Raw genomic sequence first — 57,671 nt, forward strand, 5'->3', positions numbered from 1 at the left:
GGCGCCAGCCGAGCGGGGTTTCTTTTTGCCCCACTCTGTTAGCGCCGGCCCCGATGAAGGACATAACCATGCGTTATACCGGCGCCCAATTAATAGTTCGTTTACTGGAACAACAAGGCATTACCACTGTGGCAGGTATTCCTGGTGGTGCGGCGTTACCGTTGTATGATGCTCTGGGGCAAAGTCGCATTATCCGCCATGTGTTGGCGCGACATGAGCAAGGTGCGGGTTTTATGGCGCAGGGTATGGCGCGGGCCACCGGACAAACCGCCGTCTGCTTGGCATCCAGCGGCCCTGGAGCAACCAATCTGGTCACGGCCATTGCCGATGCTAAGCTCGACTCTATTCCACTGGTTTGTATTACAGGGCAGGTTTCCTCCTCAATGATTGGCACCGATGCTTTTCAAGAAGTTGATACCTACGGTTTGTCGATCCCCATCACCAAACATAACTATTTGGTTCGCGATATCAGCGAATTGGTTCGGGTCATTCCGGCGGCATTTCGTATTGCTCAGTCCGGGCGTCCCGGCCCGGTATGGATTGATATTCCCAAAGATGTACAAACCGCTGAGATTGAGCTTGAAAGCTTGCCAGAACCGGGGGTTGCAGATGAACCCTGCCCAGTCGATCTGCAGGCTATTGCTCAAGCGGCTCAGATGATCAACCGTGCTGCACGGCCAGTACTCTATCTGGGGGGCGGGATAGTCAGCTCCGAGGCCCATCATGAAGCAATACAACTGGCCGAACAGGCCGGTCTGCCTACCACCATGACATTAATGGCATTAGGCACCATGCCGGTTGACCATCCATTATCCTTAGGAATGTTGGGGATGCATGCCGCACGTTCGACCAATCTTGTCATGCAACAGGCGGATTTATTGATTGTGCTCGGTGCCCGATTTGATGATCGGGCTATTGGCAAGGCTGAACAGTTTTGCCCTAACGCCAGCATTATTCATATTGATATTGACCCCGCTGAGCTTGGCAAAATTCGCCGCCCCCATCTGGCGATGAATGCTGATATTAAGCAGGTATTAACCCATTTATTGCCATTAGTCGACACACAAACGCGCAGTGATTGGCGTGCCATTGTCAGCAATATGCAGCGTGAGTTTCCGTTCAATCAGCCAAACAGTGGCAACCCGTTGTGCCACTATGGCTTGATTCGTGCGGCGGCCGAGGCTCTGGATGACGACACCATCATTACTACTGATGTCGGCCAGCATCAAATGTGGGTGGCACAGGTCTATCCATTGCACCGACCACGACAGTGGTTAACTTCCGGAGGACTGGGCACCATGGGTTTTGGTCTGCCTGCCGCCATTGGCGCAGCACTGGCGAAGCCAGAGGCTAAAGTGGTGTGCTTTTCCGGTGATGGCAGCCTGATGATGAACATTCAAGAAATGGCGACCGCAGTTGAAGAGCGGCTGAACGTTAAGATTATTTTGATGAATAACCAGTCACTAGGTTTAGTCCATCAGCAGCAGGATCTGTTCTTCGGTAAACGTATTTTTGCCGCCGACTACCCTTATCGCACTAATTTTATTCATATTGCTGAAGGCTTTGGTTTTTCTACTTGTGACCTTAATAGTGCCAGCGACCCTTATGCCGCTTTGCATGATGCGCTAAATCGCCCTGGCCCCGTATTAATCCACGCGTTGATTGATGTGGATGAAAAAGTGTATCCCATGGTGCCACCTGGTGCTGCGAATATCGATATGATTGGAGGTGAGTAAGATGACAAGTCTACCAATGGCAGATCAACCCACATTGGGTTTACAAACCACGGCACGAGTAGCTTTATTACTGACCGTGCGCAACCACCCCGGAGTGATGTCCCATATTTGTGGCTTATTTGCCCGACGTGCGTTTAACGTAGAAGGCATTCTGTGTATGCCGCTGGCCGGTGGCGAAGAAAGCCGCATTTGGTTACAAGTGTTGGATGACCAGCGACTACTGCAAATGATAAGTCAGCTAGAAAAACTAGAGGATGTGCTCCAGGTTCGCCGCTTTGGTTCTGAAATACCTATTTTCAATCAGGTAGAGGATTTGATCGCCAATCAGCGGTGAGCCGCGTGAACAGGAAGTCGCCCCTGCTCCGGAAATTGGGGGGGATACCAGACCAGATCGGTGCTTATTTCGGACATACTTTAGGCTCCTTCATCCGTAAAGGCTCTTTAATGGGGTAGTTAGGATGGCCATACTCGTAGCAACTGGTGGTGACTTTAATTTGGTCGCAGGGCATAAAGTGAACGGTGATCCCACATGTTTTTCCACCGGAGGTATAAGCTGGAACCGGGACTATTTTATAGTGCTGTCGATGTTGTGCTTTTATTTTTCTCGCCCAATCCAAAGCTTTTTCACTGTTCTCATACCCAGGAAAATCATCGGCAGTTCCTACGCCTGTTTCCCAGTCTATCCTGACCGTCATTCCCGGTTGCCATTGTGTGGGCGCGCTGTAACAGCAGCCGCCGCCGCCGCCCTGGAACGGGCCGATGGCATCGATGCCGGACTGTCCGTTGACGCTGAACTGGTTGATGGCCCATTTGGTGTGGTTAACGGCTTCGATGGTACCAGCGAGGGCTAATTGGCTGCTTAACGCAAGTAAAAAAGCCCCTGCCAACAGGGGGCGGCTGACTATTTTCATCATTAATTCCCTTTATTTTTACGGTAATGTTAACATTAATTACATTTTAATAAATAATGATGCAACATATCGCACCGGTTGCTAAACCCGGCGCGTTGTATCGGCATAAGCTTAATGTATATCTCCCCGACAATTATTCGCCAGAGTGAGATGGTACTGCTACATCGCAGAATACGTATTTACCCTAGCAAATTTGCTACTAAATAAGCAGGTATAATATGAACGCTCAAATCAAGTATGCACTCGCCGTTGCCATCATTGCCTTAGCCAGCGCCAACATTGCGCGCGCGGCTGATCCACACATCCCATGGGCGGATAACAGTGGTGGCACTGAAAGCACCCATATCGCCGCTGTTGGCCAAGACTTGAATAACCAACATCAGGCCGTGACCAAAACACAAGAAGGCGTGTGGGCCGCTAATAGTGGCAGTATCAGCCAGGATGAACAGGCATTAAAGAGCACCACACCTGCCTTTGCTGGCACCCCTTCATTAATGCCCCATCAGGGATAATATCACTGAGCGTAATACTAGAAATATCATTGAGGTGTGAGAATAAAGACAATGTTACGAAAGCAGCAGGCCGCTAGCGATAATATATCGTTAACGGCCTTTTTGATTCGAACGCAGATATATTAAGCCAGTAATAGTTTTTGTAATTCCGCCAGTGAGCTAACTTGATAGCGAGGCGCAATATTATCATCTACAGCGGCACCATGCATATTAAGCCAGCAGGTATCAATACCCGCATTAATACCACCCTGAATATCAGAATGAAGATTATCGCCAACCATTAAAATATTTTCTTTTGCCGGATTATTCATTAAATTGAAAGCATGTTCAAATATAGCCACATCTGGCTTAGCCACCCCTACTTGCTCAGAAATAATCAGTGGGGAAAAGACATTTTTTAAACCGGTACGCTCTAAACGGAGAGTCTGCAACTCGGTAAAACCATTGGTAATAATCCCCATATTGACTTTACCGCTCAAGGCATCAACTAACTCACGCGCACCGGGTAACAGCGAACAAATATCTGCCATAGCGACCAAAAACTCACTATTCAGACGGGTTGCCGCGACACCCAGTTTTTCTGCCCACATTTCAAAACGGCTATTTTGTAACTCGGTGGCAGATATCTTGCCATCCTGATAATCGACCCAAAGCGGTTTATTAACCAACTGATAATGATCAAAATCCTGCGCGGAAAACTCCACATTAAAGCGGGAGAACATCAGCTTTAAGCCTTGATATGCATCAAAGTGAAATAGTGTTTCATCCGCATCGAACAGTATCCATTGGTATCTCATTACTCTTATCTCTCTGGCATCATTAGGCGCGTTATGGTAGCGATTATTAGGGCTTAGCTCAAGCACGCTTATATCCTTGCATGCAGGATATTATTACATCAGTAGTGCTGCCGATATATCACGATTTATCGCAATAATGGCATCACCGGTGATCAGTGGGGCATCAAATGCTGCCAATGTTTTACGGTTAATCTCAACCAGTACATCATCAAGTTTAATTTCCATATCTAACGCAATATCCATCAACTTATCTTTTTCCCAAGTGTCACGGGACATCAGCAGTTTTAGGAATATCACGGTGCTATTAGCCAAATTAGCCGTGATTGCCGCCATTGATTTCGGGTTAATCTCGGTTGGCGCGGGGGCAGTGACCGTCTCAGTGATGAACAGGTTTTCTAACAGTTTGACTAATTCCTGACTTTCATTTTTCAGTAGATTAATGCGGTCGGTATCATTAATAATTTCAGCGGCCGGGGACGGCAGGCTCAATGTCATTGGTGTTGCACGGCTATCAAGATCGCGATAGACCAGCTTACTGTCGAGGGCGAAACGCTTATACACCCGTTCAAGGAACTTCACGTCTTGGGGTGTAATGGTTCCCTCAACCTGAATTAGATGTGCCAGAAAACGTGCTATGGCCCGACGATTATCCAGCGAAAGCGGCTCCAGGTTATTTTTCAGCGCCAGTAACGTATTACTTTTTCTGATACCCGGCTGGAGATAAGCTTTTAGACGCATACGTTGACCGGGGCTAATATAACCCCAAGCATCAATGTGCTGAGTCAATATCTTTGATTCTGGCTCACCGATACACCCATCAACCATCACTGCGGCACAAGCCAGCTCTACTGCCAGCATAGTGACACGATAGGTGGCAATGGTTGCTGATTCAGCGACCATCGACTCAATAGGAAACAGTGCCACGATATCTTGCAAAACGGGGGTATGATTATCCGCTCTAACATCAGGTTCAATGCCAACGTGTAACGACGCCAGTGCATAGGTTAATGCCATCACCTGACTGCGGGATAAACACTCTAATGGTTTGGTATCACAGGCAGTACTTAGCCGGAGAAAAAGTTCATCCAATGTGATCATCAGCAAACCATAACCGACCTTTGCTTTAATATTCTCTAATTCGCTTTTTAATGCCTCAGACCACAATGGCATTGGCATCAATAGCTGCCCTTCCAGCGACATTTTTTTCTTTGGATTACCACTGGCAAAACGGTTATAAATATCAAGATCCTGCTGACATGCTTCAAATATTGGCCGAAGCTTATCCCGATGCGCTTTACATACTGCGACATTCGGCAGGTCACCCATTTGCTGGAAGAATTCCTGGCCCATTAATCCCGCAGAAGCAGGACGATAAAATATCAGTAATTTGGTTTTATTAACCGGCAATAAAAATCCATCACCATATTGTGCTCGGTAACGCTGCTGAAATAGCGAAGAGAAAACATTGGCACAATGTACCATTGATATATTCTGATTTATTACCGGGTCGGCTTCCCCCCAGGCGAGAGCCCATTCGGCTGACAGTGGTTTCTGATCAACCGCCAATTGCCCTAAACCGACCAGCAACGCCAGTGGAAGTTCGGTTGAGGCATTGCGGGTTGAAGGCGGTGAAGACAGATAGAGTTTCTCCTCTATATTCACCCGAGAGAGATAAACTAATAAATTCTGCGCATAATGATTAAATGCGTTATTTTTCCCATAAATCTTTAGTAGACGATTAATTTCTGTTTCAAGGATAGGGAACTCTTTTTTTGCCACTGGATCTATAGCTGCATCAATCAGTATTCGATGTTCCAATCCGTAGAAAAATAAGAATACATAGCCGATATCTGCATTGGGCGATTTACGCCCTTCGGATAGCCACTGTAAATATGCTCTTCTCGCCTCAGGTGAACATGTTGAGTAATCGGGTGCATTATCAATCAGAGGTAATGAGCTATCTATTTCGTTTGCCGCGACATCCATTGACGGGTTAATAAACGCAGGCTCTGCCCCGGTACGGTTACTTTTGTATTTATTACCAATATAAACCATACCATCCGGTAAATTTATTCCGGCGACAACGGCTAGCTCACCGGGACGGAGCCACGATGCACGGGCTAAAGAACCTCGAGATGTTTCTGTTGGTTTAGGTGCTGCTTTCTTGGATCCGTCGACTGATTGACGCTGTTCAGGCTGATCATTTTCAGTGGGGTATTCTGGCTCTAACTGCGACGGAGCCATCGGATAACTGCCCAGATCGGGTACCGTCACGGTTTTCTGCATATCGGTATTGATAGATGGCCCGACGAGTGACTTAGCCCCTTTGAGATTTTGCCAAACAAAGTACAGGCATAAGATAGCCGCACTCAGTGCAATCCACACTTCTCTTGGGATACCTGTCATCAGCCCTAAAACGACGATGAGTAGGATAACCCCGCCGGTACCGGTAGATTTTCTCTTTGCCACGATGGTTTATCTGCCCCTATCTTAAAATAGTAATTTTTATTCTGCCTTTAATGGCAATATTTAATAAATAACGTTTTTTTTACGTTCTTTTCACATAAAAATCATGACAAAAACACTAATTAGACTTAAGTGCAATTTATAGGTTAATAATAATCCAGTATTTTATTTTTAATGTTTGTTGTTTGGCATAACGGCGTGCCAACGCGTTCAATAAATCAATTATGCCAGTTGATTATACATTCAGCTAGCAAAGACTCTGTAGCCATTGGATAAATTCCTTAGCTTTCGGCTTATCCAACATCTGCTTGGGGTAAATTAAATAATAGGGATTTGTCACGGGTAACTTGTGCTTTAGTTTATAGTTAACGTTTTATTATTATTCTGGTTACAAATAATCCTATACTCTTAAGAAGAGAAGCAACCTTTAGCATTATTGTGGGGATATATGCAAAAATTAACCAAAATAATTAATATGGTCGCCAATCCAATTGGCGACATGGCGTTCATTAAACAATGCAAGGGTACTCTGGAAGCTTGTGGTGTTCTGGTATTGTCGGACTTTTTATTGCCTCGCGCGCTGGACAGTATTAAGCAGGAAGGCATCAATCAAAAACATCACGCGTACTATGCAGCTAATCAACATAACGTTTATCTGACCAATTCAGATCCCGCCTATTCTGCTGACCATCCGCGCAATCGGTTGGTTACATCATCAAAAGGGTGTATTACCGATGAGGAAATCCCCGCAGACTCCGCGCTTCGAACACTGTATACCGCAAAGGATTTTCAGAATTTTCTGTGTGCCGTCTTAGATGAAAAGCAGCTCTACCCCTACGCTGATTCACTTTCTTCAATTAATTTACACTACGCCAGTCAAGGTCAAGAGTTAGGTTGGCATTTTGATAACTCTTCGTTTGCCATTACCTTATTGGTACAAAAACCACAGGCGGGTGGTGTTTTCGAATATATCGAAGAAATGCGGGATGCAGATAAAGCAGAGATGAATTATTCCGGTGTGGAACAGCTGCTAAACCAGAAAATCACCCCTAAAGTATTACAGATTGAACCGGGGGAATTAGTGTTATTCCGTGGAAGAAATGCAATTCACCGTGTCACGCCGACACAAGGGGATATCACACGGATGCTAGTGGTACTGGCATATAATGCACAACCTGACATTACCTTATCCGAAACGGCCAGAATGACTTTTTATGGCCGTATTTAGCCGTCATTCAATCTTGGCTTTCAGCTAAAAATAGAGATTTGTTTTGCGGCCAATCACGGGGTCACAGCAACAGAAAATCCCGGTCAAAACGGCACCGGGATGGTCCAGGCAGAGGGTCTATGTAACAAAATGGCTATGCTACAAATAAATGGTCTCTTATTTAATTGCCATAGCATCGCGCATGGTAAAGAACAGATCGGTCTGATCGGTCAGGCCAACAACGTTCGCGGCATGTGGGCCGTAAGCCGCTATCCGTAATTGCGTACCGGTATGCCCTTGAGAGTCATCTTCAGAATTACCGTAGCTTATAGCCATAATTGCGCCGTCTTTGGTGGTTAACGCTTGCGTCAGACCAGGTGCTTTAGCATCAGCCTCAATAATTTGGCTAGAATGAGCATGATCTGCGGTTACGATGACCAGTGTATTGCCATCGGTACGGGCAAACTCCAGTGCTTTTTGTACTGCTTCATCCAAATCGACGGTTTCACCGAACTGGCCACAAGGGTTTGCTGCGTGGTCTTGTTTGTCAATTGATGCCCCTTCCACTTGCAGGAAGAAACCTTGCTCATTGGTTTTCAACAGATCAATCGCTTTTTCGGTCATCACGGCCAATGTTGGAATATCGTTGGTGCGTTCGCTATTGTTTTCACAGGTTACCGGCGGTTTATCCAGGTTGCCGTGATAAGAGGCTTTCGGCCCCTGCCAGCGTACCGGCATATTACCTGGACTAAATAACCCCAACAGCGGTTTTTGTTGATCGGCCTGCTTTATTGCATTCAAATCATCAAGATTTTCAACAATGATGTAACCTCGGGCCAGAGCTTGATCGCGTAGCGATTGATCTTTCCATTCACCGGCTTTAGCGACTTGGCTGAATGATTTAGAACCACCGCCTAAAGTGACATCAGCACGCCCGGCAATCATCTGTTCGGTAATGGAACCGCGCCCCCCATTTTCCAACGCGTTAGTACCACACTTCTCACTGGTTTCTTCCGGGCCGTAGCATTTTCGCCCGGTGACGTGGGCAAACTGTGCCGCAGGCGTGGCATCCTGCAATTCAGCGGTAGAGACGTTACCGGTCGCTTTACCTGCTTTTTTGGCCAGTTCCAATAATGTGGCGTGATCTTTGCCGAATACATCGACACCCAGTGCGCCATTATAGGTTTTCACGCCGGAAGACCATGCAGTAGCAGACGCGGCTGAGTCAGTCACGTAATCAGGTTTCTGTGTTTTCTTATCTAATGAATAGTGCGTGTATTGCCCGGTCAGCGGTAACGCATCAATTCCTTTAAAGAAACCACCCGCCCCCAAAGCATAGTTACGCGCCGAGGTAATTTCTGAGTCACCCATACCATCGCCAATCAATAAAATGACATTTTTCACCGTTTTATTGGACAACGAATCACGCAGCGCCTGTGTCTGATCTTCCGTCAGACGGCGTGCCCCGCCAAATTGAGTGACATCGCCATGGGCGCTGCGGTCGTATAGGCCGGTGGCGGCAGCAACGGCATTGGGTGTAAACAACGTACTGGTTAACATCAGGGTGGATAACGCTATGCCGGACATAGTGGATACACGGTTCTGCATGGGTATAATTCCTTGTTGTAAAACAGTAATACAATTTGTATTAATGGGTTACAACAAATACTAGAACAGATGAATGACGCTTTTATGACAGTCGCGATTAATTATTATTCTGCCGACAAGCGCTAGATCAGGCCACCACTGGCACGCCATACTGTACACATATACAGTATGGCGGTATTTTATGACATTTGATTAATTTTAAACCTTGTTTTGCGAAGAACTCCGCAAAAAATCATCTGCCAGTTCAAGCTGATGTTGGCTGAAAACCGTGATCCCATGACGGCGCAATAACGCCGTGGTGACGCCCTGACCTGCGCGTGGAGTCCCACTAAAATTACCATCATAGATACGACTGCTACCACAAGATGGGCTACCTTCGGTAAGAATTGCCAATGTGCAATGGTGCTGTTGCGCCAATTCTAATGTTTGATAAGCCCCTTGCAGAAACTCGCGACTAACATCATTGCCCCATTGCTCAATCACTCGTGCCTGCCCTTGTAGTACCGCCTCGCCATTACCTTGCTGAATTTCGGCTGGCGGACGGGGTACCGGCATTCCTGCGGACAATTCGGGGCAAACAAGGACCAATCGCCCTTCATTCTGCCAGCGTTGAATGATTTCATCACTGACAGACAAGGCACTGCCATTATAACGGACAGGTTTCCCCATTAAACAGGCACTTATCAGAACGCGCGCAGGCTTCGATTCCACGTGATTATCAACCTTAAAGTTATGCGACAAATAAAAAATGAGATCTAAAGTTGATAATAACGAATTAAAGGCTACAGGTCATAAGTCTGGTCAGATAATTGGCACCGAGGACATAATTTTCATGCAATAATTACCCGCGAAACTTTAATTAGTGGCAACACGTTAATGTTGGCAACATGTTCATCAGCCAATCCAATGGCAGCTACTGGCGGAGACTTATGGAAACGTTTTTTATTGACAGGATCGCGACCCCTCAGGGTGAGTTGTTGCTGATTGCAGACCAAGAAAACCGGCTGCGTGCCATCGATTGGACCGATCATTACACGCGTTTAATGAAGTTGCTATGTAACCATTACGGTGTAGATACCTTTACCTTAGTTGAAAAACATAATCCCGGTGGCTTGAGCGACAGCATGCAACGCTATTTTGCCGGTGAACTGCATATTATTAACAGTTTACCGGTTAAAACCGCAGGTACTGATTTTCAGCGTCAGGTTTGGCAGGAACTGCGAAAAATTCCCTGTGGCGAAACCATTAGCTATGGTGAGTTGGCAAAACGAATCAACCGCCCTACTGCTTCGCGGGCGGTAGGAATGGCGAATGGACTGAATCCAATCTCTATTGTTGTCCCTTGTCACCGAGTGATCGGGCAGCAAGGTGCATTGACCGGTTATGCCGGTGGCGTGGAGCGGAAACGCTGGTTATTAATGCATGAGGGCTATCTTTTAGCATGCTAACTATTGTTGCTCTTATCAGACGTAAGAAAAGATGTTAAAATTGACACATATCAATATTAATGGGAATACCCTATGCTCCCGGAAAAACGTGTAATCCGACGTATCCAGTCTGGTGGTTGTGCAATTCACTGTCAGGATTGCAGTATCAGCCAGCTCTGTATTCCGTTTACCTTAAATGAAAATGAGCTGGATCAGCTCGACAATATCATTGAAAGGAAAAAACCTATTCAGAAAGGACAGGCACTGTTTAAAGCAGGTGATGAGCTAAAATCCCTGTATGCCATCCGTTCCGGGACCATTAAAAGCTACACCATTACCGAAGAAGGTGATGAGCAAATCACCGGGTTCCATTTAGCGGGTGATTTAGTTGGTTTTGATGCTATCAGTAATCTACAACACCCAAGCTTTGCACAAGCCTTGGAAACCTCTATGGTTTGTGAAATTCCATTTGATACGCTGGATGATTTATCCGGTAAAATGCCTAGTCTGCGCCAGCAGATGATGCGGCTGATGAGTGGCGAAATCAAAGGTGATCAGGATATGATCCTGCTACTTTCTAAAAAGAATGCAGAAGAGCGTCTGGCCGCCTTTATCTACAATCTTTCTCGTCGTTTCGCGCAACGTGGTTTCTCTCAGCGTGAGTTCCGCCTCACCATGACGCGTGGTGATATTGGCAATTATTTAGGTCTGACGGTGGAAACTATCAGCCGTTTACTGGGCCGTTTCCAGAAAAGTAATATTCTGGGTGTGAAAGGTAAATACATCACTATCGAGAATACCGAAGCACTGGCCCAACTGGCCGGTAATCCACGGCCTAACTTGTAGCTTAATCAAAGCCAGATCAATACCGACCCAATAAATTTCAAGATGCAACGTATATTTATTGGTCTGGCTCTTCCTTCCACCTATCCTGTTTCACTTTCATGGTTTACTCTTTAACTAACATACTGTTAATTCACGGTTGTAAGGAGATTCTATGGCAAAGTATCAGAATATTCTGGTTGCTATTGACCCCAATCAGGATGATCAACCTGCGTTAAGACGCGCGGTTTACCTTGTGCAGCGTAATGGCGGCACAATCAAAGCATTTTTAGCTATTTATGATTTGTCATACGACATGACGACCCTGCTGTCGCCTGATGAACGTACCGCAATGCGTAAAGGGGTTATCAGCCAACGCTCGGCCTGGATAAGCGAGCAGTGCCGGTTTTATATTGATGCTGGCGTACCTATTGAAATCAAAGTGGTTTGGCATAATCGACCTTATGAGGCCATTATCCAGGAAGTTCTGAACGCCAAACATGATTTGCTGCTAAAAATGGCACATCAGCATGACCGTCTCGAATCCATTATCTTCACGCCAACTGACTGGCATTTATTGCGTAAATGTCCGTGCCCGGTATGGATGGTTAAAAACCAACCCTGGCCAGAAGGCGGTACTGCATTGGTGGCCGTCAACCTCTCCAGTGAAGATCCATTGCATGACCCGCTCAACCTGCGTTTAGTTAAAGAAACCAGAGAATTAGCAGAACATGTTAATCAGACTCAGGTGCATCTGATCAGTGCTTACCCGGTCACACCGATTAATATTGCTATTGAATTGCCCGATTTTGACCCGAGCGTCTATAACGATGCAATTCGTGGTCAGCATTTGGTGGCGATGAAAGCCTTGCGCCAACAGTTTGGCATTGATGAAAAATTCACCCATGTGGAAAAAGGTTTACCTGAAGAGGTTATTCCTGATTTGGCAGAACATTTACGGGCTGGGGTGGTGGTACTGGGTACTTTGGGGCGCACTGGGTTGTCTGCCGCCTTTATCGGTAACACCACCGAACATGTGATAGACCATCTTAAATGTGACTTACTGGCGATTAAACCAGAAGGATTTACCTGCCCGATAGAAGGTAATGAAGACCTGGAGGGTGTTGAATAACGTCCCTTCTTACATCGCGCTGAGTAAAGCCAAAAAGCAGGGCCGCCGAGTCGGTGGCCCTTCATCATATACAGTGTAATTATTACAATGCGCGTAAAATTGCTTCCACGCTATCTTTAGCATCGCCAAACAACATTTGGGTATTGTCTTTAAAGAACAATGGGTTCTGTACGCCAGCATAGCCGGTATTCATTGAACGCTTAAAGGCAATAACACTTTGCGCTTTCCACACTTCCAACACTGGCATACCCGCAATTGGGCTACGTGGATCTTCAAGTGCTGCCGGGTTAACGGTATCGTTGGCCCCAATGACCAAAACGACGTCAGTGCTTGAGAAATCATCATTGATTTCGTCCATTTCCAACACCACGTCATAAGGTACTTTAGCTTCAGCCAATAGCACGTTCATATGCCCTGGCAAACGCCCTGCAACCGGGTGAATACCAAAACGAACTTTGATCCCACGCGCTTGCAGTTTTGCCGTAATTTCCGCAACCGGATACTGTGCCTGTGCTACCGCCATACCATAGCCGGGAGTGATGATAACTGAACTGGCATTTTTCAGCAGATCAGCCACTTCTTCCGCTGTAGTTTCACGGTATTCGCCCATTTCTTCAGCATTACCCGTGGAAGAGCCATCGGTACCGAACCCCCCGGCAATCACGCTGATAAACGAACGGTTCATCGCTTTACACATGATATAGGACAGAATTGCACCGGATGAACCGACCAAAGCACCCGTCACAATCAACAGGTCATTACTTAGCATGAAACCTGCGGCCGCTGCGGCCCAACCGGAGTAGGAGTTCAGCATCGACACCACAACCGGCATGTCGGCACCACCAATAGAGGCCACCAGGTGCCAGCCAAAACCCAAAGCAATCACGGTCATCAATAACAACGCGACCACTTGTAGGCCAACGCTATCTGTTTTGACGAACATAATCATTAGCAGGAATGAAACAGCCAGCGCCACCAGATTCAACTTATGGCGTTGCGGTAGCATCAGTGGCTTAGATGAGATAATCCCGCGTAATTTACCGAAAGCAACAATAGAACCGGTAAAGGTTATCGCCCCAATAAAGATACCCAGGAAGACTTCGGTCAGGTGGATATTCACCATCACCGCATCCATCACCGCCGTGCCATGAGCCAGATAGCTGTTAAAGCCAACCAGAACGGCTGCCAAACCGACGAAGCTGTGCAGAATCGCTACCAGCTCTGGCATTTCAGTCATTTCGACTTTCTTCGCCAGATAGATACCGATCGCACCACCGATGACCATAGCAATGATAATCCAGCCAACGTTACTTGAGTCTGGCCCAAGAATGGTCGCGATAAGCGCGATGGCCATACCGGTAATACCGAAAGTGTTACCTTGTTTGGATGTTTCGTGGCGCGACAGCCCAGCCAAACTGAAAATAAATAAAATCGCAGCAACTATGTACGCAGCTGTAACGAGACCACTAGACATCAGTTACCCCTATATTGTGTTTATCAACTCAGTTTTTATATAAGCCTAACGGATATATAAAATTAGTTTTTACGAAACATTTTCAGCATGCGCTGGGTGACGGTAAAGCCACCAAAAATGTTGATACTGGCAATCAGTACGGCGATAAAGGATAAGAAACTCACCCAGCCGCCGTGGCCAATTTGCAACAGTGCGCCGACGATAATAATGCCCGAGATCGCGTTGGTAACTGACATCAGCGGAGTATGCAGCGCGTGGCTGACATTCCAAACCACGTAGTAACCGACCACGCACGCCAATGCAAAAACAGTAAAATGAGATAAGAACTCTTTCGGTGCTACATTCGCCAGCCAACCAAACAGCACAATGGCAATCGCCATAAAGATGTATTTGGTCCAGGGTGAAGAAGGTTTAGCCTCTTCTTTTACCATTGGCGCTACTTTTGCAGCCGTAGGTTGCGCAGAAACCTGAATCGGTGGCGCTGGCCATGTCACTTCACCTGTTTTGACTACGGTAACACCGCGAATAACGGTATCTTCGAAATCAATGTTTATCTCGCCATTTTTCTCTTTACAGAGTAATTTCAGTAAGTTAACAAGGTTAGTGCCGTAAAGCTGGGATGATTGAGTCGGTAAACGGCTTGGTAGATCGGTATAACCGATAATTTTTACGCCATTCTCAGTCACGGTGACTTTATCGGCGACGGTGAGTTCACAGTTACCCCCGGTTTGCGCGGCCAGATCGACAATGACACTGCCCGACTTCATTGATGCCACCATCTCTTTGGTGATTAAGCGTGGCGCGGGTTTGCCCGGAATCAATGCGGTAGTAACGATGATGTCCACTTCAGCGGCTTGAGCGGCAAACAGTTCCATCTCGGCTTTAATAAAAGCTTCGGACATGACTTTGGCATAACCATCACCACTGCCTGCCTCTTCTTCAAAATCCAGTTCAAGGAATTCAGCCCCCATACTCTGAACTTGTTCTTTCACTTCCGGGCGGGTGTCAAAAGCACGCACAATAGCCCCCATGCTCCCGGCAGCCCCTATTGCCGCCAAACCCGCAACCCCGGCCCCGATAATCACCACTTTAGCGGGTGGAACTTTACCCGCAGCAGTAATTTGCCCAGTGAAGAAACGGCCAAACTCATGGGCAGCTTCAACAATGGCGCGGTAGCCGGCAATGTTCGCCATGGAGCTAAGGGCATCCATGGATTGTGCTCGGGATATGCGCGGCACCGAATCCATCGCCAATACGGTGACCTGACGCTCGGCCAGTTTTTGCAGTAATTCTGGGTTCTGAGCTGGCCAGATAAAGCTGACCAAGGTACTCCCCGCACGCATCAGGGCAATTTCTTCCTCAAGGGGGGCATTCACTTTGAGGATAAGGACGGATTGCCACACATCGGTGGTATCTGTAATAGTGGCTCCCGCTTCCTGGTACGCCGCATCGTCAAAACTGGCTAAATGACCAGCTCCGCTTTCAATCGCCACGGTGAAGCCTAATTTCAGCAGTTGTTCCACCGTTTTCGGCGTTGCTGCAACACGGGCTTCATTGGCCAACCGCTCTCTTGGTACACCAATACGCATAATGTTCCCTTTTACCTGTCTTTGATGATGAGTATTGCCATACCCTTCTTACTTGACGCTGCTGGGGCGTTGGCTTGCAGCCTACAGCACCAATTAATTTGGGTATGCTTCAGTTCTATTCGGTTGCTGACAAACCTGCTTAACTACCGCTCCCTATAACCTACTGAAAATATGACTGATGATCCATATTTGTGTGCACTTCTGGTGCGGTTTTTGCACTAAAACTAGCAGGCGGAAAGAACCCTGTATAATTCACTATAAAAATAATATTTACCAGCGGCTTGTCCTGCAACTTTGCGCCAGAATAACAAGCTTATTAATAATGAGGCAGCCCAGTCATGGCGCGGCATCAGGTTAGTAAAATGTAAATAATCAGCACTTATGACGTTAAAGTCATTATTCGTAAAGCTTATCCCTATTCTCACTGTAAAGCCGCTGTAGGTTAAACTTCAGCGTTCAGAGACATAGTCATATAAATTGCTGAGACACTTGCCATTATTACATGTAATAATCATCTGCTAGTCTGTTACACATCAATTGTTCCGCACGTATCAACATAATGCGCAAGGTGAAAGGATTTTTTATGAAGCTGAAATACACGATCATCGCATCGGCATTGCTATCGCTCACGGTACTTTCAGCTGCACATGCGGCAAAAGAACTCGCCCCAGAGCAAGCAGCAGCCATCAAGCCGTTTGATCGCATTACTATTACTGGCCGATTTAATGCAATCAATGAAGCAGCTGATGCGGTATCCCGCCGAGCTGACAAATTGGGCGCAGACTCTTTCTACATCCAAGATATCAACAGCAACAATAATGGCGGCAACTGGCGTGTAACGGCCGACGTTTATCATAATGATGCACCAGAAGTGGGCAAAGAAACCCAGTATCGCGTCTTTAATGATGTTAAAGAATTACCAAAAGCAGAAGCCTATGCATTGCAACCTTTTGATACGGTTTCTGTCAGTGGCTTTTTCCGCAGCCAGCCTGACATTAACGATGCCATTTCCAAAGCGGCAAAAGAGAAAGGGGCTTATTCTTTCTTCATCGTGCGTCAGGTTGATGCCAACCAGGGCGGCAACCAGTTTGTGACAGCCTATGTTTATAAAGCAGATGCCGCAAAACGTGCAGTACAAAGCCCAGATGTGATCCCTGCGGATTCAGATGCTGGCCGTGCGGCACTGGCTGCCGGTGGCGCAGCCGCGGCTAATGTTGAAATCCCTGGTGTTGCCTCTTCCGGTACGCCAAGTGCCGATGTAGGCCGTTTCTTTGAAACACAATCATCGACTGGTAAGCGTTACACCGTAACCTTGCCCGACGGGACACAAATCCAAGAATTGAACAACACTACGGCAGCACAGATGGTACCCTTTGATTCTGTCAACTTTACGGGTCATTTTAACAGTATGACTGACGTCTCTCATGAGGTGGCCAAACGTGCTGCGGCTAAAGGTGCGAAGTATTACCATGTTACTCGCCAATGGCAGAACAAAAGTGGTGGCAACCTGAGCGTCAGTGCTGACTTATTCAAATAAGTTTGTTTAAATCGTCACACTAAAGGCAGCTACGTGCTTACGTACTGCCTTTTTTATTTGCCGACTGCCCCCTCTTCTCTTGATCGAAACGGACTGAATAATTTTTTACCCAAATCGCATAACCAATCATTGCATGATCGCTTTTCACTCCGTAGAATCGCCCCCAAATTTTGGGGCTATGATCTGTCAGATATCGATAAGTAAGCCTCATATAATGCTGCTTATAAGTCAGTAACCCTTTATTAAAACTCTAAAAACCAGGATCTATCATTGGAAAGAAAACTCGGCCTGACTGCGCTAACCGCACTGGTGCTAAGCTCTATGCTAGGAGCGGGTGTCTTCAGTCTGCCACAAAACATGGCTGAAGTTGCCAGCCCAGCGGCATTGCTTATTGGCTGGAGTATTACCGGCGTGGGGATCATTTTCCTGGCGTTTGCCATGTTACTGCTGACACGTTTACGCCCGGATCTGGATGGGGGAATATTCACCTATGCCAAAGAAGGTTTTGGTGATCTTATCGGCTTTTTCTCCGCATGGGGTTACTGGCTGTGCGCGGTCATCGCGAACGTGTCGTATTTAGTGATTGTTTTTGCCGCATTAAGCTTTTTTACCGATAAGTCGGGTCGCATTATCTTTGGCGAGGGCAATACCTGGCAGGCGCTATTGGGCGCTTCCTTCCTGCTATGGATGGTTCATGCACTGGTATTGCGTGGCGTGCAGACTGCCGCCAGCATTAATCTGGCCGCAACACTGGCAAAACTGTTACCCATCGGCGGCTTTATTGTATTGGCCGGGCTGGCATTCAGCCTGGATACCTTCAGCTTTGACTTTAATGGTGTAGCCCTGCATACCCCAGTATGGCAGCAAGTAAAGGACACCATGCTGATTACATTGTGGGTCTTTATTGGTGTGGAAGGTGCGGTAGTTGTTTCCGCTCGGGCGCGTAATAAGAAAGATGTCGGTCGGGCGACCATGCTTGCCGTACTTTCTGCCCTCTGCGTTTATTTGCTGATTACCTTATTGTCTCTCGGCGTAGTGCCACGCGCTGAATTGGCGGGTATGCGTAACCCGTCAATGGCCGGCATTATGGTAGAGATGATAGGGCCTTGGGGCGAAGTCATCATTGCAACCGGGCTGATTATTTCTGTTTGCGGTGCTTATCTTAGCTGGACCATTATGGCGGCTGAAGTGCCCATGGTTGCGGCTAAACATGGCGCGTTCCCTAAAATATTCCGACATCAGAATAAAAATAATGCCCCTGCGCAATCACTGTGGTTAACCAACTGTGCAGTACAAGTGGCGTTGATCCTCATCTGGCTGACAGGCAGTAACTACAATACCTTGCTTACAATTGCATCAGAAATGATTCTGGTACCCTACTTCTTGGTGGGGGCTTTCTTATTTAAAGTCGCTTTAAAACGTCAGGACTGGCGTTTGATTGTTGCCGCCAGTGGAGCTTGCCTGTATGGCTTGTGGCTGATTTATGCTGCTGGATTGGTGTATCTGTTGTTATCCGTTCTTTTGTATGCTCCCGGATTACTGGTATTTATTTATGCGCGCAAAGGGCATGAAGGTCTTAAGCTGCTGAATACGGTGGAACGAGTGGCTATTTGCCTGGTATTAATTGCCACCATCCCAGCAAGCTGGTTGGCTATGCATTAGCTGAGCATTGAGTCCAGTAAAGGGTTCGAGGACCAGCGGAGCGAAAATGTATTTTAATAAGACAACTCATTGTTTTTATTAAAATTCACTTGGCCATATGTAATAGCTCGCCATCAGCGCGAGTTTTGGTTCATGTTAACTGCGACTTAAATCAGCTATAGCCTCATAACATACATCCCCTTTCTGCGATAAACTCCTCTCCTTCTACCACGGGAGGGGAATAACCCAATCAGTGGCTAACTATTTTCTGTTCCCGCTAAATCCACAGATAAACATTCCCCCTTTTGGCTTATCCCTACTGAAGCTGGAAATTTTTGCTTAATCTTACCAAGTTGGGTGGTTTCCAAAGGATAAGGCAGTTGGATATCTAACACCGTAATACCTTGTTGGTCGGCTAATCGAATCAATCGAATAATGTTAATTTCATCGCTAAGTTGAGTTGATAAAACCTGTAGTGCCAGGGCGGTAAGTCGCTCCTGCGGCGTCTTCTCCAATTCAGTTTGTAATTTTACGACCATCCCAAAAATTGGCATAACACCATAAATCGCATCAATGAAACTCCAGCGTTTTTTGCATGATGCTGCTAAAAAACCGGTGTAATCGAAGTAGACTTTTTTACTGTGCGCAGGCGCACCGATGTGCTCGCCACTCATCCCTCAGCCCTCAGTTGATCGATACAGCTATTCATTAATCGTAGGTACTGCTATATAAACGATAGGCGTAACTAAATAGAGATGACGATACAATTACTTTTATTAATATAATGAAATGGTTTGCTGGTTGTCTAGCTATCAGTCATCAGCATTAATAACAAATAGAATAACTAACGTGCATAGTATTGCTAGCAACAGCGCGCTATGCTGAGTTCTGGAACTTGATAAACTGAAAAACATGACAAAAATTGTTTTTGTGGAAGACGACCCGGAAGTCGGGAAACTGATTGCAGCCTATCTTGGCAAGCATGACATTGATGTCTTTGTGGAACCGCGCGGCGACACGGCACAAGCGGTTATTGAACAACAACAACCGGATTTGGTGTTGCTCGACATCATGTTGCCTGGAAAAGATGGCATGACACTGTGTCGTGACTTGCGGCCCGTTTATGCGGGGCCAATTGTGTTACTGACCTCATTGGACAGTGATATGAACCATATTCTGTCCCTTGAGATGGGGGCAAATGACTATATTCTCAAAACCACGCCGCCCGCCGTACTGTTAGCCCGCTTACGGTTACATCTACGCCAGCACAACCAACAGCAAAATAAAGAAATCATCAGCCCGACGATGACGGGCCATAATGCTATTCACTTCGGCTTACTGTGTATCGATCCGGTAAACCGACAAGTCAATCTTAGTGATGAAGAGATAACCTTATCCACCTCTGATTTTGATTTGCTGTGGGAGTTGGCCACCCATGCAGGAATAATAATGGATCGTGAAGCGCTATTGAAAAATTTGCGTGGTGTCAGCTATGACGGCATGGATCGTAGCATAGACGTTGCCATTTCGCGTTTGCGCCGCAAACTCTATGACAATACTCTTGAGCCTTTCCGCATCAAAACCGTGCGAAATAAAGGTTATTTGTTTGCACCCAATGCCTGGGAGTCGGTGCAGCAATGAGGAAGTTATTCATTCAGTTTTTCTTATTGTTGTTCGTCTGCTTTATGGTGATGGCGATGCTGGTTGGACTGGTTTATAAAGTCACCGCAGAGCGTGCCGGTCGGCAATCATTAGATGACTTGATGAAAAGCTCGCTGTCATTGATGCGCAGTGAGTTGCGGGAAATCCCCTTAAAAGATTGGAATAAAACCATTGCTACATTAGATTTAAACCTTTCTTTTCAATTACATATAGAACCTCTCGATAAGCGGGATCTTGGTGAGCGTTTGAATAAACGCCTGCGAGCAGGCGAAATTATAGCCTTAGATGATGAATATACCTTCCTGCAACGCATTCCACGCAGCCACTATGTTCTCGCGGTGGGTCCGGTCCCCTACTTGTTCTATTTGCATCAGATGCGGCTGCTTGATTTGGCCTTATTAATTCTGATTGGCCTGTCTTTAGCGCTACCGGTATTCTTGTGGATGCGGCCTCACTGGAAAGATCTCCTAAAACTGGAAAATGCGGCCCAAAGGCTGGGGGCCGGTTACCTTGAGGAGCGAACGCATTTTGATCCCACCTCCAGTTTAAGTCGCTTAGGTGTGGCCTTTAATCAAATGGCCGATAATATCAATACCTTGATTGTCAGCAAAAAGCTGCTAATTGATGGCATTGCACATGAGCTACGCACCCCGCTGGTCCGTTTACGTTATCGTTTAGCAATGAGCGATAACCTGACTGAAAGTGAACAGCAGGCTTTAAATCGTGATATCGGCCAATTGGAAGCACTGATCGATGAGTTGCTGACCTATGCCCGATTAGACCGCCCGCAAGTCTCCCTCAATCTGGAGCCGATAGACTTACCCGCCTGGTTAACAGCAAAAGTCATGGATATGCGCTTAATTCATAACGAACGTGAAATAGAGCTGGATATCCCTCATCGTGGTGACTTTGGTGTGGTTGATCTACGCCTGATGGAACGAGTATTGGATAATCTGGTCAATAACGCTCTGCGCTATTCCACTAAACGGCTGCGCATCGGGCTGTGGTTTGATGGTGACAACGCTTGTTTACAAGTTGAAGATGACGGGCCAGGAATACCGTTAGAAGAACGCGCACGGGTTTTTGAGCCTTTCGTCCGTCTGGATCCAAGCCGCGATCGAGCCACTGGCGGTTGTGGGCTGGGTTTGGCGATTGTTCACTCCATCGCTCTGGCTTATCAGGGGGAGATCTCCGTCGATGCCAGTTCATTAGGGGGGGTCAGCTTCCGCTTTTGCTGGCCAGTAAAAAATCTGTACTCACTGTCTGCTGACCAAGATTAAGCGCTAACTTTTACTCTGGAGTGTTTCTATGACCACTGCTTATCACCACCTGCACACTACTTTTACTCGTCTTGCCCGCTTTGAGCACCTGTCGGCTATTGCTGGCTGGGATATGCAAACCATGATGCCGCCGAAAGGTAACCTTGCCCGCTCAGAAGCGATGGCAGAGCTAAACGTGCTACAGCATCAGATTCTAACGGCCAAAGCCGTGGGCGAATGGCTGAAACACGCTGAGCAAGAAACGCTGAATGAGGTTGAACAAGCAAACCTACGTGAAATGCGTCGTCATTATGATAATGCAATCTTACTGCCGGAAGCTCTGGTGGAAGCTAAATCACTCGCAGGTGCCCGGTGTGAACATGCCTGGCGACAACAGCGTATCGCTAACGACTGGAATGGCTTTGCAGAAAATCTGCGGGAAGTGGTCAAATTAAGCCGTGAAGAAGCGTCAATTCGCGCAAAGGCCGCCGGTACCTCTGGTTATGACGCATTGCTGAATTTATATGAACCTGGTACCAATAGTGCCGATTTGGATCGTATCTTTGGTGATCTAAAGCAATGGCTGCCAGCACTATTACAACAAGTGACCGCCAAACAAGCTAATGAAACCTGCCTGATCCCACAAGGGCCATTTGAGCTAGAAAAACAGCGTCAACTTGGGCTAAGTGTGATGAAAACCCTCGGTTTTGACTTCGATGGCGGGCGGGTCGATGTTAGTGTGCACCCCTTCTGCGGAGGCGTGCCTCAAGATGTCCGTATTACCACCCGTTATAATGAGCAAGAGTTTCTCAGCGCGTTAATGGGGATCGTGCATGAAACAGGCCATGCGCGTTATGAGCAAAACTTGCCACCTGAATGGTTGGGCCAGCCAATATCACATGCACGTTCAACCGCCATTCATGAGTCCCAAAGCTTGCTGTTTGAAATGCAATTAGCACGTAGCAATGAATTCCTGCAAGTGATTCGCCCACTGGTGGTACAGCAATTTGGTGAACAGCCTGCACTGGCAGAACAAAACTTTATTGCACTGAATCAACGGGTTAAAACGGGCTTTATCCGGGTTGATGCCGATGAAGTTAGCTATCCAGCCCATGTCATATTACGTTATGAAATTGAAAAAGCGTTGATCGGTGGCGAAATCGAAGTTGATGATATACCTGCCTTGTGGAATGAGAAAATGCAGCAATACCTCGGGATAAATACTGAAGGTAATTATCGTAATGGATGTATGCAAGATATCCATTGGACTGATGGCGCTTTTGGCTATTTCCCAACCTATACATTAGGTGCAATGTATGCCGCGCAACTATTCCAAACTGCCCGTGATGCAATACCAGGGTTAGATAAGAGTATCGCCAATGGCGATCTCAGCGCCCTCTTCAACTGGTTACAACAGAATATCTGGCAGCATGGTAGCCGCTACCCAACCGCAGAATTGATGACTAAAGCTACCGGTGAAACACTTAATCCTCGATATTTCCGCCAGCATTTAGAGCGCCGCTATTTGTAATTTACCCGACTAACGCTCTGGCCCAATCTTCGATTTTGTGGTTGGGCTTTTTATATTGCTAAGCATAAATTATGCCATAATATCAAACAACTAGGTTGTTCCATGGTAATGATATTGTTGTATAAAACATATTGTATGTTGTAACTAAACACCATGGGCCTGGGTTGTCTTTTTAAATAATCGCCCCTGTACAATCGGTTACAAACCGAAACCAATGACTCACGGAAGCCTGTAATTATTTCCTCTATTCTCATTACAACGACCCAACGGGGCCGATAGACAAACAGAACTCTGAGGAATAAATTATGAAAACAGTATTAGCTCTGATTGTGGCTGCAACCTTGGGTATGACTTCTGTTGCAATGGCTGCCGATAATGTAGCCCCTCCTGCTGCACCAACGGCTACAGCGCCAGTGGCTCATAGTGCTCCGGCTAAAACCATGCATCATAAAAAAGCCAAAAAACCGGCAAAATCTCATTCGATGAAAAAAATGGATAAAGCCGCTCCAGTACAAAAAGCGCAAGCTGCCAAAAAACACCATAAAAAAGTAACACACAGTAAATCGGCTCCGGCGGTGGTACCCGCCGCAAAATAGCAGCAGCATTTAACTCGAGAAAGCAGACTCTGGCTGTTCCCGGTTGACCTGCAACAGCGGATTCACTCAACACCCGGTTTACCGGGTGTTTTTTATCAGGAGTGCTGATAATGCTGCGCCGTTATTTATTTGAAATCACTTTGGCTACATTCGTTATTTGCGGTCTGATCACATTATTTTTTTATTTATAGAACAAGTGGTACCTGCCGCTCTAAATTATCTAAAAATCAATTACTGACAACACGCAGCATGACTAATTATGTCTATAGTTAGCAATAGCAGAGCCTGAGATGAGCAGGTCTCAGGTGTGTTAATGAATAACCTCTTAGTCGGTAAATAAAGGCAAGGCTAATTATTTATGCGTTTATCTTCATTGTTATTATTGAGTCTGTTGCCACTTTCTATCTCTGCGGCTTTAGCCCTAGCGCCAACTGACAAGCTGGATGATGACCGCAGTATTGCGGATCAAACCACATTGTTCTTCGGAAAAGATGACCGCACAGCGATAAGTAATAGTTCTCTCTGGCCATGGCAAGCCATCGGACAAGTTGAAACCGCGAGTGGCAATCTTTGTACCGCAACGTTGATTTCCCCTCGCCTGGCGCTAACTGCTGGCCATTGCGTACTGGCTCCTCCGGGTAAGATTGACCGTGCTGTTACCTTGCGATTTATTTCTCATGATGGTCATTGGAAGTACCAGATTACCCGTCTGGAAACACTGGTAGATGCCAAATTGGGTAAGAAACTCAAACCAGATGGTGATGGTTGGATAGTCCCCCCCGCTGCGGCAGCCTATGATTTTGCACTCATTCGATTAACTAATACTAAGTCTATTCCCATCAAACCCTTACCTCTTTGGGATGGAACCGCTACTGAACTGACCCAGGTGCTTAAACGGGTTAATCGTAAAATAACTCAAGCGGGTTATCCTCTCGATCATCTTGAAACGTTATACCGCGATGAAGACTGTCTGATTACAGGATGGGCGCAACAAGGTGTGCTTTCACACCAGTGTGATACCTTGCCCGGTGATAGTGGATCGCCCTTGCTACTAAAGAATGGCAAGGAATGGTCTTTGATTGCCATTCAAAGCTCAGCCCCTGCCGCCAAAGATCGCTACCTTGCAGATAACCGGGCCTTAGCGGTAACTGCCATTAAAGACCGGTTAAAAACGCTTGCTAATACAGCCGCCAAGTGATCATGTAAAGGCAATAATGCACTGAGTGGCATAACTAATATCCACTATTCCTTAATTGCTCAATGGGGCTTTTGATTAAATTGAAAAACAAAAGTCCCGTCTAATGCAGCGGCATATCGGCTCAAGGTAGTGAGGTTAGGCGAGATAATACCTTTTTCCATACGGCTAATATTTTGTTTTTTCAGCCCCGCCCGCCGAGCAACCTCTTTTTGTGTCAGATTACATTGCTGACGGGCCGCTTTGAGTTCCGTCATCATGGCTTGCCGAATCTGCAAGTCTGAGTAGGCTTCTTTTACCTGAGGATGATTTAAGGCTGCCGCTTTAACCTCAGAAAAAGGAATAATGTCGAAATCATCTTGTTTTTTCATGGCTGCAATCTCCGTTTGAGTTCCTTCATACGCTGATAGGCCAACATCAGTGTTCGTCTTGGGGTTTTTTGCGTCTTCTTCTGTACAATATGAATGATATAAACTTGCTGATCAGCATGGTAGAAGAAAAAACCACGCCCTATTCCTTCTTTCGCGCTGACCCGCAACTCTTTTAATCCCCGCCCAATATCCCGAACCTCCGGCTCCCTCAGCTCGTGACCATAAGCTTCTAGCTCATCGATAGCTTTAATTAATACCGCCTGAATACCTACGGGTAATTTAAACAACTCTCGCTGCGCTAATCTCAACAAACTAATCTTATACATAAGCAATCCCTGCTCCGGAAAAACTCTATCAAACTCACCAACGGTAATCAAATATGGTGACCCACAATCAGACAAACTTTGAACAATCCGTCAGATTTCCAGAGCAGATATACCTGTAGTTGAAGAGACGATGCAATAACACCACCGCTATATGAGACAGTTAATTAGTAATTCTCGAAATGCTTCGCACTAAGGTTGGCTTGTTTCATCGATTGCATGCTGAATTTTTATATAAAAATAGATAAATCATATAGATAATGATGTTTTAATTTCATTCAGAGAGGAGTTTAGCCTGCGACAGATCCCGCGCCCAAATCAACCATGCTTTGGGCGCGGAATGATATTAATCAAACAGAAAGCTGTTCGATCGTTTGTAAAATACGCTTGTCAGAAATAGGATATGCCGTCCCTAATTGTTGCGCAAATAAGCTCACACGCAGTTCTTCAATCATCCAGCGGACTTCTTTAACCTCTTCATCTTGCTGACGTTTTGGCGGCAATTTATTGAGCCATTGCTGCCACATTTGTTGAACGTGTTCAATTCGTAGCATTTGTGCGCGATCACGGTGAGGGTCCATTGCCAGTTTTTCCAACCGGCGCTCAATCGCTTGCAAATAACGCAAAGTATCCGGTAACCGTTTCCAGCCATTATTGGTCACGAAACCACGATAAATTAGACCTGCTAATTGTGCTTTGATATCCGAAAGAGCGAGTGCCATTGAGATATCTATCCGGCCTTTCAGTCGCTTATTAATACTGAATACTGTGGTTAGGATTTGTTCGACTTGCTTGGCAATATCAACCACGGTGTCATTCAGCTCGGCACGAACCTTTTCCTGTAGCCGGGCAAAATCTGCCTGTTGCCATACTGGGCCACCGTGTTGCGCGATCAATTTATCCACACCACAGGCAATGCAATCATCAATCAGATCCATTACTTTGCCATAAGTATTGAAATAAAGCCCCAGCTTGGATTTGTTCGGCAATTTTTCATGTAAGTACTTAATGGGTGAAGGAATGTTCAACAGTAATAAACGCCGGGTACCTTGCCACATAGCCTGTTGTTGCTGGATTTCGGTATCAAATAAACGGATCGCAACACGGTCTTTTTCATCCACCAGTGCCGGATACGCTTTAACTTCGTATCCGCCACGGCGCTGTTCATAGCACACCGGCAGATCGCCAAAACTCCAGATATGTAAGTCATTTTGTTCAATACCGTCATCGGCAACCGCAGAGAGTGTTTCTTGCACTTTCTGTTGTAACTGTAACTTCAGAGCGGCAAGATCTTTGCCTTCACGCAGGGTGCGGTTTTTATCATCCAGCACCCGGAAGGTTATTTTTAGATGATCAGGAACCTGGTCCCATTGCCAACTTTCACGTGACACTGTCACGCCAGTCATGCGCCTTAACTCACGCTCCAATGCATCCAGCAAACTCGTTTCCAATGGTGTCGCCCGCGCCAGGAAAGCCTCGGCATAGTTGGGCGCGGGTACAAAATTACGCCGCACAGGCTTAGGTAATGATTTGATCAGTGCGATGACCCGTTCACGACGGACCCCGGGGATCTGCCAATCAAAGCCCTGTTCCTGAACCTGATTCAAAATCGGCAAGGGTATATGTACCGTAACCCCATCAGCGTCAGTACCCGGTTCAAATTGATAGGAAAGCCGTAATTTGAGTGAACCCTGATACCAAAAGTTTGGATAATCCAGCGGGTTAACTTTGTCAGCGCCATCTTTGATCAGCATCGCTTTTTCAAAATTCAGCAATTCCGGCTGCGTCTGGCTGGTTTTTTTCCACCAGCTATCAAAATGGCGAGCTGAAATAACATCACGACCAATCCGCTGATCATAGAAGTTAAACAGCGTCTCATCATCCACCAGAATATCGCGCCGACGCGATTTGTGTTCCAACTCCTCAACTTCGGTCAATAATTTGAGATTGGCACGAAAGAAGGCGTGGCGGGTTTGCCAATCGCCCTCCACTAACCCATGACGGATAAACAGTTCGCGGCACAGTGGCGGATCAATCGGCCCATAATTGATTTTACGTTCAGCGACAATGGGTAAGCCAAATAAAGTGACTTTCTCACTGGCCATCACGGCCCCTTGCGCTTTCTCCCAATGCGGATCGCTATAATGGTGTTTTACCAGGTGCTGAGCCAAAGGTTCAATCCACTCCGGCTCAATGCGTGCCGCGATGCGACCCCACAAGCGGCTGGTTTCAACCAACTCAGCCACCATGCTCCATTTCGGTGGTTTTTTGAATAAACCGGAACCAGGGAAGATGGCAAATCGCGCATTACGAGCACCAGTATATTCCTGCTTCTCAACATCTTTTTGCCCAATATGGGATAACAAGCCGCTCAATATTGCGCTATGTACACTGCGATAATCCGCAGCAACACTATTAACCGGAATACCCAGCTCTTTTACCACCTGACGCAATTGAGTGTAGATATCCTGCCATTCACGCACGCGCAGATAGTTCAGAAAATCGCTACGACATAACTTGCGGAACTGTGCCGATGACAGCTCTTTTTGCTGTTCTTTCAGGTAATCCCATAAGTTAACAAACGCCATGAAATCTGAGTCTTTATCGGCAAAACGGCGGTGTTTTTCATCCGAGGCTTGCTGTTTATCCATTGGACGTTCACGCGGATCTTGAATGGATAACGCCGAGGTGATAATCATCAATTCTCTTACGCTGCCGCTTTTTTGCGCTTCCAGTACCATGCGAGCCATGCGGGGATCAACCGGCAATTGAGCCAGTTGGCGGCCTAATGGCGTCAGTTGTTGATGGCCATTATCAGCAGTTTGTATCGCACCCAGCTCTTCTAACAGCCGAACACCATCTTGAATATTGCGTTTATCCGGCGCTTCCACAAACGGGAATGCGGCAATATCCCCCAAACCCAGTGACGTCATTTGCAGAATGACGGACGCCAGATTGGTGCGTAAAATTTCCGGATCGGTAAATTCAGGGCGGGAGAGGAAATCCTGCTCCGAATAAAGACGAATACAGATACCATCCGATACCCGCCCACAGCGGCCCTTACGCTGATTGGCTGAGGCTTGAGAGACCGGTTCAATCGGCAAGCGCTGCACCTTAGTGCGGAAGCTATAACGGCTGATACGTGCCGTGCCGGGATCGATAACATACTTAATACCGGGCACGGTTAACGAGGTCTCTGCCACGTTGGTCGCTAATACAATGCGCCGCCCGTGATGAGACTGGAACACCCTATTTTGCTCGCTGTTAGATAAACGGGCATAGAGTGGCAGCACTTCGGTATGCGGCAGGTTTTGTTTCATCAGCGCATCGGCGGTGTCACGGATCTCACGTTCACCACTCATAAAGATCAGAATATCGCCGGGGCTTTCATGGCTCAATTCATCAACCGCATCAAAAATGGCTTGTAGCTGATCCCGTTCTACATCGTCGGCATCATCGACTATTGGACGATAGCGAACATCCACCGGATAGGTACGACCAGAAACTTCGATAATAGGCGCATTATTGAAATGCTGGGAGAAGCGCTGCGGATCTATGGTTGCCGAAGTAATAATGACTTTCAGGTCAGGGCGTTTTGGCAATAACTCACGTAAATAACCCAAAATGAAATCAATATTAAGGCTGCGTTCATGCGCCTCATCAATAATCAAGGTGTCATATTGCATCAACAGGCGATCCTGCTGAATTTCAGCCAGCAGAATACCGTCGGTCATCAATTTAACCAGCGTGTTCTCACCGACCTGATCGTGAAAACGCACTTTATAACCGACGCAACCGCCAAGGGAGGTATCCAGTTCATCCGCAATACGATTAGCCACGGTACGTGCCGCCAAACGGCGTGGCTGGGTATGACCTATCACCCCTTTCACCCCGCGCCCCAGTTCGAGACAAATTTTCGGTAACTGGGTGGTTTTACCCGAGCCGGTTTCACCTGCGACAATAATCACCTGATGGTCGCGGATGGCATTATAGATATCTTGCTTCTTCTGGCTGACCGGCAAGTTTTCAGGATAAGTGATCACCGGACAGGCAGCGCGACGCTGCTTAACCCGCTGCATAGCCGTGGCTATTTCCGCTTCGATTTCGCGAGTCATAGCCGCGACAGACTCTGGATTATTGACTTTTCGTGCGCCTTGCAGCCGACGCCGCATGCGTTGTTGGTCACGGAGCATCAACTCCCCGAGTTGGGTCGATAATGCTGCGAGTGAAGATTTCACGTTCAGTGTTCCTTGTTACGATGCGGCTACCACCTAAGGTGCCAGCCTAATGATTTATGCTATGGATCTGATTGGCCAATATTTTTTATTAATCAGTATCAATTGGTTACCTGCCAATATTTATGTCATCAACGTCAAATTGATAAGTGACCCATCGCTTTTATTATATAAATTCTTACCTGATATGGTAACACAGCCTCGCTTTGCGCCGTAACCCAGCGGGTATTCCCTATCCGACTCTCTTCATTCAATAAAATCGAACAAAGAACGCAAAATATTGCGCTATCACTGATAGGAAAATATGAATAAAGTGTATCTCATCGAAAGGGCGTCTCGCCTAAGTCTCTGTTACCTGTTAAGGAATTACGATGAGCAAAGTACTGGTTCTGAAATCAAGTATTCTGGCAAACTATTCACAGTCCAACCAATTGGCTGATTTTTTTATTGAACAATGGCAGGCAGCCCACGCAGGCGATGAAATCACGGTACGTGACCTGGCCGCTCAGCCGATCCCTGTATTAGATGGCGAACTGGTGGGAGCTTTGCGTCCTTCAGATGCCGCGCTGACACCGCGTCAACAAGAAGCGCTGGCACTGTCTGATGAGCTAATTGCTGAATTGCAAGCCAATGACGTGATAGTGATGGCGGCACCGATGTACAACTTCAATATTCCGACACAGTTGAAAAACTACTTTGACTTGATTGCCCGTGCTGGCGTGACTTTCCGTTATACCGAAAAAGGCCCTGAAGGCTTGGTCACCGGCAAACGTGCCATTATCCTGACCAGCCGTGGCGGCATCCACAAAGATACCCCAACTGACCTGGTTGTCCCTTACCTGCGTCTGTTCCTGGGCTTTATCGGCATTACCGATGTTGAGTTCGTATTTGCAGAAGGCATTGCCTATGGTCCTGAAGTGGCGACCAAAGCCCAGTCGGACGCCAAAGCATTACTGGCTCAGGTTGTTAGCGCTTAATTAGTCATTTACGCGCACCGCCGAGTGTCTTCGTTAATGCGCGACTGAAATGACCGGGTATTACCCTCGCGTTACCCAATAGTGTCATCGAATAATTGCGCGCCTTCGGGCGCGCTTTTTTGCGTTTATTCCACCGGCCGCTATTCCGCCAGCAACAACATGGCACTTTCTTCGTCCGTAACCAAACCATTCACCCAATGGCCACTGAGCGCCGCTTTGATTGCCTGATGTTTCTCCTTGCCGCCGGCAATAGCAATTACCGGCTTCTCTGGTTGAATACGCAGGCTGGCACTGGTTAAGCACTGATCTAACTCGTAGGCAACGCGCTGCCCGTCGATATCAATAAAATGCCCCAGTATTTCTGCCACTACATTTGCGGCTATCAGTGCATCAACATCTTGCTCAGAGATAAATCCATCTTGGTGCAACGGGCAATCATAACCAATCGAGCCAATACCGATAAAAGTGACATCGGCCTGGGCCGCTTTCTCAGTGACCGTGCGGTAAATACGGTGATTACACCACAGGTCGCGATCAGCCGCGCTATCCGCAAACAGCGGTGCGGGCAAAATAAAATAGCGCCCTTGCGTTTTCTCTGCCATCCACAGCGGAACGTCATAGCGAGTACAAGAGCCATCAGAGGCGATAGCCCCAATAAGCGAGACACAACTGTGTTGAGGCCGCTCGAAATCAGGTAGCTCATCAATGGCAGATTTCAGGCTGCGACCGGAACCCACCCCAATCACCATTGGCTGCTCTTGGCGTAGAAATTGTGTCATGGTTTCAGCCCCCACCACGGCAATAGCCCGTTGAATGCCTGCGCTATCCATCCCCAGACTGGGCACCACCTGGCATTGATGCAAACCATATTGCTGTTGCAACCGCGCTGCCAACGCCATACAGCGCCCCACCGGGTGGGTGATGCTGACACTGACCAGCCCGTTATCAAGCGCACACGCTACCAGCCGCTGTGCCACCTGACGTGAAACCCCCAGCGCATCCGCAATTTCATGCTGGGTTTGCCCGGCGACGTAATACATCCAGGCCGCTCTGGCCGCCTGATCTAATTTCTTATCACTCTTATGCATGAGTTATCTGCGCTGGAGTTATGGATGAAATAGCAATGTTAATCATTTTACGCCGCTATTGGGCAGATTTTTATCTCCACTGTCATTTATGTGAGCTAAAGCCCAACTAAAGGGCAAAAGTTAAATTAATCTAGCCTCATTAGGGCAAATGCTCAATTGAAGGGCCTTTGCTCGGAATGATTACTTTTAAAGCATTCTATGATTGCGGAGCACATGATGAACACTGAGCTAAAATCCCCCCCTGCCGTATGGTTACATATTGGTGCAGGCTCTTTCCACCGCGCCCATCAGGCTTGGTATCTGCATCGTTTACGGGTCATGGGCGATAACCGCTGGTCCATTGCATTGGCCAATATTCGCGATGACGCCGCCCCTTTACTGGCCGCGTTGCAGGCGCAGGATGGGGAATACGTGCTAGAAACCGTCACTCCTGCGGGTGAACGGCAATATGAAAAAATTACTTCACTGCGAAAAATCATCCCATGGGATAAAGAACTGAGCCATTTAGTCGAGCAAGGTAGCCAGCCGGAGACCCGTGTTATCTCCTTTACCGTGACCGAGGGCGGCTACTATCTGGATAACCAATTTAACCTGCAACAGGATAACGCGGATATTCAGGCTGACCTTAAAGGGGATTGTCGGACGATTTACGGCGCTATCAGTCGTATTTTGCTACAGCGGCAACAAATGCAGAGTGGCCCGGTGACCTTGCTGAACTGCGATAACCTGCGCCATAACGGTGAGCGTTTCCGCCATTGCCTGTTGGAGTTTCTTGCCCTACGTGATCAACAAAGCCTGCTGAGTTGGGCCACAGAGCAAACCCGTAGCCCGAATACCATGGTTGATCGTATTACCCCTCGCCCCTCTGACGACATCGCCCCCCGCGTGCTGGAGCAAACCGGTTTTGCTGATGCGGTGCCGGTGATGGGGGAATCCTTCATTCAGTGGGTTATTGAAGACGATTTTATCGCCGGTCGCCCGGCACTGGAAAATGTCGGCGTAGAGATGGTGGCATCAGTACTGCCGTATGAAGAAGCCAAAATCCGCATCCTCAATGCCAGTCATAGCTGTATTGCCTGGGCCGGAAGCCTGATTGGGCAGAGTTACATTCATGAAAGTACCCAAACAGACTCTATTCGCCAAATGGCTTATGACTATGTGACTCAGGATGTCATTCCGTCGCTATCACCTAGCCCACTGGATCTGACCAATTACCGCGATGTGGTACTGGATCGCTTCAGTAACCCCTACATTCGTGATACTAACCAACGCGTTGCCGCCGACGGTTTCTCTAAAATCCCCGGATTTATTACCCCGACGCTGATGGAGTGCTACCAGCGAGACGAAACCCCAGCAGCGACCGCCATGTTGCCCGCCCTATTCTTTGTCTTTATGGAACGCTGGCACCAAGGCACCCTGCCGTATGAATACCAGGATGGAATACTGGACTCATCGGTTGTCCACGCCATGTTCCAGTCTACCGATCCAGCCGGTCGGTACGCCCGTGACAACAAACTGTTTGGTCCGTTGGCCAGTGACCGCCAGTTTGAACAGCTATTACGCCAATCTATTGACCAGGTAAATGCCTGGGTTGCCGCTAACCGTTAATCATCGACTAGGAATGGCTATGTATCTTGGACTTGATTTAGGGACGTCAGAAATTAAAGCCATGGTGATTGACGACCAGGGGCAAATTCTGGCCAGTGAAGGTGAACCCTTAACCGTGCAACGCCCGCACCCATTGTGGTCAGAGCAACATCCCACTGACTGGTGGCAGGCTACACAACGGGTGATTGGCCGCTTACGCCATAAAATACCGCAACGCTGGGGGGAGATCCTCGCGATTGGCCTTTCTGGTCAAATGCACGGCGCAGTGCTGCTGAGTCGCGAAGACCGTATCCTGCGTCCGGCCATTTTGTGGAATGACGCGCGTTGTGCCGAAGAGTGTGAAGAACTGACCCGCAATGCGCCGCAGTTGCATCAGGTTGCCGGTAATCTGGCGATGCCGGGTTTTACTGCGCCGAAACTGCTGTGGGTTGCCCGTCATGAGCCGGAGATCTTTGCGCAACTGGCTACGGTGCTGCTGCCTAAAGATTATCTGCGCTGGATGATGAGTGGCGATAAGGTCAGCGACATGTCTGATGCTGCCGGAACGCTGTGGCTGGATGTGGCAAAGCGCGATTGGTCAGACTCTCTGCTGGCGGCCTGTGGGTTGTCGCGCGATATGATGCCACGCCTGGTTGAAGGTAATGCGCCAAGTGGTTATCTGAAGGCGGATATTGCCCGTGAGTGGGGCTTGTCCGATAAGGTGGTGATTGCCGGCGGGGGGGGTGATAACGCGGCCAGTGCCGTGGGAATTGGTGCTATAAATCCCGGAGATGGTTTTATTTCTCTGGGCACATCCGGCGTATTGTTTGCCGTCAATGATTGCTATCGGCCTAATCCACAATCTGCGGTCCATGCTTTTTGTCATGCCCTGCCACAGCGCTGGCATCAGATGAGTGTGATGTTAACCGCCGCCAGTGCATTGCGCTGGTTGTGCCAACTGCTGGGTACCAATGAAACCACGCTATTGTCTGAAGTAGCCCAATTCAGCCGGGCAGAACAGCGGCTGGCACCTATTTTTCTGCCGTACCTTTCCGGCGAACGCACCCCGCATAACGACCCGCTGGCAACCGGTGCTTTCCACGGCATGACCCATGCCACTGATCGGGCGGCGCTGGGCTATGCCGTACTGGAAGGTGTCACTTTTGGTATCGCTGATGGTCTGGCGGTATTACAACAGGCCGGAACCAGGCTGGCTCAATCGTCCTTGATTGGCGGTGGCGCTCGCAGTGTGTGGTGGGGCCAGCTAATGGCGGACACCCTTAACCTGCCAATTGTTACCCACAGTGGTGGTGAAGCCGGAGGGGCTTTAGGTGCGGCTCGTTTAGGCTGGTTAGCGACGGGTGGAGATGAGCAACTTGTCTGCAGCAAGCCGCACATTGACCAGCGTTTTATCCCTGATGTTAACCGACAGGATGTCTTATTTGCCCGACTTGAACGCTACCGGCGGCTCTATCAACAGCAGCGGCAGTTACGTCAATAGCCATCTCATCCACTGCCGCGATAACTGCCTGACAATATAAATAAATAACACGCCCAGGCGAGCATATCGCCTTTTTTCTCTGTCCCTACCATCAGTTGCTCCTACCAGCAGCTCAACCAGTCGGCGTTCAAGCGCCAGAGGACTAAACGATGCAAAAGAAACCTACCCATTGGTTTGGTTTGCCGATGAATTTGTTCTGGGGTTACATTGCTATTGCCATTTTTATGAGCGGCGATGGCTTTGAAATGGCCTTCTTATCCAAACATATTACCGATATGGGTTTTTCCCCGGCGCAATCTGCCTTTGTGTTTACGCTCTATGGACTGGCAGCAGCCATTGCCGCCTGGAGCTCTGGTGTGGTTGCCGAGATAATTACGCCGCAACGCGCCATGCGAATTGGTTTTATCCTGTGGGTGGTCATGCACTGCCTGTTTATGCTGTTCGGGCTAGGCATGAAAAGTTATCCACTGATGTTGTTGTTCTACGGTATCCGTGGCCTCGCATATCCATTATTTATCTATTCGTTTGTTATGCTTATTGTGCAAAACGTGCCAAAGCAGCAGCTTTCCTCTGCGATGGGCTGGTTCTGGGCGATGTATTCTGTCGGTATCGGCGTGGTAGGCAGTTATTTGCCCAGTGTTACCATTCCGATGATTGGCGAAACCGGTACCTTGTGGTTCGCCATTGTCTGGGTCATGACCGGTGGCATGATGGCATTGATACTGCTGCGCAATGTCGGCACCGTCAGCCCTAAAGCCTCGCTCTCCAATAAAGAAAAAATTAAAGAGCTGTCACGGGCAGTCACTCTCTTATTTACCAATAAAAACATCTTCCTGGCTTGCCTGATCCGTATCATTAACACCCTGTCACTGTTTGGCTTTGCGGTTATCATGCCCCTGCTGTTTGTTGGCCGACTTGGCTTTACCCTGTCTGAATGGCTGCAAATTTGGGCGGTGTTCTTCTTCGTGACCATTTTCACCAATATTATGTGGGGGATTTTGGGCGAGAAAATTGGCTGGATGCGGCAGGTACGCTGGTTTGGTTGTATCGGTTGCGCCATTTCTAGCCTGGCATTCTATTATATCCCGGTTTATTTCGGCCATAATTTCTGGGCAGCACTGATACCGGCGGTGATGTTGGGGATCACGGTGGCAGCCTTTGTGCCAATGACCGCCGTTTTTCCCGTATTGGAACCGGAACACAAAGGTGCGGCAATTTCGATTTATAACCTGTCTGCTGGCCTGAGTAATTTTGTCGCCCCGGCGATTGCCTCACTGGTGTTGCCATTCTTCGATATCGTTGGCGTGGTGTGGGTTTATACCGCGCTGTATCTGATTGCTGCCGTGCTGACCCTGATTGTTAAAGTGGAGCAACCCGGTCATGCGGATACCTATTACCGCCAAGAATCGCTCAACAGTATCAGCGACCTTCCTGCTGCTGCCAGTTTGCAAGTGGGGCGCTAGGCGTCTTCGCTGAGCCAAGGGGCAACTGAACCCTTGGCTCAGGCTGCTACTGGCCGAACGGCCTGTTTCCCCTTTGTTTCAGCGCTTCATCCATTGGCCATTAATACCGCGCACATATTCACCCGCCGCCGCACGATTAACTAACTTCTGCCCCGCTAATTTGGCAACATCCTCGGTTGAGATATGGTTTTTCTGTGCCACTTCCTGATACTTCTCAGTTCTGGCAATATTGATTTGATCCACCAAAGCCAGTGTTTCGGCATCTTTTTTCACCGGAGCCAGATAACCACTCAGGGTCTCGCCCACCCGACCTTGCTGCCGGGCCTGTTCCAATGTCAGAGCAAAAGCCCCGCCGCTGAACAGCAGGCTACCACTCAATATCATACCCAGCATTACCCGAATCAATCCTTGAGTGCCACCCAACCAGCCTGACGTTTGCTTTCTCATTCTGGCTCCTTAGAATAGATTGGACTGATTTCTAAGCAAATTTTCCACATCTTTATCAACCTTGATCTGGATTTCATGCTCAATCTTAACATTCATATTGATAGTGATAGGTTTTTCTGGTGTTGCCACCTCAAGGCGTATACAGCCACTGAGCAATAAAATACTCAGAACAATCGCCATACGTTCCCCTGTCAAGATCTTCATTCCTTGGTCCTCGCCGATGCTTTTGGTTGTAAAATAATGGTAGGTTGTGAGCTAATAGTCGATTGTGATGGAATAGCCGGTCGTAACGAAAGTGTTTGCTGCAACCACTCTTGTAAATTGTCACCGAAACGTAAGCTGCGCCAGAGTTGGAACACATTTTCCTGATGTTGATAATTCAGCACGATCTCCCGTTTTCCGTTTTTCTGAGTATTCACTCCATGGATCTTCGAACGTAGCGTTAATTGACCCAGATTATCCAAGTCCACTGTGGCATAAGATTGGTAAATTTCCATATAGCGCAGCCAGTCGATGGCGGCACCCGCGACAAAATTACTGTCATTGATCGAGTTTGCCAGGTCTTGATCCAAACGCAGTGTCACCCTGCCATCGTTGGCAATCCAACCATTGCGTACCAGCCACTGTGGGTTATTGAGATAAAGTGGCAATTCACCGTTCACTTTCCCTGACATCGCAAACTGTTTCGGTTGTAATACCGTAAATAACTCACTCAAATCAATGGCTTTTAATTTCAGTACCGCCGCGTCGTGTTGCGGCAATCGCAAGGCAGACAAGCTAAGGTGGCCGTTCAGAATATCCATGCCAACATGGCTTAACGTCAGCGGCGCATCCTCTGAATACGGATAAGTGCCTTGCAAATCGGCGGTGATATTCTTCATTTCAAACAAGTTGGTTAGCGAGGCAATGCGCAGCATTACTGGCTCTTTAGCCCCCAGCTTCCAGTGGTGATCCTGTAAGCGATATGACATCACAAAATCCAGTCCGCTCAGTTCGCCGTCGTTCAGCCACATACTCCCGTTGTTCACCACCCAGTGCCCGCCCGCGGTAAACCCTTGTTCGCGGGCCGCCGAGAAGGCCGCCTGAGCATAAAACGCCCCATCACGCAGCTTGATGCCCCGCTCTGGTGAAATCAGCGGCTGGAATACCGTTAATGATTGTTTAGGCCACCAGCCTTCACCACGTAGCCGTTCACCATCCCAACGGCCACTAAGCGGGATTGGCCCGATAGCCTCAGCCTGTAACTGCCCCTGCCACAAGAAGTTTTCTGGATCGCGACCATTAAGTTGCAGCGATAATACCGCTGGCGGCAGATAACCGCCGCCGTCGCTAAATGACACTTTTTTAGCACCCAGTTCAAAACCAGCAATAAAGGCCGGATGATGATTATCCCGTTGCCAGGTCAGAGGTTTCACCAATGTCAGCCGGGGTGCCTCGACCAAAACCAGACCATATTGCAGATGATCAAAACCAGTCGAGAGTTTATCCAGTGTTATCAGCGTACCTTGCCAGCGCCCCTTGCCCGCCATATCCCAACCCGCAGCCAATGGCGGCAGGTGACCACTGCCCCAATAACGCCACTGCCACTGACCTTTGTCTGGCCAAAAATCTTGCGCCTGACCATCAAGATGCAGATTAAAATCACCCCAGTAACTGTCCTGTGCATCAACAATGGCCTGTAGACGCCCGGTAACACCATTGGCAGTGACTTTTACCCCCGCCAGGGGCCAGCGTGCATCTTTTATTCGCAATTCCGGCGTCACATTACCATGCGCACGCAGTAAAGCGCCGGGGTGCAATAGCCAGGTTGGGTTCAGTACCGAGCCACTGAGTCGGCCGGGAATAGTGGCATTTAATACCATGCTGTCCAGATTAGCCTGCCCACTAAGCTGAAATTTTAAATCGCTGTTTACCACGCTCAGATTACCCGGCCCGAGGGTTAAGACTGCATTGCCCTTGCCACTTTTTCCTGCGGTAATCACATTAATCCGCGCTTCAACCACAGCCTGATCCAACCCCTGATCCCAGTCATATAACGTCAGATTAATACCGCCCCTTAACGGTTGCTGGGCGTACGGCCATTGCCACTGACCGTTAACAATCTGGATTTGGTTTAGCGCTGGCTTTTGGGTTAAAACATGTCGGTTTAAAACATGTCGGTTTAAAACAATACGCCACGGCAACTGAGCAAGAGGAGTGTCATCACCGTGCTCAGCCAGTGTCAATACGCCCTGCTGCTGCTGCCAACTCAGATTCAGCAATAGCGATTTAGACAGATAACCGGTGGTTAATAGGCCCTTTAGCTCGCCCTGTTCTGGCCAGCCATCCAACGACAGTGGAATTTTAATTTTACCGCTCAGTTCGAAAGGTTGTGATGTCCCGGGAACCGCAATAGAGAATTGATGCAGACTCAGTTGCTGGTTCTGATCAAGGGTCGCCGCAAAGCTCAGTTGTTGGCCCTGATAACGTAATTCTTGAGTCAGTTTATTCTTGTCAGGTGATGTGAGTGTCAGTTTACCGGCATATTGTTGCCAGGGTGTCATCTGCAAATGATCAATATCCAGATTCAGCGCCGATAACTGCTGTTGCCAGTGAGCTAAATTTTGTGGTGCACTGTCACTATTGGCGGGTAACTGGCTGAAACAAGCCGTATCTAACGCAACCTTATCGGCCCTCAGTTGCCAGCGGCCCTCGTGGTAACCCACGCTCAATTGCTTAATATTGGCCAGAGTGCAATCTTGTGCGAGATAACTCAGTTGCGCGATACGTAAAGCACCATCACGCCAAACCGGAGGGCGGGAAAGTGTTATCTGACTACCGGCAGGTAACCAATAATGTGCCACTTTGGGTAACCACTGCGGCAGTGTTTTCCATAATGTCATCAGAGAAATTGCGCTGATTAATAACCACCAACCCACTATTTTTGCGCATTTAGTCATGACTCTCCTTGTTTTATCACCCACCAGACTAACAGTGTGCTTTAATCAATCTATTGCAAGATACCATAATAGATAAATCTACTCTTGTAGCTCAAACAGAACGGTTGCTATTGAACCTATTGCCCTTGAATACTGGAATAAAACCCTGACCTCTTTGGCATTAGAACGTTACAAGTATCTATTTAACTTATTATTGTGGCAAATTGTATGATTTATTCAAATCTGTTAGATTGATCACAATATTTTAGCGGAGAAATCACGATGAAATTAGCCGTTTACAGTACTAAACAGTATGACCGTAAATACCTCGAATTGGTCAACAAAGACTTTGGCTTTGAATTAGAGTTTTTCGACTTTCTGTTAGCCCCTAAAACAGCAAAAATGGCTGCAGGTTGTGATGCGGTCTGTATTTTCGTCAATGATGATGCTTGTCGCACGACCCTGGAACAGTTGAAAGAGGTTGGGGTTAAGACTCTGGCATTACGCTGTGCCGGCTTTAATAATGTGGATTTGGACGCTGCGAAAGAATTGGGCATTCAGGTGGTCCGCGTTCCGGCTTATTCGCCCGAAGCTGTTGCTGAACATACCGTCGGTATGATGCTGAGCTTAAACCGCCGTATTCATCGTGCCTATCAGCGTACCCGAGATGCCAACTTCTCGCTAGAAGGCCTGATTGGCTTCAATATGCATGGCCGTACTGCGGGGATTATCGGTACCGGTAAAATTGGTGTGGCCACCATGCGCATCTTAAAAGGCTTTGGGATGCGTTTGTTAGCCCATGACCCTTACCCAAGCCAAGCCGCACTGGAGCTGGGCGCGGAATATGTTGACCTCAAAACCTTGTATGCCGAATCTGATGTTATCTCGCTACATTGCCCTATGACACCAGAAAACCACCATTTGCTTAATAAACCATCATTTGATCAAATGAAGAATGGCGTGATGATCATCAACACCAGTCGCGGTGGTTTGATTGACTCTACCGCAGCGATCGATGCACTGAAACAGCAGAAAATTGGCTCGCTCGGCATGGATGTATATGAAAATGAACGTGATCTGTTCTTTGAAGATAAATCCAATGACGTCATTCAGGATGACGTTTTCCGCCGTCTGTCCTCTTGCCATAACGTGTTATTTACCGGGCATCAGGCATTTCTGACAGAAGAAGCACTGACCAGTATTTCTACTACTACCATGCAGAATATTGCCCAGTTAGACAAGGGCGAACATTGCCCAAATATTATTACCGCCTGATTATCTATACGTTAGTAACAACCAGGATGAGATACCCAATAGATTTCGAGATTGCAGGTAGACGGCAAACGAGAGAGTCCCGATGAGCTTACATCAGTAAGTGATTCGGGTAAGCGAGAGTAGCCAACACCCCTGCAACTTGAAAGATAAAGGGTCTCAGCGTGCTGGACAAGCGCCGCGCATTAATGCCCACTCTTCACAACGTTTGCCATCCGGTAGCTGACACATCCCTACACTACCGCCATTAAGTTGTTTGGCAATGGTCAATACCCCGCCCGCATTGGCACAGTTGACGGCTGCCGGATTGGCCATATTAAGATTATGGTGGGCACTGGTAGCTTGTTGCACGGGCTCATAGGCGTCGTTATTATTTAAAGCAGTGTCGGTTGGGTTATTGCTGCTACAGGCGGCTAAAAAGAATACCGCGCCGCCCACAAACCAAGATAATGCTTTCATTCTTTTTCTCCGGCATGAAAAATATATAACGCTATAATTGGTTTATATAGTATCTGTTACAATTAAAACACAACATAAATAAACATAAACGCAAAAATTTAATTTAGATTAGCGTAGATCAATGCAAGTAACCGAATTATCGCGGTACTTTGGCGTGAAAGTTTGGCAAAAATATTAAAAACAATATTAATCAGGGTGATAATCAGACACCTGGGGTCTGTACAAGAATAAATGGGAATAACTATGATCACTGATTTGCTGCTACGAATTGCCCTGGCAGGTGCGCTAGGCGGGTTAATTGGTATTGAACGTCAATTGCGTTCTAAAGAAGCAGGATTACGCACTCATATCCTGGTGGGTATTGGTAGTGCTATGTTTATGATTGTTTCAAAATACGGTTTCGAGGATTTACTGACACTGGAACACGTTAGTTTTGACCCCAGCCGGGTAGCAGCACAAGTTGTCAGCGGCATGGGTTTCCTCGGTGCCGGGACTATTATGATCCAGAAGCAAATGATTAAAGGACTGACCACCGCAGCGGGGATGTGGGTAACAGCGGCTATCGGCCTGGTGATTGGTAGCGGCCTGTATGAGATTGGTATTTATGGCACTTTGATGACCTTAGTGGTGCTGGAAATCTTCCGCCAAATCAGTAATCGTCTGTTCGGTCAGCATCATTATATTGCCATCAAACTGTTGCCAGAGAGCGTGCCAAGGGTCTTGGTTGCGCTGCAAAAACTTCGCCTGCGGCCCATTAATCTCTCAGTGACGCAAAAACATGAAGCGAATAATAACGACTGTGAGTTAACCATGGATGTGACGTTGTCACCGAGAAAAAGCGTCGATCAGATTTATGCGATGTTATTGGCAATAGATGGAATACATCAGTTGGATATTAAGTAGTGCGTGAGCCGCTGACAAAGTCAAATAAAGGGGAAACGCGCCTTTGGGGTGCCAAAGGCGGAAGCCTTAAATAAACTTTATGCGTGCAGTCGCCGGAGTACCTCTGGGTGCGGTCAACCCGTCACTCACTGAGCCATAAATAGCGTTGTCATTAACCTCAAAGACATGATCAGTGCATTGAGGTCTTCGACAACAAGTTAATGACCATTACTCCCGCTACAATCAGTGTCATTCCGGTAATTGCCGCCCAGTCCAGTTTCTGTTGGTACATAAAAGTGGCTGCAACCGACACTAAAACAATACCTAACCCAGACCAAATTGCATAGGCGATACCCAATGGCATGGTTTTAACCACCTGCGAAAGCCCCCAGAAAGCAATGCCATAACCAACCACGACCACAACAGAGGGTGCCAAACGGGTAAAACCATCAGACGCTTTCAGCATCGTGGTTGCTATCACTTCGGCAACAATCGCCATCATTAAATACATGAAACCACTCATTATCACTCCCTCATTTTAGTACTGAGCCAACATTATGCCCGCCCACGATTAAATGCTCATTAAATCTATTTCAGTTTCACAATTATTTTACAAACACGCTTAACCGTAGTGCGATAATTGCTCTGTACAATGAAATTCGATATCTGACGATAAGTTATAAATAGTTTTCTAATTGTAATAATTATTATCTTAATCGCCACCCTATAAGCTTTTTTCGCGCCAGTGAGCTTATTCGCTGCATTAGGTTATGTACCCCGCCACACAAATGCGATAACTGGCAAAAATGCCCTCTGCTAGAATTTCACTATTAGTTCAAATAAACAGATGGCAGTCACAGCCCCCCTTTTTTCTGTGCATAGTTTGCAATGTGAAGGTATAAATTAATGATGACTACTGACGGTAACAGTGCAGTAGCTTCGGTGGCCTATCGTGCCAGTGAAGTTATTGCTATCTACCCTATTACGCCAAGTTCTACCATGGCAGAACAAGCTGATGCATGGTCTGGTGATGGCAAAGTCAATATCTGGGGCGATGTCCCTCGCGTAGTGGAAATGCAGTCCGAGGGTGGCGCTATCGCCACGGTGCATGGCGCGCTACAAACAGGGGCGCTATCGACCTCTTTTACCTCCTCGCAGGGGTTGCTGTTGATGATCCCCACGCTGTATAAGCTGGCCGGTGAATTGACGCCTTTCGTGCTGCATGTTGCCGCGCGGACTATTGCAACCCATGCGCTGTCGATCTTTGGCGACCACTCAGATGTCATGGCCGTGCGGCAGACGGGCTGCGCCCTGCTCTGCGCCAGCAGCGTACAGGAAGCACAAGATTTCGCCTTAATTTCTCAGGTGGCGACGCTTAATAGCCGCATCCCGTTTATTCATTTCTTTGATGGTTTTCGCACCTCACATGAAATCAATAAAATTGTGCCACTGAGCGATGACACATTACGTCAATTACTGCCACAGAAAGGGATAGATGCTCACCGCAGCCGAGCGCTGACCCCTGATCATCCGGTGATCAGGGGGACCTCCGCCAACCCTGATACCTATTTCCAGTCCCGCGAAGCCACCAATCCTTGGTATAATCACACCTATCAGCACGTTGCCGAGGCCATGCAGGCATTCGCCGAGGCCACCGGCCGCGAATATAAACCGTTTGAATACTACGGTCACCCACAGGCTGAGCGCGTTATTATTCTGATGGGTTCCGCTATTGGTACTTGCGAAGAGGTGATTGATACCTTGCTGACCCGTGGCGAGAAAGTCGGTGTCCTGAAAGTACGCTTATTCCGCCCCTTTTCGGCACAACATCTGTTGAGCGTCTTGCCGCCATCAGTCACAAAAGTGGCGGTGCTGGATCGAACTAAAGAACCCGGCGCACTGGCTGAACCGTTATATCTTGATGTGATGACCGCGCTGGCTGAAGCCTATAGCCGTGGCGAACGAGCTACATTGCCGAAAATCATTGGTGGCCGCTATGGCTTATCGTCCAAAGAATTTGGCCCCGATTGTGCTCTCGCCATTTTCAAAGAACTCTCATTAGACCTGCCACGCCCACGCTTCACCGTAGGGATTTTTGATGACGTGACTGGCCTGTCATTGCCACTGACTGATGAGAAAATAGAACAACGTGCCACACTGGAGGCTTTGTTCTATGGCCTTGGCAGTGATGGTTCGGTCTCTGCCACTAAAAATAATATTAAGATTATCGGTAACAGTACCTCACTGTATGCTCAGGGCTATTTTGTTTACGACTCGAAAAAGGCCGGTGGCCTGACTGTCTCTCATTTGCGCGTCAGTGAAGCCCCGATCAACTCTGCCTATCTGGTGAGCCATGCCGATTTTGTCGGTTGTCACCAATTGCAGTTTATTGATATTTACCCAATGGCTGAACGGTTAAAACCAGGCGGCATTTTCCTGATTAACACCCCGTTCAGTGCAAACGACATGTGGCAACGTCTGCAGCAAGACGTTCAGGCGGTATTACATCAGCGTAATGCCCGTCTGTTTGTGATTAATGCGGCGAAAATTGCCCGTGAGTGCAAACTGGGCGCCCGTATCAATACCGTGATGCAAATGGCGTTCTTTCATTTGACACAAATTTTGCCAACAGCGATGGCGCAAGAGCAATTGCGGGCAGCGATTGACCGTAGCTACAGCAATAAAGGGCCGGAAATTGTTAGCCGTAACTGGCAGGCACTGGATGCCACCCTTGACGCGCTGGCGGAAATTCCACTGCAACCTATTGATGAACATAGCCCAATGCGCCCACCGATCGTCTCGGATCTGGCACCTGATTTCGTTAAAACCGTGACTGCTACCATGCTGGCCGGTTTGGGCGATGCCCTGCCGGTATCGGCCTTCCCGCCGGATGGGACCTGGCCGGTAGGGACGACCCAGTGGGAAAAACGCAATATTGCAGAAAACATTCCTATCTGGCAGCCCGATCTGTGTACCCAGTGTAACCACTGTGTCGCGGCCTGTCCGCACTCGGCAATCCGGGCCAAGGTGATACAGCCAGAAGCCATGGCAAGTGCACCAAATAGCTTGCAATCACTGGATGTAAAAGCCCGCGATATGCGGGGGCAGAAGTATGTGTTGCAAGTCGCGCCAGAGGACTGCACTGGATGTAACCTGTGCTATGAAGTCTGCCCGGCCAAAGATCGTCAAAACCCCGAAATCAAAGCGATAAACATGAAACCGCGGTTGGACCATTTGCTGGAAGAAAAAGCTCACTATGATTTTTTCCTCAAATTACCGGAAATCGATAAAACTCAGATGGAACGTATTGATATCCGGACGTCACAATTGATTTCGCCACTATTTGAATATTCTGGTGCCTGTTCGGGCTGTGGTGAAACACCCTATATTAAGTTGCTGACCCAGTTGTATGGCGATCGGTTGTTAATTGCCAATGCTACCGGTTGTTCATCAATCTATGGCGGCAACCTACCGACAACGCCATATACCACCAATGCGGATGGCCGTGGCCCGGCATGGGCTAACTCATTGTTCGAAGATAATGCCGAATTCGGTTTGGGCTTCCGCCTGACAGTCGATCAGCACCGTCAGCGGGTGACTCGCTTGATTAATCAACTGGCATCACAGTTACCGCCAGAGCTAGTTGATCAGCTCATTAAGCAAGACGCCACACCCGAAGTACGGCGTGAGCAAGTGACACAACTGCGTGAGTTATTGCGCGATATCCCCGGCAATGATGCACAGCAATTAGCCACTGACGCTGACTATCTGGTGGATAAATCTATCTGGCTGATTGGGGGTGACGGTTGGGCATATGACATTGGCTTTGGCGGCCTTGATCACGTGCTAAGTCTGACTGAGAACGTCAATGTGCTGGTACTGGATACTCAGTGTTATTCCAACACTGGCGGGCAGCAATCGAAAGCAACCCCTCTGGGGGCGGTTACCAAATTTGGTGAGCACGGTAAACGCAAGGCGCGCAAAGATTTAGGTGTCAGCATGATGATGTATGGCCATGTCTATGTTGCGCAAATTTCACTGGGCGCACAACTCAACCAGACTGTCAAAGCGCTTCAAGAAGCGGAAGCCTACCCTGGGCCATCACTGATTATCGCTTACAGTCCATGTGAAGAGCATGGCTATGACCTGGCCTACAGCCATGACCAAATGAAGCAATTAACCGCCACCGGTTTCTGGCCGCTTTATCGCTTCGACCCACGCCGCAGTGACGAAGGTAAACCTGCGTTGGCGCTGGACTCCCGTCCACCAGGCAGTGACCTGACAACGACACTGCTCAACGAGCAACGCTTCCGCCGACTCAATACCCAACAGCCTGAGGTTGCCGCGTTGTTGTACGCAGAGGCTGAGAAAGACCTGAAAAAACGCTATGACTTCCTGAGTTTACTGGCAGGCAAAGCGGAAAAAGCACCGTCATAATAAGAAATTAACCCACGCCAATAGGGTGCACTCATTCAGCCGGTCAGTTATTTACTGATCGGCTTTTTATATAATAGTGACCAATCCCACTTATTGAATGATAAACTTGCGCCATAGCTACAATGCTCCGCCATGCCCTAACTGAATATGAGCCACAAATACATGCAAGAGAAACAATTAGTTATCCAAAAAGAATCCGTTGACCAAAAAGAAAAATACAATTTGAACAAATTGCAAAAACGTCTGCGTCACAATGTCGGTCAGGCGATTGCTGATTTTAATATGATTGAAGAAGGTGACCGCGTGATGGTCTGCCTGTCCGGGGGTAAAGACAGCTATACCATGCTGGATATTTTACAAAACCTGCAAAAAAGTGCGCCGATTAACTTCACCTTGATTGCCGTTAACCTCGATCAGAAACAACCGGGCTTCCCTGAAGATATCCTGCCCGCCTATCTGGATAAACAGGGCGTGGAATACAAGATTGTAGAAGAGAATACTTACGGGATCGTGAAAGACATTATTCCTGAAGGGAAAACGACCTGCTCACTGTGCTCCCGCCTGCGCCGTGGGATTTTGTACCGCACGGCTACTGAGCTGGGGGCGACCAAAATAGCACTGGGCCATCACCGTGATGATATTCTGCAAACACTGTTCTTGAATATGTTCTATGGCGGGAAACTGAAAGGCATGCCGCCAAAATTGATGAGCGATGATGGCAAACATGTGGTAATCCGCCCACTGGCCTACTGTCGTGAAAAAGATATTGAACGTTTTGCCGTGATCAGAGAGTACCCTATCATTCCTTGTAACTTATGTGGCTCGCAGCCTAATCTGCAACGTCAGGTCATCAAGGATATGTTACGCGATTGGGATAAACAGTATCCAGGCCGTATCGAAACCTTATTCAGCGCCATGCAAAATGTGGTGCCATCACATTTGAATGACCATAAGTTATTTGATTTTAAAAGTATTACCCACAACAGTGACGTTATTGATGGCGGTGATGTGGCTTTTGATCGGGAAGAGTTACCTCTACAACCTGTTGGCTGGCAACCGGAAGATGATGAAAACGCCGAGAAGCCGCCACTGGTGCGTCTTGACGTACTGGAAATTAGATAAGCACTTCATCAGTCTCGCCTCACTCCGCTTATAGCTCAGAATGAGGCGAGAGGCGACTTTCTGACTTAATCTGCGGTTTTACTTATAAAAAACATAAAAAAATGCCGATGTTTAAACAACATCGGCATCGTAACAATTATGTGCTATGCAGTAATTCAAAATAAAAGTATTACAAATATGGAGCGCAACGCCCATCGCTTGACGTTGCATTCACCTGCAAAGTGATAATGCCTGAGTCATAACTGTCAAATCTTGATATGGCTCAATTTTGCAGTGATTAACCCCCTATCTGGCACACTCTTTTACTCACCGTCCCGTGACTAATTAAAGCCATTTACTGCGCTTTAACCAGAAAGCAACACCCAACACCAACACAACTAACATCATACAGAAGGTCGCAAAACCGAAAGAGTCGGTATTACCTGGGATCCCGCCGAGATTGACACCGAACAAACCGGTCAAAAAAGTCGTAGGCAAAAAAATCATGGCCAGCATCGACATAGTATAGGTCCGTCTGTTCATCGCATCGGCCATTAATGAGCTAATCTCATCGGACAACACCGCGGTGCGGGCAATGCTTGAATCTAAATCCTCTAATCCGCGGCCCAAGCGCTCTGAGATTTCCTGCATACGACGCCGGTCATGATCATCCATCCACGGCAAACGCTCGCTGGCGAGTTTAGAAAAGGCATCACGTTGTGGTGCCATATACCGCCGTAATACAATCAATTGCTTACGTAACAACGCCATTTGCCCACGTTGTGGGATCTTTTGTTCCAATAAATCATCTTCAAGATCGATAATTTTGTCGTGTAAATCTTCGATAAACTCACTGGTATGGTCAGTCAGGCCATCAACAATTGCCACCAGCCAATCGCCACTGTTGGTGGGACCGGTGCCACTTTGCAGATCATTCAGTACATCATCAATGGAGTAAACCTTACGATGACGGGTCGAGACTATCAACTTATCCGTCATATAAACCCGAATCGTGACTAGTTGGTCTGGGCGGGCATCATTATTAAAGTTAATGCCACGCAGGGTTATCATGGTGCCGTCCCCCAAACGGGTGACCTTAGGGCGGACACTCTCACCCGCCAACCCCTCACGAACCACTTCTGGTAGCAATGGCGTATTTTTCAGCCAGGCTTCACTTTCCGTATAGGTGTAATCCAGATGCAACCAACAAGGCTGCTCCGCTGTGGCGATAGTATCAGTACTGATTGAGATCACCCCCCCCTTACCATCGAGCTGATAGGCATAAACGGCATCAGAGACTTGAAGTGCTTTACCTTCGACTACATCCACAACCACATCCTCTATTTCGGCATTTATCATGCAATTAGCTCAGTGTAGCGCTAGCAACCCAAACTTTAAAGGTGCGGTGCCAGGATAGCCCATTGCCCGGATAAAATAACTGATGAGAGGTAATGACGGAATCGAATAAGTTCATAACGCGGTTTACTTCAAACCACGAACTAAGGATAAATAATATTAAAGACGGAGAGCAAACACCTTCTTTGATATACAATTCGACCCAATTGCCAACACGAAACGCTCAAGGAGTATTGATGATGGAAATAAGTATTATTGCATTAATGAAAGCATTAATTGGTGGCGCAGGCGCAGGGTTTGCACTGACTGGTGGTTTATCACTCCTAATACCCGCATTAACCGTTACCGCTTCTTTTGCCTTCACATTTGCTGCACTAGGTGGCGTAGTAACCACAGGACTTTACCTTAAAAATAGCTTGGTAGCCTGATTTGGATAAAAGGGCTTCCCACTGGTACTTGCCGCAAACCACTGATGATTTAGCTATATTCTATTGCATCATTTGTATTTCTTACATGTTGGTACACATCATCTGGGATTGTATCTCAAAAAAGACACCGCCATTCGCACTGGAAAATCTACAATATAAGCTTAATGAATTATATTCATCGTCAACTTTTGCTACGAGTGCCTTCTTCTTTGTGATGCTTTTCGATATAAAAAATCCATTGAGAGCATCAGACGCATTTATCTTTCCGTTGATCGTGGCATCTCTTACCGGTTTTATGATATCCATCTCTGCAATTGTACCTAAGCAATCCGAACATAAAAGCCACAAATAGATTTTAATATTTTCAGTAACTATTTAATCATGTATTAAATGGACATTAAAACCGCCAGTTAATCCCGGCGGCTTAGCCGTTTTTATTACAATCAATGTTTGATAACATACATTGTCTGGCTATAGGCCACGTCCTCAGGGTTAGTGATCGGGTAACCTTTCACCCACGGCTTAATTAAACGTCCATTGGTAAATTGATATATAGGAGCTATGGGTACCTGCTCCGCAATAATCTGTTCTGCCTTATTATAATCATCACTCAATGCTTTGGGGTTGGTCTGTTTACCGGCTTCATTGAGTAGACGATCGTAAACCTCACTATTAAATTTGGCAATATTCCCGCTATGAGTCGATGTCAGTAATGACAAGAATGTAGATGGTTCATTGTAATCGCCAACCCATGATGCACGGACAACATCAAAATTACCGGTGTTGCGGCTATCAATATATGTCTTCCATTCTTGATTAATCATTTTGACATCCACGCCCAATGTTTTCTTCCACATTGAGGCAATGGCAATGGCTAATTTTTGATTATTATCAGAGGTATTATACAACAACGATAATTTTAATGGTTTATCCAGACCATAACCCGCAGCATGAAGCAGTGCTTTAGCTTGCGCATCTAATTCATCCTGGTCTTGCTGCTGGAGCAGATTCGCTACTGGGTGGTAGCCAGCCGTGACATCAGGAATAAAGTGATAGGCGGGCTTCTCTCCAGTACCCAATACCTTTTCAGCAATAATTTTACGATCGATAGCATAAGATAATGCTTTACGTACACGGATATCATTTGTTGGCGCACGCTGCGTATTGAAGGCATAATAATATGTGCCTAACTGGTCTGGTGTATAAACTTGATCAGGTATATCTTTTAATAACTTTTGATATAAATTCTTCGGGAAGGATTCTGTAATATCAATATCCCCCGCCTGATAACGTTTAGTGGCATTAGCTTCCTGATTGATTGGAATAAATGTCACTTTAGTCAGTACGGTATGAGCATGGTCCCAATAATATTCATTAGGTACCAACACCAACTTCTCATTTACCACTCGGTCTTGTAACTTAAATGCGCCATTTCCAACCAGATTACCGACTTTCGTCCAATCGTTGCCATATTTTTCAACCACATTTTTTGGCACCGGAAATAAACTGAAGTTCGCCGTCAGGCTTGGAAAATAAGGCACGGGTTTACTGAGTTTAATTTTTAGGGTGTGATTATTCACTGCACTCACCCCCAGCGTTTCTGGCGGCATGTTCCCGGCAATGATTTGCTGCGCATTTTCCATCCCAGCTAATTCTGCAAACCAGGCAAATGGCGATAAACTTTTAGGGTCAACCAATCGGCGCCAACTGTAAACAAAGTCCTGTGCGGTCACCGGTGAACCGTCTGACCACTTAGCATCTTTACGCAACGTGAATATATAGGTTTGGTTATCGGCTGTTTGCCAGCTTAACGCAACACCTGGAATTATCTGACCATGAGCATCCTGATTAACCAGGCCCTCGAACAAATCCCGGTCAAGTTGGGCCTCAATTAACCCGACAGCTTTCATCGGATCCAGAGAGGCAGGTTCATCTTTAATATGACGAACAATCTCTTGTTTCTCAGCCAATACGGTACCTGCTGGGACATCAGCAGCATTTGCCGCGCCCAGCGCAGTGCCAACCAATGCGGCACACAATGCATAACGGAAATAGCGCATAATCAATAGCCTTGTCGTTGTTGTTCCATGTCAGCGAAATTAGATGCTATGTTACAAGATAATATGAATATGTTTGGGATAACAGAAAACATGATAACTCAGTATCGGCCCCGTTCAGCCCGGGGGAATTTGGTTACCTTGGGTCAACACTATGGCCAATCCTTGCTTGGTGCGCCACTGCTTTACTTCCCTGCCCCTCAACCCTCGGTTAATACAGGTTTGATTATCGCCGGAACTCATGGTGATGAAAGCGCGGCCATTGTTGCCCTCTCCTGCGCGTTACGCACTATTTTACCCGAACAGCAGCACCATCATGTGATCTTGGCGGTGAATCCGGATGGCTGCCAATTGGGGTTACGGGCGAATGCCAATGGTGTCGATCTGAATCGTAATTTTCCGGCACAAAACTGGCAGACGGGAGAAACCGTGTATCGCTGGAATAGTGCGGCCCAAGCGCGCGATGTGGTGTTATCGACCGGCGAACACGCAGGATCTGAGCCTGAAACTCAAGCCTTATGCGCTTTAATTACCCAGCTAGCCCCTCGCTGGGTGGTGTCATTCCATGAACCACTGGCCTGCATTGAAGACCCCGACAGCTCAGCGCTAGGGGCTCGGTTGGCCGCTAATTTTGCATTACCGCTCGTCACCAGTGTGGGTTACGCCACTCCTGGCTCATTCGGCAGTTGGTGCGCCGAACGAAACTTACCTTGCATTACCGCAGAGTTACCGCCGATTTCCGCCGATGCAGCCAGTGAATGTTATCTGGCCGCATTGATTGATTTATTGACGCTAGCTGATTAAACCGACAAATCAATAGCACCCATCGAGAAGTGTAAGCCCCCCTCAACATCGTGCTCCAGCCATGTCGGGCCATCCAAATCAACAAAGCGCGCCCCTGGTGCCAGCGGCAATGCAGCACGGATCGCACGAGAAGTGCATAGCATGCAGCCGAGCATAATGGTAAATCCCAACGATTTTGCCTGCTCGGCGAGCAATAAGGCCTCGGTTAACCCGCCACTTTTATCCAGTTTAATGTTTACCATGTCATAGCAACCAACCAGACCGGCCAAATCCGCCCGCGTGTGGCAACTCTCATCAGCACAAATAGGCAACGGATGAATAAAATTCTGCAACCCATCATCCTTACCGGCGGGCAATGGCTGCTCCAGCATTGCCACATCTAAATCAGCAAGTAACTGGCAACGAGCAGCCAAACCTTCTGTTTGCCAGGATTCATTGGCGTCAACGATTAAAGTTGCTGCCGGTGCGGCAGTACGAATTGCCACCAAACGCTCAGCAATAAGGTGGTCATCAAGTTTTATTTTCAATAACCTGGCTCCCTGGTTTGCCAATGCACTGGCACTGTAGGCCATGGCTTCCGGAGTGCTGATACTGACCGTCTGGGCCATTGAAATATGGGATACGGCGGCGGTGTGGCTTATTTGCCATAAACTTTGCCGGTTCTGCAATGATTCCAATTGCCATAGCGCAGAATCCACCGCATTCCTGGCCGCTCCTGCGGACAATAGCCGTTGTAAGGCATGCCGTGAAATACCATCCTCTATGGCCTTAACCACCAAGGCTAGCTGTGCCATCACCGAAGATTCACTTTCACCATAATGTGGATAAGGCGTGCATTCGCCGAAAGCCAGAATACCGTGTTCTTCAATCTCGACGACCACAACTTTAGCCTCTGTGCGGCTACCTCGGGAAATAACAAACGTGGAATGCAGAGGCCAAGCCTCAGGGTAGAAACGCATCGTTCTCATTATGGCTCCTTGGCAGAATTTGGGCTTTGGCATCAGACGTTAGAACCTAACGTAGGCAAAATCTCAGTTATTTAGCAAATTTCTCATATCCAAGCTGCCATTGTTACCTTAAACTGAACTTCGTGTTACACATCTGTAAAAGGGAATCAAATAATGACACAGACCGTACATTTCCAAGGCAATCCAGTGACCGTTACCGGTCAATTACCGCAAGCTGGTGATAAAGCTGCAAACTTTACTTTGGTAGCAAAAGATTTATCTGATGTTGCCCTGATTAGCTTCGCGGGTAAACGTAAAGTCCTGAATATCTTCCCAAGTATTGATACCGGTGTTTGCGCCGCATCTGTACGTAAATTTAATCAACTGGCTGGCGAACTTGAGAACACCGTGGTTCTTTGTATCTCCTCTGACCTGCCATTTGCTCAATCACGTTTTTGTGGGGCTGAAGGCCTGAGCAACGTCACTATGTTGTCAACTCTGCGTGGCGCTGAGTTCAAACAAGCGTACGGCGTGGCAATTACTGACGGCCCATTGGCTGGGTTAACCGCGCGTGCGGTGATAGTTCTAGATGGTCAGGACAAGGTTATCTACAGTGAGTTGGTTAACGAAATTACCACTGAACCAAACTATGATGCTGCACTGGCAGCACTGAAGTAAGTAGCAAGTTCTCGGTTTTAATCAAACCGGATCATTGATTAAAAACGGCTGACCCTCTGGGTGCAGCCGTTTTTAATTACACCGGCTTTAGCCTTGCGGTTTATTCTTCTTCGCTTTCATCACTGGCTGGCCGTTTACTGCTTAAACCATATTCACGTAATTTATTGGCAATCGCGGTGTGGGAAACACCAAGACGTTTGGCCAGTTTACGGGTACTGGGATAATTGCGGTAAAGGCGGGTCAGGACAGAGCGTTCGAAACGTTTGCTAATCTCATCAAGCGAACCATCAAGCACTTCATCCCCCAGAACCGCTTCAACTTCAAATTCCGGTAAGATGATATCTTGTGGCCGCAGTTCGAAACCATCCAATTGGGTTAAGGCGCGATAGACCGCATTCTTTAGCTGCCGCACATTACCAGGCCAACCATAATTAGTCAGGAAGCTGCTCAGTTCATGAGCCAACTTCGGCCGCGGCACGCCTTGTTCGTCGGAAAAACGCGCCACGAACAATTCAGTCAGTGGCATGATATCAGCCTGACGCTCACGTAATGGCGGCAAATTGATCGTCAGCACATTGAGACGATAATACAAATCTTCACGGAATTCACCGCGCTGCACCAACTCCACTAAATTCTTCTGAGTGGCACAAATAACGCGGACATCAACATGAACCTCATGTTCTTCCCCAACACGGCGGAAGGTACCATCATTGAGGAAACGCAACAGCTTGATTTGCATACGCGGCGACATTTCGCCGATTTCATCCAGCAGAACCGAGCCGCCATTAGCCTGTTCAAAGAAGCCTTTTTTTCCTTCGACCGCATTCGGGTAAGCCCCTGCCGCATAGCCGAACAGCTCACTTTCCACCACATCATCGGGCAGCGAGGCACAGTTAAGGCCGAGAAATGGCATTTTCCCGCGAGGGCTACGCAGATGACAGGCATGCGCCAGGAGATCTTTGCCGGTACCGGTATCACCCACCAGTAACAAAGGCGCATCCAGCATCGCTAACTTACGGGCTTGCTCAAGCACCTGGCGCATTTTAACGCTGGTCGCGACAATTTGTTTAAACTCGCTATCATCGTTAACCGATAATATTTGCAGTTGTTTCCCCATACGGGCAGTGGATTTCAACATCACCACGGCACCGACCGTTTGATTATGCTGATTTTCATCTTCCAGATGGATAGGTGTGATTTCCATCAGGTAATCTTGGTTATTGATCAATATTCGCTCGGTGTGAGGCGCCGTTTCTCCCCCCTCAAACCAACGGGCAAAGTTATATCCCCCCAGTAAGCTACCCGCGGTTTTGTGATGAATTCTCTCCTCGTTAAGAGAAAAGAGCTCACGCGCCGCCGGATTAGCTAACTCAAGATTGCCTTTTAAATCAATAGAAAATACGGGTTCTGGCATCGATTCAAGTAGCGCCCGCAGCGAGCGATGTTCACGCTCAGATGGCATAAAGGAAACGGTGCGCACATCAGTCACACCATCAATACGCCGAATCTCCATCATTAATGCACTGAATACACTGAAATCCAGTTGGGAGAAGTTCAGGTAAATGCGACCAATTGGATCAATTTCGATCCCCCGTAAATCAATGCTGCGTAACACCAAGAGATCAAGTAACTCTCTGGTAAGACCGATTCGGTCTTCGCAAAAAACTTCCAAGCGCATCAGTATCGACCTTATATATGGCAGGTGCGGAATATCTGCCTATGATAATACCCTGTCCCCCCTTGCTGATGAAGCAGTCTGTCAGCAAAAGTTGACAGGCATCGGCTTTTTGCTCTTTTTTTACGCGAGAAAACACCCCCAGGAGATATTTTCAGCGGATGCCAGCCACATGAATAGCGTATTATTTGTTTTTATATTGATAATTCAGCGTAATATAATGATTTAGGTACCCACCCCCGTCAAGGTCAGCTGACACTTTGCATTACATCGGCCAACTGGCTATAGTATATGTAGCCATATGGCCGAGGAGGTTACATGAAAGCATATCACCCTACCCCGACGACGAAGACAGGGGCACTCTGGCGTGAAATTGGTTTACCTGCCAGTCGCGGTACCGTATTGGTCGATAGTATCAAGATTGGGTTTTCTGTGGATGTCATCGACAGTATCCACCTGTGGGCGTCTATGCCTAAATCTGAAGTATTGCGTGCGACCGGTATTCCCAGCCGTAGCCTGACACGCAGACGCTCCCATGAAGGTCGGTTCACCCCGGAAGAGAGTGAACGAATTGCACGTTTCGTTCGTGTCATGGATGCGGCAGTTGATCTTTTTGGCGGTGATAAAGGCAAAGCCATAACCTGGATGTCTACGCCAATTAAGGGCCTGGGTCACCGCAGCCCTGACTCTCTGCTAGAAACCGAAACAGGTGCATTGGAAGTCTGTGACTTAATTGGGCGGCTGGAGCACGGGGTATTTTCATAGCTGAGCGCCAGAAAAGATCAGGATATATTACAGGGATGAGCACGCGATGAAATACAAGCAACCGGGCCGAGACTTATGATGCTCTACCGCATTGTGATGCGCCGTTATCTTGCATCAACCTGGACCGGTTATGGCGCTGAGATCTATGGCGGCCGCTGGAATCATAAAGGTCACGCTGCTATCTATTTAGCCAGCAGTGTCTCGCTGGCGATGCTGGAAACGCTGGTACATATTCAAGACAGCTCCACACTCAGCGAGTTTGAGTTATTCCAGATTGAGATTGATGACAGTAATATAATGCTGTTACAACCACAGGATTGGCCCACAGGCTGGCGTGATGATCCCGCACCGGTTGCCACGATGGACGTCGGCACTGAGTGGCTGGCGTCAGGATCATCGATTGGATTACTGATCCCGTCCACGCTGGTGCCATCAGAAAACAATATGTTGCTCAACCCGCAGCACAAAGATTTCCCAGCCTGTCTGAACAGTGTCAAATCGCTGTCTTTCGCCTTCGACCCACGGCTAAAATAGCCCTATCATGGCTGACCAGACTTGTCTTTTTTCGGCAGCGTATTTTTCAGTTGGCTAATCAACTGGCGGCGGAAATCCCCCAACTTAGGTTTATCACCTTCCAGCCACGGTAACGGGCGGCATAACTCCATGGCTTTGATACCCAGCCGTGCCGTCAGTAAACCAGCGCCAATCCCTTGGGCCGCACGGGCTGACAAACGGGCGGCTAAGTCCTGTGACAACCAATCCATACCCACTTCCCGCACTAATTCAGACGCGCCCGCA

49 protein-coding genes (1 of these 49 cut by a window edge) are annotated in these 57,671 nt (G+C 47.7%); 27 read left to right on the top strand and 22 right to left on the bottom strand.

The window, feature by feature from the left end:
* Nucleotides 1-68 precede the first annotated feature (68 nt).
* Both ilvB and ilvN read left to right on the top strand, forming a co-directional pair.
* Nucleotides 69-1,736, top strand: a complete 1,668-nt coding sequence (gene ilvB / locus AEP37_RS07290) for an acetolactate synthase large subunit (protein WP_049611935.1) — start codon at nucleotides 69-71, stop codon at nucleotides 1,734-1,736.
* A 1-nt stretch (nucleotide 1,737) separates the two neighbouring features.
* A complete protein-coding gene (gene ilvN, locus AEP37_RS07295; protein WP_072086259.1) occupies nucleotides 1,738-2,070 on the top strand; it encodes an acetolactate synthase small subunit in 333 nt (110 codons plus the stop codon).
* A 64-nt stretch (nucleotides 2,071-2,134) separates the two neighbouring features.
* On the opposite strand, the gene AEP37_RS07300 is transcribed toward ilvN, so the two are convergent.
* Nucleotides 2,135-2,650 carry a DUF3304 domain-containing protein gene (locus tag AEP37_RS07300; RefSeq protein ID WP_049611937.1) on the bottom strand — a complete coding sequence of 172 codons (516 nt, stop codon included), beginning with the start codon at nucleotides 2,648-2,650 and terminating at the stop codon, nucleotides 2,135-2,137.
* Between the two features lie 215 nt (nucleotides 2,651-2,865).
* On the opposite strand from AEP37_RS07300, the gene AEP37_RS07305 reads away from it, so the two are divergent.
* Nucleotides 2,866-3,159 carry a hypothetical protein gene (locus tag AEP37_RS07305; RefSeq protein ID WP_082170720.1) on the top strand — a complete coding sequence of 98 codons (294 nt, stop codon included), beginning with the start codon at nucleotides 2,866-2,868 and terminating at the stop codon, nucleotides 3,157-3,159.
* Between the two features lie 122 nt (nucleotides 3,160-3,281).
* Here the strand turns inward: AEP37_RS07305 and yjjG are convergent, their stop codons facing one another.
* Together yjjG and AEP37_RS07315 are read right to left on the bottom strand one after the other, a co-directional pair.
* The gene (gene yjjG, locus AEP37_RS07310; protein WP_049611939.1) at nucleotides 3,282-3,956 is read right to left on the bottom strand and encodes a pyrimidine 5'-nucleotidase; all 675 of its coding nucleotides are present in this window, start codon (nucleotides 3,954-3,956) and stop codon (nucleotides 3,282-3,284) included.
* 93 nt (nucleotides 3,957-4,049) lie between these two features.
* Nucleotides 4,050-6,425, bottom strand: a complete 2,376-nt coding sequence (locus AEP37_RS07315) for a tellurite resistance TerB family protein (protein ID WP_049611940.1) — start codon at nucleotides 6,423-6,425, stop codon at nucleotides 4,050-4,052.
* A 445-nt stretch (nucleotides 6,426-6,870) separates the two neighbouring features.
* Between AEP37_RS07315 and AEP37_RS07320 the strand changes: the two genes are divergently transcribed.
* On the top strand, nucleotides 6,871-7,650 hold the full coding sequence (locus AEP37_RS07320) for a HalD/BesD family halogenase (RefSeq protein ID WP_049611941.1): 780 nt from the start codon (nucleotides 6,871-6,873) through the stop codon (nucleotides 7,648-7,650).
* A 156-nt stretch (nucleotides 7,651-7,806) separates the two neighbouring features.
* On the opposite strand, the gene phoA is transcribed toward AEP37_RS07320, so the two are convergent.
* On the bottom strand, nucleotides 7,807-9,237 hold the full coding sequence (gene phoA, locus AEP37_RS07325) for an alkaline phosphatase (protein ID WP_049611943.1): 1,431 nt from the start codon (nucleotides 9,235-9,237) through the stop codon (nucleotides 7,807-7,809).
* 198 nt (nucleotides 9,238-9,435) lie between these two features.
* Nucleotides 9,436-9,948 carry a DUF523 domain-containing protein gene (locus tag AEP37_RS07330; RefSeq protein ID WP_049611945.1) on the bottom strand — a complete coding sequence of 171 codons (513 nt, stop codon included), beginning with the start codon at nucleotides 9,946-9,948 and terminating at the stop codon, nucleotides 9,436-9,438.
* A gap of 218 nt (nucleotides 9,949-10,166) precedes the next feature.
* Between AEP37_RS07330 and ogt the strand changes: the two genes are divergently transcribed.
* The 3 genes from ogt (at nucleotide 10,167) to uspE (ending at nucleotide 12,618) form a co-directional block, all read left to right on the top strand.
* The gene (ogt, locus tag AEP37_RS07335) at nucleotides 10,167-10,685 is read left to right on the top strand and encodes a methylated-DNA--[protein]-cysteine S-methyltransferase (RefSeq protein ID WP_049611947.1); all 519 of its coding nucleotides are present in this window, start codon (nucleotides 10,167-10,169) and stop codon (nucleotides 10,683-10,685) included.
* 72 nt (nucleotides 10,686-10,757) lie between these two features.
* Nucleotides 10,758-11,510, top strand: a complete 753-nt coding sequence (locus AEP37_RS07340; protein WP_049611949.1) for an FNR family transcription factor — start codon at nucleotides 10,758-10,760, stop codon at nucleotides 11,508-11,510.
* 151 nt (nucleotides 11,511-11,661) lie between these two features.
* Nucleotides 11,662-12,618: a universal stress protein UspE gene (gene uspE, locus AEP37_RS07345; protein WP_049611950.1), complete on the top strand. Its 957-nt coding sequence runs from the start codon at nucleotides 11,662-11,664 to the stop codon at nucleotides 12,616-12,618.
* 82 nt (nucleotides 12,619-12,700) lie between these two features.
* Here uspE and pntB read toward each other — a convergent pair whose 3' ends face one another.
* Both pntB and pntA read right to left on the bottom strand, forming a co-directional pair.
* Nucleotides 12,701-14,092, bottom strand: coding sequence for a Re/Si-specific NAD(P)(+) transhydrogenase subunit beta (pntB, locus tag AEP37_RS07350; protein ID WP_049611953.1), 1,392 nt, complete (start codon nucleotides 14,090-14,092; stop codon nucleotides 12,701-12,703).
* 62 nt (nucleotides 14,093-14,154) lie between these two features.
* Entirely contained in the window at nucleotides 14,155-15,681 is a 1,527-nt protein-coding gene (gene pntA / locus AEP37_RS07355; protein WP_049611957.1) for a Re/Si-specific NAD(P)(+) transhydrogenase subunit alpha, read from the bottom strand.
* 583 nt (nucleotides 15,682-16,264) lie between these two features.
* Here pntA and ydgH point away from each other — a divergent pair.
* Both ydgH and AEP37_RS07365 read left to right on the top strand, forming a co-directional pair.
* Entirely contained in the window at nucleotides 16,265-17,218 is a 954-nt protein-coding gene (gene ydgH, locus AEP37_RS07360) for a DUF1471 family protein YdgH (RefSeq protein ID WP_049611965.1), read from the top strand.
* Between the two features lie 270 nt (nucleotides 17,219-17,488).
* Complete coding sequence (locus tag AEP37_RS07365; protein ID WP_049611967.1) at nucleotides 17,489-18,880, top strand: amino acid permease; 1,392 nt, start codon at nucleotides 17,489-17,491, stop codon at nucleotides 18,878-18,880.
* 236 nt (nucleotides 18,881-19,116) lie between these two features.
* Here AEP37_RS07365 and AEP37_RS07370 read toward each other — a convergent pair whose 3' ends face one another.
* Nucleotides 19,117-19,533 (bottom strand): hypothetical protein, encoded by a 417-nt coding sequence (locus AEP37_RS07370; protein WP_049611968.1) that lies wholly within the window; start codon nucleotides 19,531-19,533, stop codon nucleotides 19,117-19,119.
* A 238-nt stretch (nucleotides 19,534-19,771) separates the two neighbouring features.
* Here AEP37_RS07370 and rstA point away from each other — a divergent pair, with 238 nt between their 5' ends.
* From rstA to AEP37_RS07395, 5 genes are all read left to right on the top strand, one after another.
* Nucleotides 19,772-20,500, top strand: coding sequence for a two-component system response regulator RstA (gene rstA, locus AEP37_RS07375; protein ID WP_049611970.1), 729 nt, complete (start codon nucleotides 19,772-19,774; stop codon nucleotides 20,498-20,500).
* Nucleotides 20,497-21,801: a two-component system sensor histidine kinase RstB gene (gene rstB / locus AEP37_RS07380; protein WP_049611971.1), complete on the top strand. Its 1,305-nt coding sequence runs from the start codon at nucleotides 20,497-20,499 to the stop codon at nucleotides 21,799-21,801. Before rstA ends, rstB begins: the two co-directional genes overlap by 4 nt.
* A 28-nt stretch (nucleotides 21,802-21,829) precedes the next feature.
* The gene (locus tag AEP37_RS07385; RefSeq protein ID WP_049611972.1) at nucleotides 21,830-23,311 is read left to right on the top strand and encodes a carboxypeptidase M32; all 1,482 of its coding nucleotides are present in this window, start codon (nucleotides 21,830-21,832) and stop codon (nucleotides 23,309-23,311) included.
* A gap of 305 nt (nucleotides 23,312-23,616) precedes the next feature.
* Nucleotides 23,617-23,907, top strand: a complete 291-nt coding sequence (gene asr, locus AEP37_RS07390; RefSeq protein WP_049611974.1) for an acid resistance repetitive basic protein Asr — start codon at nucleotides 23,617-23,619, stop codon at nucleotides 23,905-23,907.
* Nucleotides 23,908-24,265: 358 nt separating this feature from the next.
* Nucleotides 24,266-25,105 carry a trypsin-like serine peptidase gene (locus AEP37_RS07395; protein ID WP_049611976.1) on the top strand — a complete coding sequence of 280 codons (840 nt, stop codon included), beginning with the start codon at nucleotides 24,266-24,268 and terminating at the stop codon, nucleotides 25,103-25,105.
* A 59-nt stretch (nucleotides 25,106-25,164) separates the two neighbouring features.
* Here the strand turns inward: AEP37_RS07395 and AEP37_RS07400 are convergent, their stop codons facing one another.
* The 3 genes from AEP37_RS07400 to hrpA form a co-directional block, all read right to left on the bottom strand.
* On the bottom strand, nucleotides 25,165-25,473 hold the full coding sequence (locus AEP37_RS07400) for a helix-turn-helix domain-containing protein (RefSeq protein WP_049611978.1): 309 nt from the start codon (nucleotides 25,471-25,473) through the stop codon (nucleotides 25,165-25,167).
* Nucleotides 25,470-25,799: a type II toxin-antitoxin system RelE/ParE family toxin gene (locus AEP37_RS07405; RefSeq protein WP_049611980.1), complete on the bottom strand. Its 330-nt coding sequence runs from the start codon at nucleotides 25,797-25,799 to the stop codon at nucleotides 25,470-25,472. Before AEP37_RS07405 ends, AEP37_RS07400 begins: the two co-directional genes overlap by 4 nt.
* Before the next feature lie 347 nt (nucleotides 25,800-26,146).
* The gene (gene hrpA / locus AEP37_RS07410; protein WP_072086260.1) at nucleotides 26,147-30,034 is read right to left on the bottom strand and encodes an ATP-dependent RNA helicase HrpA; all 3,888 of its coding nucleotides are present in this window, start codon (nucleotides 30,032-30,034) and stop codon (nucleotides 26,147-26,149) included.
* A 368-nt stretch (nucleotides 30,035-30,402) separates the two neighbouring features.
* On the opposite strand from hrpA, the gene azoR reads away from it, so the two are divergent.
* On the top strand, nucleotides 30,403-31,008 hold the full coding sequence (azoR, locus tag AEP37_RS07415) for an FMN-dependent NADH-azoreductase (RefSeq protein ID WP_049611982.1): 606 nt from the start codon (nucleotides 30,403-30,405) through the stop codon (nucleotides 31,006-31,008).
* 140 nt (nucleotides 31,009-31,148) lie between these two features.
* On the opposite strand, the gene AEP37_RS07420 is transcribed toward azoR, so the two are convergent.
* Nucleotides 31,149-32,096, bottom strand: coding sequence for a sugar-binding transcriptional regulator (locus AEP37_RS07420; RefSeq protein ID WP_049611984.1), 948 nt, complete (start codon nucleotides 32,094-32,096; stop codon nucleotides 31,149-31,151).
* A gap of 216 nt (nucleotides 32,097-32,312) precedes the next feature.
* On the opposite strand from AEP37_RS07420, the gene dalD reads away from it, so the two are divergent.
* The 3 genes from dalD (at nucleotide 32,313) to AEP37_RS07435 (ending at nucleotide 36,647) form a co-directional block, all read left to right on the top strand.
* Nucleotides 32,313-33,704 (top strand): D-arabinitol 4-dehydrogenase, encoded by a 1,392-nt coding sequence (gene dalD, locus AEP37_RS07425; protein WP_049611986.1) that lies wholly within the window; start codon nucleotides 32,313-32,315, stop codon nucleotides 33,702-33,704.
* 19 nt (nucleotides 33,705-33,723) lie between these two features.
* On the top strand, nucleotides 33,724-35,184 hold the full coding sequence (xylB, locus tag AEP37_RS07430) for a xylulokinase (protein ID WP_049611987.1): 1,461 nt from the start codon (nucleotides 33,724-33,726) through the stop codon (nucleotides 35,182-35,184).
* A 149-nt stretch (nucleotides 35,185-35,333) separates the two neighbouring features.
* Nucleotides 35,334-36,647 carry an MFS transporter gene (locus AEP37_RS07435; RefSeq protein WP_049611989.1) on the top strand — a complete coding sequence of 438 codons (1,314 nt, stop codon included), beginning with the start codon at nucleotides 35,334-35,336 and terminating at the stop codon, nucleotides 36,645-36,647.
* 78 nt (nucleotides 36,648-36,725) lie between these two features.
* Here AEP37_RS07435 and AEP37_RS07440 read toward each other — a convergent pair whose 3' ends face one another.
* From AEP37_RS07440 to AEP37_RS07450, 3 genes are read right to left on the bottom strand one after another with little or no spacing between them, the layout of a single operon-like run.
* Nucleotides 36,726-37,094: a YdbL family protein gene (locus AEP37_RS07440; RefSeq protein WP_049611992.1), complete on the bottom strand. Its 369-nt coding sequence runs from the start codon at nucleotides 37,092-37,094 to the stop codon at nucleotides 36,726-36,728.
* A gap of 9 nt (nucleotides 37,095-37,103) precedes the next feature.
* The gene (locus AEP37_RS07445) at nucleotides 37,104-37,298 is read right to left on the bottom strand and encodes a YnbE family lipoprotein (protein ID WP_049611994.1); all 195 of its coding nucleotides are present in this window, start codon (nucleotides 37,296-37,298) and stop codon (nucleotides 37,104-37,106) included.
* Nucleotides 37,295-40,033 carry a YdbH family protein gene (locus tag AEP37_RS07450; RefSeq protein ID WP_049611996.1) on the bottom strand — a complete coding sequence of 913 codons (2,739 nt, stop codon included), beginning with the start codon at nucleotides 40,031-40,033 and terminating at the stop codon, nucleotides 37,295-37,297. The genes AEP37_RS07445 and AEP37_RS07450 overlap by 4 nt, the downstream gene beginning before the upstream one ends.
* A gap of 261 nt (nucleotides 40,034-40,294) precedes the next feature.
* On the opposite strand from AEP37_RS07450, the gene AEP37_RS07455 reads away from it, so the two are divergent.
* Nucleotides 40,295-41,287, top strand: coding sequence for a 2-hydroxyacid dehydrogenase (locus AEP37_RS07455; RefSeq protein ID WP_049611997.1), 993 nt, complete (start codon nucleotides 40,295-40,297; stop codon nucleotides 41,285-41,287).
* Between the two features lie 156 nt (nucleotides 41,288-41,443).
* Here AEP37_RS07455 and AEP37_RS07460 read toward each other — a convergent pair whose 3' ends face one another.
* On the bottom strand, nucleotides 41,444-41,743 hold the full coding sequence (locus tag AEP37_RS07460; RefSeq protein WP_049611999.1) for a putative hemolysin: 300 nt from the start codon (nucleotides 41,741-41,743) through the stop codon (nucleotides 41,444-41,446).
* A 243-nt stretch (nucleotides 41,744-41,986) separates the two neighbouring features.
* Here AEP37_RS07460 and AEP37_RS07465 point away from each other — a divergent pair, with 243 nt between their 5' ends.
* Nucleotides 41,987-42,646 carry an MgtC/SapB family protein gene (locus AEP37_RS07465; protein ID WP_049612000.1) on the top strand — a complete coding sequence of 220 codons (660 nt, stop codon included), beginning with the start codon at nucleotides 41,987-41,989 and terminating at the stop codon, nucleotides 42,644-42,646.
* 169 nt (nucleotides 42,647-42,815) lie between these two features.
* Here the strand turns inward: AEP37_RS07465 and AEP37_RS07470 are convergent, their stop codons facing one another.
* Complete coding sequence (locus AEP37_RS07470) at nucleotides 42,816-43,148, bottom strand: DMT family transporter (protein ID WP_049612002.1); 333 nt, start codon at nucleotides 43,146-43,148, stop codon at nucleotides 42,816-42,818.
* A 383-nt stretch (nucleotides 43,149-43,531) separates the two neighbouring features.
* Between AEP37_RS07470 and nifJ the strand changes: the two genes are divergently transcribed.
* Both nifJ and ttcA read left to right on the top strand, forming a co-directional pair.
* The gene (nifJ, locus tag AEP37_RS07475) at nucleotides 43,532-47,062 is read left to right on the top strand and encodes a pyruvate:ferredoxin (flavodoxin) oxidoreductase (RefSeq protein ID WP_049612004.1); all 3,531 of its coding nucleotides are present in this window, start codon (nucleotides 43,532-43,534) and stop codon (nucleotides 47,060-47,062) included.
* Between the two features lie 162 nt (nucleotides 47,063-47,224).
* Complete coding sequence (gene ttcA / locus AEP37_RS07480) at nucleotides 47,225-48,184, top strand: tRNA 2-thiocytidine(32) synthetase TtcA (protein WP_049612005.1); 960 nt, start codon at nucleotides 47,225-47,227, stop codon at nucleotides 48,182-48,184.
* A gap of 324 nt (nucleotides 48,185-48,508) precedes the next feature.
* Here the strand turns inward: ttcA and zntB are convergent, their stop codons facing one another.
* A complete protein-coding gene (zntB, locus tag AEP37_RS07485) occupies nucleotides 48,509-49,522 on the bottom strand; it encodes a zinc transporter ZntB (RefSeq protein ID WP_408068323.1) in 1,014 nt (337 codons plus the stop codon).
* Between the two features lie 236 nt (nucleotides 49,523-49,758).
* On the opposite strand from zntB, the gene AEP37_RS07490 reads away from it, so the two are divergent.
* Complete coding sequence (locus tag AEP37_RS07490) at nucleotides 49,759-49,947, top strand: hypothetical protein (RefSeq protein WP_049612099.1); 189 nt, start codon at nucleotides 49,759-49,761, stop codon at nucleotides 49,945-49,947.
* A gap of 443 nt (nucleotides 49,948-50,390) precedes the next feature.
* Here the strand turns inward: AEP37_RS07490 and AEP37_RS07500 are convergent, their stop codons facing one another.
* Entirely contained in the window at nucleotides 50,391-52,007 is a 1,617-nt protein-coding gene (locus AEP37_RS07500; RefSeq protein ID WP_049612007.1) for a peptide ABC transporter substrate-binding protein, read from the bottom strand.
* 93 nt (nucleotides 52,008-52,100) lie between these two features.
* Here AEP37_RS07500 and mpaA point away from each other — a divergent pair, with 93 nt between their 5' ends.
* Complete coding sequence (mpaA, locus tag AEP37_RS07505; RefSeq protein WP_049612103.1) at nucleotides 52,101-52,808, top strand: murein tripeptide amidase MpaA; 708 nt, start codon at nucleotides 52,101-52,103, stop codon at nucleotides 52,806-52,808.
* On the opposite strand, the gene ycjG is transcribed toward mpaA, so the two are convergent.
* Nucleotides 52,805-53,776 carry an L-Ala-D/L-Glu epimerase gene (gene ycjG / locus AEP37_RS07510; RefSeq protein WP_049612009.1) on the bottom strand — a complete coding sequence of 324 codons (972 nt, stop codon included), beginning with the start codon at nucleotides 53,774-53,776 and terminating at the stop codon, nucleotides 52,805-52,807. The two genes, mpaA and ycjG, sit on opposite strands and share 4 nt — an antisense overlap.
* Before the next feature lie 153 nt (nucleotides 53,777-53,929).
* Between ycjG and tpx the strand changes: the two genes are divergently transcribed.
* The gene (tpx, locus tag AEP37_RS07515; RefSeq protein ID WP_049612011.1) at nucleotides 53,930-54,433 is read left to right on the top strand and encodes a thiol peroxidase; all 504 of its coding nucleotides are present in this window, start codon (nucleotides 53,930-53,932) and stop codon (nucleotides 54,431-54,433) included.
* A 100-nt stretch (nucleotides 54,434-54,533) separates the two neighbouring features.
* Here the strand turns inward: tpx and tyrR are convergent, their stop codons facing one another.
* Nucleotides 54,534-56,111, bottom strand: coding sequence for a transcriptional regulator TyrR (gene tyrR / locus AEP37_RS07520; protein ID WP_049612013.1), 1,578 nt, complete (start codon nucleotides 56,109-56,111; stop codon nucleotides 54,534-54,536).
* A gap of 315 nt (nucleotides 56,112-56,426) precedes the next feature.
* On the opposite strand from tyrR, the gene AEP37_RS07525 reads away from it, so the two are divergent.
* The gene (locus tag AEP37_RS07525; RefSeq protein ID WP_049612015.1) at nucleotides 56,427-56,873 is read left to right on the top strand and encodes a DUF2384 domain-containing protein; all 447 of its coding nucleotides are present in this window, start codon (nucleotides 56,427-56,429) and stop codon (nucleotides 56,871-56,873) included.
* A 75-nt stretch (nucleotides 56,874-56,948) separates the two neighbouring features.
* Entirely contained in the window at nucleotides 56,949-57,407 is a 459-nt protein-coding gene (locus AEP37_RS07530) for an RES family NAD+ phosphorylase (RefSeq protein ID WP_049612016.1), read from the top strand.
* A 5-nt stretch (nucleotides 57,408-57,412) separates the two neighbouring features.
* On the opposite strand, the gene AEP37_RS07535 is transcribed toward AEP37_RS07530, so the two are convergent.
* Nucleotides 57,413-57,671: the final stretch of a YcjF family protein gene (locus AEP37_RS07535; protein WP_049612017.1), read on the bottom strand. The gene runs 806 nt beyond the window's last position; only the last 259 of its 1,065 coding nucleotides appear in the window; the start codon falls outside the window, past its right edge; it ends in the stop codon at nucleotides 57,413-57,415.

The sequence above is a fragment of the Yersinia pekkanenii genome, assembly GCF_001152565.1.
In the GTDB taxonomy this organism is placed as follows: Bacteria; Pseudomonadota; Gammaproteobacteria; order Enterobacterales; family Enterobacteriaceae; genus Yersinia; species Yersinia pekkanenii.

What these genes read in the sequence shown, in the direction of transcription:
- rstB (WP_049611971.1), top strand. Translation starts at nt 20,497, where the DNA reads ATGAGGAAGTTATTCATTCAGTTTTTCTTATTGTTGTTCGTCTGCTTT.
- AEP37_RS07500 (WP_049612007.1), bottom strand. Translation starts at nt 52,007, where the DNA reads ATGCGCTATTTCCGTTATGCATTGTGTGCCGCATTGGTTGGCACTGCG.
- AEP37_RS07400 (WP_049611978.1), bottom strand. Translation starts at nt 25,473, where the DNA reads ATGAAAAAACAAGATGATTTCGACATTATTCCTTTTTCTGAGGTTAAA.
- asr (WP_049611974.1), top strand. Translation starts at nt 23,617, where the DNA reads ATGAAAACAGTATTAGCTCTGATTGTGGCTGCAACCTTGGGTATGACT.
- AEP37_RS07450 (WP_049611996.1), bottom strand. Translation starts at nt 40,033, where the DNA reads ATGACTAAATGCGCAAAAATAGTGGGTTGGTGGTTATTAATCAGCGCA.
- ycjG (WP_049612009.1), bottom strand. Translation starts at nt 53,776, where the DNA reads ATGAGAACGATGCGTTTCTACCCTGAGGCTTGGCCTCTGCATTCCACG.
- AEP37_RS07340 (WP_049611949.1), top strand. Translation starts at nt 10,758, where the DNA reads ATGCTCCCGGAAAAACGTGTAATCCGACGTATCCAGTCTGGTGGTTGT.
- AEP37_RS07405 (WP_049611980.1), bottom strand. Translation starts at nt 25,799, where the DNA reads ATGTATAAGATTAGTTTGTTGAGATTAGCGCAGCGAGAGTTGTTTAAA.
- AEP37_RS07530 (WP_049612016.1), top strand. Translation starts at nt 56,949, where the DNA reads ATGATGCTCTACCGCATTGTGATGCGCCGTTATCTTGCATCAACCTGG.
- ogt (WP_049611947.1), top strand. Translation starts at nt 10,167, where the DNA reads ATGGAAACGTTTTTTATTGACAGGATCGCGACCCCTCAGGGTGAGTTG.
- AEP37_RS07420 (WP_049611984.1), bottom strand. Translation starts at nt 32,096, where the DNA reads ATGCATAAGAGTGATAAGAAATTAGATCAGGCGGCCAGAGCGGCCTGG.
- AEP37_RS07490 (WP_049612099.1), top strand. Translation starts at nt 49,759, where the DNA reads ATGGAAATAAGTATTATTGCATTAATGAAAGCATTAATTGGTGGCGCA.
- ydgH (WP_049611965.1), top strand. Translation starts at nt 16,265, where the DNA reads ATGAAGCTGAAATACACGATCATCGCATCGGCATTGCTATCGCTCACG.
- AEP37_RS07305 (WP_082170720.1), top strand. Translation starts at nt 2,866, where the DNA reads ATGAACGCTCAAATCAAGTATGCACTCGCCGTTGCCATCATTGCCTTA.
- AEP37_RS07445 (WP_049611994.1), bottom strand. Translation starts at nt 37,298, where the DNA reads ATGAAGATCTTGACAGGGGAACGTATGGCGATTGTTCTGAGTATTTTA.
- phoA (WP_049611943.1), bottom strand. Translation starts at nt 9,237, where the DNA reads ATGCAGAACCGTGTATCCACTATGTCCGGCATAGCGTTATCCACCCTG.
- nifJ (WP_049612004.1), top strand. Translation starts at nt 43,532, where the DNA reads ATGATGACTACTGACGGTAACAGTGCAGTAGCTTCGGTGGCCTATCGT.
- AEP37_RS07470 (WP_049612002.1), bottom strand. Translation starts at nt 43,148, where the DNA reads ATGAGTGGTTTCATGTATTTAATGATGGCGATTGTTGCCGAAGTGATA.
- AEP37_RS07525 (WP_049612015.1), top strand. Translation starts at nt 56,427, where the DNA reads ATGAAAGCATATCACCCTACCCCGACGACGAAGACAGGGGCACTCTGG.
- AEP37_RS07385 (WP_049611972.1), top strand. Translation starts at nt 21,830, where the DNA reads ATGACCACTGCTTATCACCACCTGCACACTACTTTTACTCGTCTTGCC.
- pntB (WP_049611953.1), bottom strand. Translation starts at nt 14,092, where the DNA reads ATGTCTAGTGGTCTCGTTACAGCTGCGTACATAGTTGCTGCGATTTTA.
- ilvB (WP_049611935.1), top strand. Translation starts at nt 69, where the DNA reads ATGCGTTATACCGGCGCCCAATTAATAGTTCGTTTACTGGAACAACAA.
- xylB (WP_049611987.1), top strand. Translation starts at nt 33,724, where the DNA reads ATGTATCTTGGACTTGATTTAGGGACGTCAGAAATTAAAGCCATGGTG.
- AEP37_RS07320 (WP_049611941.1), top strand. Translation starts at nt 6,871, where the DNA reads ATGCAAAAATTAACCAAAATAATTAATATGGTCGCCAATCCAATTGGC.
- AEP37_RS07370 (WP_049611968.1), bottom strand. Translation starts at nt 19,533, where the DNA reads ATGAGTGGCGAGCACATCGGTGCGCCTGCGCACAGTAAAAAAGTCTAC.
- dalD (WP_049611986.1), top strand. Translation starts at nt 32,313, where the DNA reads ATGAACACTGAGCTAAAATCCCCCCCTGCCGTATGGTTACATATTGGT.
- AEP37_RS07455 (WP_049611997.1), top strand. Translation starts at nt 40,295, where the DNA reads ATGAAATTAGCCGTTTACAGTACTAAACAGTATGACCGTAAATACCTC.
- yjjG (WP_049611939.1), bottom strand. Translation starts at nt 3,956, where the DNA reads ATGAGATACCAATGGATACTGTTCGATGCGGATGAAACACTATTTCAC.
- rstA (WP_049611970.1), top strand. Translation starts at nt 19,772, where the DNA reads ATGACAAAAATTGTTTTTGTGGAAGACGACCCGGAAGTCGGGAAACTG.
- AEP37_RS07395 (WP_049611976.1), top strand. Translation starts at nt 24,266, where the DNA reads ATGCGTTTATCTTCATTGTTATTATTGAGTCTGTTGCCACTTTCTATC.
- tpx (WP_049612011.1), top strand. Translation starts at nt 53,930, where the DNA reads ATGACACAGACCGTACATTTCCAAGGCAATCCAGTGACCGTTACCGGT.
- azoR (WP_049611982.1), top strand. Translation starts at nt 30,403, where the DNA reads ATGAGCAAAGTACTGGTTCTGAAATCAAGTATTCTGGCAAACTATTCA.
- tyrR (WP_049612013.1), bottom strand. Translation starts at nt 56,111, where the DNA reads ATGCGCTTGGAAGTTTTTTGCGAAGACCGAATCGGTCTTACCAGAGAG.
- AEP37_RS07460 (WP_049611999.1), bottom strand. Translation starts at nt 41,743, where the DNA reads ATGAAAGCATTATCTTGGTTTGTGGGCGGCGCGGTATTCTTTTTAGCC.
- AEP37_RS07300 (WP_049611937.1), bottom strand. Translation starts at nt 2,650, where the DNA reads ATGATGAAAATAGTCAGCCGCCCCCTGTTGGCAGGGGCTTTTTTACTT.
- AEP37_RS07435 (WP_049611989.1), top strand. Translation starts at nt 35,334, where the DNA reads ATGCAAAAGAAACCTACCCATTGGTTTGGTTTGCCGATGAATTTGTTC.
- zntB (WP_408068323.1), bottom strand. Translation starts at nt 49,522, where the DNA reads ATGATAAATGCCGAAATAGAGGATGTGGTTGTGGATGTAGTCGAAGGT.
- ttcA (WP_049612005.1), top strand. Translation starts at nt 47,225, where the DNA reads ATGCAAGAGAAACAATTAGTTATCCAAAAAGAATCCGTTGACCAAAAA.
- uspE (WP_049611950.1), top strand. Translation starts at nt 11,662, where the DNA reads ATGGCAAAGTATCAGAATATTCTGGTTGCTATTGACCCCAATCAGGAT.
- AEP37_RS07440 (WP_049611992.1), bottom strand. Translation starts at nt 37,094, where the DNA reads ATGAGAAAGCAAACGTCAGGCTGGTTGGGTGGCACTCAAGGATTGATT.
- ilvN (WP_072086259.1), top strand. Translation starts at nt 1,738, where the DNA reads ATGACAAGTCTACCAATGGCAGATCAACCCACATTGGGTTTACAAACC.
- pntA (WP_049611957.1), bottom strand. Translation starts at nt 15,681, where the DNA reads ATGCGTATTGGTGTACCAAGAGAGCGGTTGGCCAATGAAGCCCGTGTT.
- AEP37_RS07465 (WP_049612000.1), top strand. Translation starts at nt 41,987, where the DNA reads ATGATCACTGATTTGCTGCTACGAATTGCCCTGGCAGGTGCGCTAGGC.